This is a genomic window from Streptomyces sp. NPDC052299 (genome assembly GCF_040679335.1).
Classification (GTDB): Bacteria; Actinomycetota; Actinomycetes; order Streptomycetales; family Streptomycetaceae; genus Streptomyces.
Map to the genome: position 1 here is coordinate 339787 of NZ_JBFAUP010000002.1, position 57264 is coordinate 397050.

Sequence of the window (57264 nt, forward strand, 5' to 3'; positions counted from 1 at the left end):
CCTCCCCATGCGCCGAGCCATCGGCACCAGCCTGCTGGTCATCACCATCAACTCGATCGCCGCGCTCGGCGCCCGCGCCGGCACCGGAACGCATCTGGACTGGGCCGTCATCGCGCCCTTCACCGGCGCCGCGATCCTCGGCGCCTGGGACGGCAAACGCTACGCACAACGCCTCAGCGGCAACACGCTGCAGCGCGTCTTCGCGTACGCCCTGCTCGCGGTCGCGGCGTTCATGCTCGTCGACACGCTCGTCTGAACCCCCGCCGGTTTCCCGCCCAGGCCCGTCGCCCGTTTACCCCCGCTGGACGTCCGGCGGCCGGACCGGAACCGGGACCCTGACGGGGCAGGGGCCCGGCGCTCCGGAGTGAGCTCAACGCCACGTAACACGAAGCCGACCCTCGGTGAGGGCCGGAACGCGTCAGTTGCCGGCCAGGGCCAGTCCGGCCTCGCGGGCCTGCTCCTTGGCGGCGGTGTGGTGCTGGTCCGCGAGGTCCCGCAGTTGCTCCATGGCCGGTGTGGTGGCAGCCAGGGTCAGCTCGCGCTTGACCAGGGTGACGTCGGCCTGCCACACGTCCCGGACGATGCGTTCGAGGTACGCAGTGGAGTGGTCCCAGCCTTCGCGCGGCGTGCCGGGGCCGTAGCCGCCGCCGATGGTGGTGACCAGGGCGGTGGGCTTGCCCTTGAGCACGGGGTCGGTGGGGCCCGCTCCGGCGATCACGAGGTCGACCCAGGTCTTGAAGTGCTGGGAGACCCCGAAGTTGTAGAACGGCACCGCGAGGACGACCGCGTCCGCGTCGCGCAGCTCCTTGACGAGTGTGGCCGCGAGTGCCGAAGCGTCGCGCTGGGCCGGGCTGCGGTCCGCCTCGGGGGTGAAGCCGGCGGTGGTCGCCAGGGCCCACGCCTCGGAGGGCAGGGGATCGGTGGCAATGTGCCGTCGCGTCACGGTGGCACCCGGGTGTGCGGCAGTCCACTCGGCCTCCACCAAGGAAGCCAGCTCTGTGCTGGCCGATGTGGCCGGAAAAATGCTCGCGTCCAGACGGAACAGGTTCATGGTGGAACTCCTCAAAGACAGTCGTAGAGGGCGGGCGGCGGAAGGCCCCGGGGGTGGGAACTCCCCGCCCGCCATAAACGGACTATACCCCGGTTAATGTGAAGGGCGGTAGATTGGACAGGTGAACGCATCCCTCATCCCTCTGGGCCGGCCCCGCCCCGAACGCGCCGACGCCGTGCGCAACCGCGAACTGCTCCTGGCGACCGTCCGGGAGATGCTGGCCGAGGGGGGCGCCTGCAGCGTCACGATGGACGCCCTCGCCGAACGCGCGGGGCTGGGCAAGGGCACTGTCTTCCGGCGCTTCGGCACCCGGGCCGGCATCTTCCGCGCCCTGCTCGACGCCGAGGACCGCGCTTTCCAGGAACGAGTGCTCTGCGGCCCGCCTCCGCTGGGTCCGGGTGCGCCGGCACTCGACCGCATGGTCGCCTACGGGCAGGCGCGGATCGCCTTCCTGCTGGACCATCACAGCGTCGCCCGCGCCGCCCTCGACCGGAACCAGCCCGTCCCTGCCGGCCCGGCGTCGATCACGCGTGTGCACCTGCGCGTCCTTCTGGGACAGGCCGAAGTCGATCTCCCCGACCTGGACAGCCTGGCCGTCCAGCTGACCGGCGCCCTCGAAGGGCCGCTCCTGCTGTTCCTGGCCATGCCCGAGACCGACACACCCCTCTCCTCGGCCGAAGGCCGCCCACTGGCCGACAGCTGGAGCGTCCTTGTCCACCGCCTGCTGGGCGCCCCACCCGCCTGCGGGAGCGACTGACGGGGAACGCGGTCGCGGCCCTCACGGGCAGAGTGATGATGGCGTTGGAGCGCCCTGTCATGCCGGGCCCGTTCCGTTAGACTGCGGAGGCAGGCGGTCATCTCGGGATGGATCCGGTTCGCCGCCGGAGCCGCCACTGTGCGGAAGATCCCGGTTCAAGTCCGGGCCAGTCGACGTTCGCGTCGGCTAGTAGCTCAATGGCAGAGCGTCCGCTCTTAACGAACCGCGTCTCGGCCGGCACGCAACTCGGCGGCAGTCATGGCCAGATCGCGGTAGTAAGTCAAGGCATGTCCCTGCAGTCGCCGCACGACCCGGTCGTGCTCGGGGCCGGTCGAGCCGTCACCGGCCGCGACGGCGTTGAACCGCCGCAGGCCGACCACCGTCGAGTCGCGGTAGTCACGGGCGATCACCTGCGCCCACTGACCGCGCGAGAGGGCGCTCCGGACTCGCGCGTTGATCTCATGGGCGGATTCCTTCGTCACCGCCAAGGTCGCCATGACCTCGGGCCAGCCCAGTGTCGGCAGCACATCCACCTTGGTGTACGTGAAGGGGCGCCCGGCCAGGTCTTCCCAGCGGGCCTTTGCCGCTGGAGGCAGGTTCTTCCACACCTTCACCAGTTCGTCGTCGACCTTGCCCGCGCCGTGCATCATCGTGTTGCGCAGCTTCAGAATGAACGCCAGCAGGTGGTCCGCCGTGGTCTTGTGCGCGCCGAATCTCAGCGCCTTGTGCAGCAAGGGCACGGGCCACCAGTTGGGCTCCTTGTCATGGTGCTTGATCACGCCCTGGAAGTGCCGGCACTCCACGACCGTCCCGACGCACAACTCGATGTGCAGCGCCACGACCTGAGGTATGGCGAGAAACGCCATGTCGGTCGCCGCCGACTCGAAGATCTTCCTTGCTTCGGCGGCCGTGACATCGAGCCGCTCCGTGAGCGGCACGGCGCTGAGCAGCGAACGGGCCCTGCTCTCCGGATCCGGTGCCTGGTCCAGTTCCCGCCGCGCATGGTTCGCCCCCACCGACAGGGCCAGGATGCTGTTGTTCGACCGCTTCTGCATCGCCTGCCACGTCCGAAACGCACGGTACTGAATCAAACCGTCCCCCTGGCCACAAGTGTCCGCACAGCATAGGGCCGACGGCCCCGCCCCAGCGGACCCGCCCCGCTTCGAACCACCCTGCCCGCCGAGGGGAGGCGTGCGGCGGAAAGTCTTTTCTGCGGGCTCCGGCCGCGTGAGGACCTGTCTACGCTATGACCCGCGGCCGCCGCATGATCGTTTGTGTCACACCGATGAGCAACGGTGGTTGCACCCCTGTCGCATCGGCCCCTGCGAACGCGAGGAGACCACCTGTGCAGGCCGCAGCATACGAAGCACTGCTCATCGGAGGCCGTTCCGGAGTCGGCAAGTCCACGGTGGGCTGGGAGATCTCCGCGCAACTGCAAGGCCTGCGCGTCGCCCACTGCCTGATCGAGGGCGACAACCTGGACCAGGCTTTTCCCGCCCCGGCCGACGACCCCGCCCGCACGAGGATGACCGAGGCGAACCTCGCCGCCATCTGGAGCAACTACGCCGCTCTGGGGTACCGCAGGCTGATCTACACCAACACCGTCTCCGTTCTGGAACCCGACCTCATCGCCCGCGCCATGGGCGGCACACCCCGCATCACCGCGGTCCTTCTGACCGCCGACGACGCAACCGCCCGGCAGCGCCTGGGCATGCGCGAGATCGGAAGCCAACTCGACGCCCACGTCACCCGCAGCACTGCCATGGCCCAACACCTGGAAGCCACCGCGCCCCCATGGGTCGCACGAGTACCCACCGACGGCCGCTCCGTCACCGACATCGCCCGCGATGCCATCGCGGCGACGAACTGGTCATCCCCATCGGCACAGACCGCCGAGCGCGATCCGCGACTGGAGTACTGAAGGCTGCCGGCCGGCGAAGGCCCCACCGACGCGGCTGCGGCTGTGCCACGCCTGTTCAACGACTCCTTGCCGCGGCCGGGACCGGCACGCCGGACCATGCGCCGCTGCCCGCAAGGGGGTTCGGGAGGGACGTGAGCCCGAGCAGGCCCGTGGTGGCCTCGGTCGCGAGGCGTTGCCACTGGCGGGCCCGGCGCATCATGGTGTGGCCTCCGTACGGCATGCGAAGGCCGTAGGCATCCGCCCCGGCGGCCTGGGCGCGGGTGAGGTAGGACCAGGTGTCCCCGGCCCGGGTGATCCGGTCGCTCTCGTCGTGGAGGGCGATCACCGTGCGGCCCGCCAGATGGGAGGCGGGCTCGCCCGGCGGGCACCAGGGGGCCAGCGCGATCACACCCCTCACCTGCGGATCGGCGGCCGCCCGGAGAGCGGCCCGGGCTCCCATGGAGTGACCGACGAGCACCACGGGGACGAGGCCCGCGGCCTCGTACAGCTCGTTCAGCGCACGGTGGGTGTCCGCGACGGGATGGGCGTGTCGGCCGTTCCAGCCGCGGTGGCGGTAACGGACACGGCCCACGAGTACGCCCTCGTGGGCAACCGCCCGGTGGATGCTCGTGGCGAAGGGCTTCATGCGGAGCGCCGGGAGGTTGAGCGCCGCCGGGGGCTCCAGTGCGTCGGCGCGCCCGCCGTGGAGCAGGAGGACCGCCGCCCGGGCGCGCCGCGCGGAGCGGCGGCCGCCGGCGAGTACGAGAGAGGCGGTGTCGGCGGTGCCGTTCGAGTGATCGGGGAATGACATCTCGTGGTCCCAACGCGTCGGAGGCGGTGGAGCGGCGCCCTCGTGGGCCCGCCGGCCACCGCTCGGTTCTCGTCCGGGACTCTACGGTCACGCATGACGTCTCCGGGGTCCCGTCCGTACACCCGTAGTTCGTTGCGGCATGCGATGCGGATGGGTCTGCCCGCCCGGTGCGGGCGGGCCGCCGTCGTAGTCCGTGATCAGAGCGCGTGGAATTCCCGCCGAAGCTCGGTGAATCCGCGCTCCTCGCGGCTGGGGTGGACGCGGTTGGTGAGCAGGAGCGCGTAGCGGCCGGCCGCGGGGTCGATCCACAGGCTCGTGCCGGTGAATCCCGTATGACCGTACGAAGCCGGCCCGAAGGTGTCGCCCACCGGCGAGCCGGCCGGGTCCTGCCCCTGCCAGGCCAGTGCGCGGCGGAGATTGAGGTGGTCCGTGCGCGGGGCGGTCATCAGCCCGAGGGTGTCCGGCTCCAGGAGCGGGGGACCGCCGCCCAGCAGACTGAGTGCGATGCGTTCCAGGTCCGCGAGGGTGGAGAAGAGCCCCGCGTGTCCGGCGACGCCGCCGAGCACCACGGCGTTCTCGTCGTGCACCTCGCCGACGACGGTCCGGCCGCGCCAGGGGCAGGCTTCGGTGGCCACCGCGCGTTCCCGGTCGGCGGGGGCCGGGCGGAAACGGGTGTCGGTGAGGCCGAGGGGCGCGCACACGAGCTCGTTCATCAGCTCGTCCAGGCCCCGGCCCGTGGCCCGTTCGGCGATGAGGCCGAGCAGGATGAAGCCCTGGGAGGAGTACGTGACCCGGGTTCCCGGTTCGGCGTTGCGGGGCAGTGTGCCGAGGGCCGTGAGCAGGGACTCACGGGTCGGGTGGTCGCGGTAGAGCGGTACCCCGCCCGGCAGCCCCGAGGTGTGGTCGAGGAGTTGGGCGATCGTACGGGGAGCGTGCGGGCCGTTCGCGTAGCGGGCCAGATGCTGTCCGACGGTGTCCCCGAGGCGCAGCTCGCCCCGGTCGACCAGGGCCATGACGACCAGGCCCACCAATGGTTTGGTCACGGACGCGAGGTCCCACAGGTCGTTGCCGTCCAGTGCGGCCCCACCGTGTGCCCGGGTGCCCGTCCAGCCGCGGTCCCGCGGCCCGTCCGCGTCGCCGAGCGACCAGGCGGCACCGGAGTAGAGGCCGCGTTTCCGCCCGGCCTCCAGCAGCCGGCGCCGGGCGGACGCCCGTGCCTCGGCGCTCGTCGCGCCGCCCGGGTCCGGGGCAGTTCCTCGCGCGCCGACGGGCGTCGCCACATTCCGGTCCGCGCTCACCGGGCCACCTCCGCCTCGTCGTCCCCACCGGTTCTGCTCACGCCGGGACCTGTATCGCGTTCGGGGCCCGGGACCACTCCGAGCCGTGCGCCGGCCTGCGCGGCCAGGCCCGCCGAGACCGCGGCGGCGGCCGACCGCACCATCGGCCCGTACAGCCGCGCCGATGCCTCGTCGAGCGTGAAGGGGAGGCCGGAGAGCACGACGGCCCCCACCGCGCGGCCGGTCGCGTCCCGCACCGCTGCGGCGAGCGCGCGGCGGTCCGGCCAGGCATCGGCGCCGTCGAAGGCGTAGCCGTCCCGGGCCGCGGCGGACATGACCGCGCGGGTCGCCTCGTCGGCGGGTGCGCCGTCGGGGCCGGTGGACAGCGCTTCGCTCTCCTCGGCCGGCAGAGCCGCCAGCAGGGCGAGGCCCGCCGCTCCCGCGGTCAGCGGTTCACGGAAGCCGGGGCCCAGGTCGAGGCCGAAGTCCTGCGCCGGAGCCCGGACGTCCAGATGGATGACCGCGCGGTCGTCGCGGACGACGTACGAGGCGAACAGCCCGGTCCGCGAGCGGAGTTCATCCAGGAGCGGCCCGGCCCGGCGCAGCGCGGCGTCGTCGGCGAGCGCGCCCGCGGCCAGGCCGAGGAGCCGGGGTCCCGGTCGGTAGCTGCCGCCCGGACCCGCCTCGGCGTAACCCGACGAGGCCAGGGCGCGCAGCAGTCGGTGCACCGTCGGCTTGGCCAGCCCCGTACTCCGGGCGAGGTCCGCGAGGCGGTGCGGCGCACCCGCCTTCGCGAGGGCCGTCAGGACTTCCATCGCCTTGTCCACCGGGCCGGGCGCGGGCGGTGCGATATCCGCTTCGGCGGCGCCGACGGGCGCCGCGGCGGAGGTCTGCTTCTGCGAACGACTGTTGACCGGTTTCCCCATGTGGCCTACCTTACCCGAACTGCATTCCATTCACCGGAACGAGTGTGTTGTCCAATGGAACGAATACGTGAAGGGGGAGGCGGCCCGGGCCTCGGGTGCTCCCGCCGTTCGGTGTTGCGGCTGGGCGGCCTCGCGGTGCCCGCGCTCGCCGCGCCCGCCCTGCTGACCGGGTGCGGAGCCCCGTCGGCGGCCTCGGCCGGCAACGTGCTGCGGGTGTCCCAGACCGGGGACCCGAAGACGATGGACCCCCACAAGCAGGGCGACATGACGTCGATGAACGCCCTGATCAACATGTTCGACACGCTGACCACGCGGGGCCGCGACAACTCGCTCCAGCCCCGGATCGCCCTGTCCTGGAAGGCCGTTGAGCCCAAGGTGTGGCGGTTCGAGCTGCGCCGGGGTGTCACCTTCCACAACGGGGAACCGTGCGACGCCGAAGCCGTCCGCTTCAGCATCGAGCGGCTGCTCGACCCCGCGACGAAGTCGCCCATCGTGGAGCTGCGTTACGTCGAAGGCGTCAAGGTCGTCGACGCGTACACGGTCGATGTGCGCACCTCGGTCCACGACCCGATCCTCCCCGCGAAGCTGTCCCTGTTCGGCGGCGTCGTGGTACCTCCGCGCTACCTCGCGAAGGTCGGCGACGAGGGCTTCGCCGCACACCCGGTGGGCACCGGCCCGTTCACGTTCCGGCACTGGCAGCGCGACCACGAACTGCGCCTCGCCGCCTTCGAGCACCACTGGCACGGCCGCCCGCACGTCGACGAGCTGGTCTTCGTACCCGCCCCCAACTCCTCTTCCGCGCTGGCCGCGTTGCAGAGCGGGGGCGTCGACATCGTGGCGGGCATGACCCCGGACGCGGCGCAGCAGCTGGCCGGCTACCCGGGCGTGCGGATCGGCCATCACACCGGCATCCGCACCTCGTACCTCTCACTCGACACCCTCACCGAGGGGCCACTGCGCGACCGGCGCGTACGGCAGGCGCTCAACCACGCCATCGACGTGCCCCTGCTCATCAAGGCCGTGCTCGGCGGGAAGGCCACCGAGGTCCCCGCGATGATCCCGCGCGGCGCCTTCGGTTTCGACAAGTCCGTAAAGCCCTTCGAGCGTTCGCTCACCAAGGCCCGCGCGCTGCTGGCCGAGGCGGGGCACCCCGACGGCATCAGCACCTCGATCACCGCGTCCAACCTGGACGCGAACGTGGCCGAGGCCATCGCCGGCCTGCTGGCCCGCGCCGGTGTCCGGGCCAGGGTGAACCTGCTCGACCCGGGCACGTACTCGCAGCGCCTGACCTCGTCCAACCACGGCGCGCTCGGCCCCGTCTATCTGGCCGCGTCCACCGTCTGGACCATGGACGGCGAGAGCATGCTCCAGTCGAACGTGCGCAGCGACCGCCGGCAGAGCCGCTGGCACCACAAGCGCGCCGACCGGCTCGTGGACCGCGAGGAACTGTCCGTGGACCCGTCCGTGCGCCGTCGCGCCTTCTCCGAACTCCAGCAACTGATCAAGGACGAGGCGCCCTTCGTGCCCCTCTACCAGATCGACAACATCTACGTGCACAACACCCGGCCGAGCTGGACGCCCGGCGCCGCAGGGGTGCTGGACATGGCGAGCGCGAAGGTGGCCGTGTGATGAGCCAGATCCTGACCGCACCCGGCGTACGGCTCTCCGGCCCCAGCCGTGCCTGGACCGTGCTGCGGCCCGCCGCCTCCCGGCTCGGCACCGCACTCCTGGTCCTGCTGTGCACCGCCACCGTCGTGTTCTTCCTGGTACGCCTCTCCGGCGACCCGGTGAAGGTGATGTTGCCCCCCGACGCCACCGCCCAGCAGGAGACCGTGCTGCGCCACAGCCTGGGACTGGACCGGCCGCTGCTCACGCAGTACCTGGACTACCTGTGGGGCCTGCCGCGCTTCGACTTCGGCGACTCCCTCTTCTACAACCAGCCGGTCCGCGCGGTCCTGGCCGACCGCATCCCCGCGACGCTGCTGCTCGCGGCGGGCGCCCTCGTGGTGACGCTGGTGATCGCCCTGCCCGCGGGCACGATCGCGGCCATGCGGCGCGGCAAGGCCGCCGACCGCGGAGTCATCACGGCCGTCCTGATCGGTCAGTCGACCCCCGCCTTCTGGGTGGGCATCCTGCTCATCCTGGTGTTCGCCGTCGGCCTGCACGCGCTGCCCGCCTCCGGATACGGCACCTTCGCCCACCTCGTCCTGCCCTCGGTCACCCTGGCCGTGTACTCCGTCGCCGTCGTCGCGCGACTGCTGCGGTCCTCGCTGATCGACGTGCTCGGCTCCGACCACATCCGTACGGCCCGCGCCCGCGGCCTGGGACCGGTGCGCACCGTGCTCCGGCACGGACTGCGCAACGCCTCGCTGCCCGTGGTGACGGTCGTCGGCCTGGAGATCGGCAGCCTGCTCGGCGGCGCGATCCTCACCGAACAGGTCTTCTCCTGGCCCGGCGTCGGCCAGCTCACCGTACAAGCCATCGCCAACCGCGACTTCCCCCTGGTGCAGGGCACCGTGCTGCTGTTCGCCGCCACCTTCGTCGTGGTCAACCTGCTCGTGGACCTGTCCTACGGCCTCCTCGACCCGAGGGTGAGGAACTCCCGATGACCACCACCGCCCCCACCGCCCTCCCCACCGCCCCCGCTCCCGCCACGGCCCAGCCCTCCGTGCTGCGCTCGCTGCTCCGCAACCGGCTCGCCGCCGTCGCGCTCGTCTTCCTCCTCCTGATCGTCGTGTGCGCGCTCTTCGCACCCCTGATCGCGCCCGCCGACCCGGCCGCCCAGAACCTCCTCGGCAGGCTCCAGCCCCCCGCCTGGCAGTCCGGGGGCGACAGCGCCCATCTGCTCGGCACCGACCAGCTCGGCCGCGACCTGCTCTCCCGTGTCGTCTACGGCACCCGGGTCTCCCTGCTCGTCGGTGCGGGCGCGGCCCTGCTCGCCGGTGTCATCGGCACCGTCGCCGGCCTCGCCTCCGGCTACCTCGGCGGCTGGACCGACCGGGTCGTGATGCGGTTCGCCGACGTCCAGCTCGCCTTCCCCGCGATCCTGCTGGCGCTCGCAGTCGTCGGCTTCGTCGGCTCGGGCCTCGGCTACGTCATCCTCGTGATCGGCGTCACCGGCTGGGTGTCGTACGCCCGGGTGGTGCGCTCCGAAGTCCTGTCGCTGCGCACCCGCGACTTCGTCACCGAGGCCCGCGCGATCGGCGTCGGCGACCTGGCCATCATGCGGCGCCACCTGCTGCCCAACGTGATGGCACCGCTGGCCACCATCGGCACGCTGCACATCGCGTCCGCCGTCGTCGCCGAGGCATCGCTCAGCTACCTGGGCCTCGGCGTCCCCAAGGAGACGGTGACCTGGGGCGGCATGCTCGCCGACGGACAGCTCTACCTCGGCACGTCCTGGTGGATCGCCGTCTTCCCCGGCATCGCCCTGATGCTCACCTCGCTCTCCATCAACATCCTGGGCGACGCGCTGCGCGACGTCGCGGACCCGAAGGCGTACCGCCGATGACCCACCCCGAACAGACCCCGCCGGCCGCCCCCGTCCTCGAATTCCGGGACCTCCGCGTCGACTTCGCGCTCGCCTCCTCGACCGTGCACGCCGTGCGCGGAGTGAACTTCTCGGTCGCCGCCGGAGAGACCCTGGCCGTCGTCGGCGAGTCCGGCAGCGGCAAGTCGGCCACCGCCCTGTCCGCGCTGCGGCTGAACCCGGAACCGCCGTGCGTGTACGCGGGGGGCCAGGTGCTGCTCGACGGCCGGGACGTACTCGCCCTGCGCGAGAAGGAACTCCGCAAGATCCGCGGGGCCCGGATATCCATGGTCTTCCAGGACCCGATGACCAGCCTCGACCCCCTGCAGCGGGTGGGGGACCAGGTGGCCGAGGTGCTGCGGCTGCACGGCGACCACACCCGGGCCGAGGCGCGCCGGGCCGCGCTGACCGCGCTCGACGAGGTCGGCATCCCGGACCCCGAGCGGCGCTACGGCCAGTACCCGCACGAGCTCTCCGGCGGTCTGCGCCAACGCGTCATGATCGCCTCCGCACTCGTGGCCCGTCCCCGCGTCCTCATCGCGGACGAGCCCACCACCGCGCTCGACGTGACGGTGCAGCGGCAGATCCTGGAGCTCCTCGTTCGGCTCCAGCGACGCCACGGCATGGCCGTCCTGCTCATCACCCACGACCTGGGCGTCGTCGCCGAGACGGCCGACCGCGTCGTCGTCATGCGGCACGGCGAGGTCGTCGAGACCGGAGACGTCGAACAGGTCTTCACCCGCCCCGCCGCCGCGTACACCCGCGAGCTGCTGGCCGCCACCCCTCGACTGGAGCCCGTCGTATGACCACGACCCCGCTGCTGGAGATCGAAGGACTGCGCAAGGAATTCCCCGGCCGGCCCCCGAGCGTCGCCGTCGACGACGTCTCCCTCACCGTCCGGGAAGGCGAAACCTACGCCCTGGTCGGCGAGTCCGGCTGCGGCAAGACGACGCTCACCAGGCTGCTGCTGCGACTGCTGGAACCCACCGCGGGCAGCGTACGGTTCGACGGCACGGACCTCCTCGCCCTGAACGGGGCGGCGCTGCGGCCCCTGCGCCGGCAGATGCAGGTCGTCCTCCAGGACCCGTACTCCAGCATGAACCCGCGGCTGCGGATCGCCGACATCATCGGGGAACCCCTCGTCACCCACGAGGAGTGGGCGCGCGGACGGCGGGGCCGGGCGAAGGTACGCGGCCGGGCCGGGGAACTCCTCGACGCCGTCGGCCTGGACGCGGGCATCCTCGACCGGTATCCGCACGAGTTCTCCGGCGGGCAGCGCCAGCGCATCTCCATCGCACGGGCCCTGGCACTCGAACCCCGTCTGGTCGTGCTCGACGAACCGACGAGCGCGCTGGACGTCTCCGTGCAGGCCCGCGTCCTCGACCTGCTCGCCGACCTCCAGGAACGCCTCGGTCTGACCTACTTCTTCATCTCGCACAACCTGGCCGTGGTACGGCAGATCGCCGACCGGGTGGCGGTCATGCGGCAGGGCCGCATCGTCGAGTCCGGCACCGCGGACCAGGTGTTCACCGCACCCGCGGACGCGTACACCCGGCGCCTCCTGGACGCCGTGCCCATTCCGGAACCCGGCCGCCGGATCCTCGGGGGAGTCGGCGCGTGACACACGCCCTAGGCCCCCGACAGGACCAGCCCCGCCGCCCCCAGCAGCGTGCCCGTGTCCGCGGCCTCACCCAGGAGCACGGTGGGGAGCTCGCCGCCGCCGAGCGCGTCGGCGCGCAGCCGCGACTCGACCAGGGCCCGGAACGGCTCGCCCCCGTCCAGGGCCTCGCCGTGCAGCACGAACAGGCCGCACGCGAACAGCTGCTGGACGGTGGCGAGGCCCAGCACCAGATTCTCCGCGTACCGCTCGACAAGACGGGCGGCGGCCGGTGCGTCGGACGCGACCAGGGCCGCCAGGGTGGCCGCACTCCCCGAGAAGCCGTGCTCGGCGGCGCGCTCACGCAGCCAGCGGGTCGTCGCCACGGTCTTCCAGCAGCCGCGCCGCCCGCAGGTGCAGAACTCCCCGCTCGCGGTGACCGTCATATGGGCGCCGCTGCGACCGCCGGCCGGAGCCAGCACCTCCCCTTCGTAGAGGATGCCGACGCCCAGCACGTCGCCGGTCGCGACAGAGGCGAACGAGCGCCGGCCGCGCCCCGCACCGAACCAGCGGTCACCGAGGACCTGCACACGCGCCCGGTGCTCGACCCGCACCGGTGCTCCCGCCAGGTCCGCGAGCCGGTCCGCCACCGGGTGGCCGCGCAGCGCCGGGGCGTCGTTCACCTCGATGATCCGGCCGGCCACCGGGTCCACCACACCGGCCGCCGCCACGCCCACGCCGAGCAGGGACTGCCCGTCGAAGACCGCCGCGGCCTCGCGCAGCGCCGCGTCCACGAGGGACGGGTCCGAGCCGGCCGGGTCGAAGCGGGCCTCCGTCCGCGCGCGCACGGCTCCGGCACGGGTGAGCAGCGCGGCACGCACCAGACCGGGCAGCACCTCGACGGCGCCCAGCACACCGCCGTCCCGACCGGCCGGCTCGTCCGGCCGCGGATCGGGAACCAACCGCAAAGGAATACGTTCATGCGCCATGCGCCGACTCTGTCATGCCCCCGGACCGGGGAGACAGCGGCATGACCCACCGCAATCTCACCGAGACCACCTGGCGCGAGACACGGGCGGCGGCGCCCGAGGCGATCGCCGTCCTGCCGATCGGCTCGCAGGAGCAGCACGCCGAGCACCTGCCGATGGGCACCGACACCATGCTCGCCGACGCCGTGGTCTCCCGGGCCCTGACCCTGCTCGACGAGCGGGCCGCCACCGGCGAGGCCGTGCCCACTCTCGTACGCCTGCCGACCCTGCCGTACGGACACAGCCCGCACCATCTGTTCGCGGCGGCGCTCACACTGTCGGCGCCCGTGCTCGGCATGGTGCTCGACGAGCTCCTCGACTCACTGGCCGCCTGCGGCTACCGCCGGGTCCTCGTCGTCAACGGCCACGGGGGCAACGACGAGATCATGCGGCTCGCGGTCAAGCGCTTCGCGCTGCGCGCCGAGGTGACGGCCGCCGCGTGCTCGTACTGGACGCTCACCGACACCGGTGAGCCCGAAGAGGGCGAGGAGGACCCGGACGGGTTGGTGCCCGGACACGCCGGCTGGTTCGAGACGTCGCTGATGCTCGCCGCGCAGCCGGCGCTGGTACGGGCCGAGCGGGCCGGGCACGCGCCGGTCGAGCCCCCGCCCCTCTTCGACAAGCCGCCCTACCCCGGGCTGACCGTGGAGCGGCACGGCGAGTGGGAGCGGGTGGGCGGCGCCACGGACGACGCGGCCGGAGCCGACGCCGAGCACGGCGAACGCCTGCTCGACCGGCGCGCCCGCGGCCTGGCCCGCGCCGTACTCGCCTTCGACGCCGCGTCGCGCCCCCGCGCGTGACCCCCACCACCCCACACGAGGAAGTGCTCATGAAGATCACCGAGGTCGACGTCCACGTCGTCAACCTGCCCCTGGTCAACCCGTTCACCAGCTCCTTCGAGACGAAGACCGGCGAGACGCGCACCGTGGTGCGCATCAGGACCGACTCAGGCGTGGAGGGCTGGGGCGAGACGATGTGGGGCCGTCCGGTCGCCGCGATCGTCCGCGACCTGGCCGAGGACCTGATCGGCACCAGCCCCTTCGCGCTGGAGGCCTTCCACCGCCGCCACCACATGGTGCCTTTCTTCTACGGCTACCTGGGGTACGCGGCTCTCGCCGCGATCGACGTCGCCTGCTGGGACGCCATGGGCAAGATCACCGGTCAGTCGGTCACCGACCTGCTGGGCGGCCCGGTCCGCGCCGAGGTGCCGCTGACCGCCCTGGTCACCCGCGCCGACGCCCCCGGAGCCGGGGCCGGGGACCTGCCGCGCGCCCTGGCCGAGCACGCCGAGCGCGTGGTCGCCGAGGGCGGCTTCACGGCCGTGAAGCTCAAGGGCACCAAGGACGTCCAGGGCGACGTCGCGATCCTGCGCGCCGTGCGCGCCGCGCTTCCCGAGGTCGACCTGCGCGTCGACCCGAACGCCGCCTGGTCGGTCCCGGACTCGATCCGGGCCGGCATCGCGCTGGAGGAACTGGACCTGGAGTACCTGGAGGACCCGTGCGTCGGGATCGAGGGCATGAGCCAGGTCCGCCAGAAGATACGCATCCCGCTGTGCACCAACATGTGTGTGGTCCGGTTCGAGGACTTCGCGCCCGCGATGCGGCTGAACGCCGTCGACGTGATCCACGGTGACGTCTACAAGTGGGGCGGCATCTCCGCCACGAAGGCGCTGGCCGCGCACTGCGAGACGTTCGGCCTCGGCATGAACCTGCACAGCGGCGGCGAACTCGGCATCGCCACCGCGGCACACCTCGCGGTCGTCGCCAGCACCCCGGTGCTGTCCCGCGCCATCGACTCCATGTACTACCTGCACGCCGACGACATCATCGAGCCGCTCACGCTGTCCGACGGCAGCCTGCGGGTCCCGGACGGACCCGGCCTCGGGGTCACCGTCGACGAGGACAAGCTCCGCCACTACGCGGGGGTCAACGCCGCGGAAGGAGACCTCACCAAGTGACGGCCGACCCTTCCCGCACCCCGCGCCACGCCGTCACCACGGCCGGGGCACCGGCCCCGATCGGCGGCTACAGCCAGGGCATCGCCGCGGGCCCGTACCTCTTCACCTCCGGCTTCGGCCCCCAGGACCCGGCCACCGGCGAACTGGGGGACACCATCGAGGAGCAGACCCGCCAGGTCCTGGCCAACGTGAGCGCGCTCCTCGCCGCCGACGGTCTCACACTCGACGACGTGGTCAAGGCGACCGTCCACCTCCAGGACGTGCACCGCGACTTCGCCGGCTTCGACCGCGTGTACCGGGAGCACTTCAGCGAGCCGAGGCCGGTGCGCACCACGGTCGGCTCCCGGCTGATGGGCATCCTCGTGGAGATCGACGTGGTGGCGCTGCGCCGCGCTTCCTGACCGCGGGTACGCGTCCGGGCCGGCCCGTCCGACGGCGAGCCGGCCCGGACCCCGGTGACTCCCCGGGGTGCGTCATGACGTCGGTGGCGGGTCGTCGCTCGGTGGCTCAGGCGTCGTCCTCGCGCACGTTCCAGAGCGCCAGCAGTTCCGGCCACTGCGGTGCGGGGCCGGTCAGCGGAGTCGCGGCCGGGGCGCGCAGGGCCGACAGGGTGAGGTCGAGGTAGCGGGTCCGCAGCTGGTCCACGCGTTCCGGGGACGATCATGGTCTGCATCCGTGCGTACGAACCGACGGAGACGAGGCAGGGCTGCCAGATTCAGCATGTGGAGAGGAGCGGCAGGGGCCGGATGCGCCGTCAGTGCTGTCGTCTAGGTTCTCTTCGTCGGGCCCGAGAGGCGGGCCGGCGTATCGGGAGGACTCGTCGCCGTGAGCATCCACATGCACCTGCGAGCCGTCGCGGAATCCGAGATCCGGGACGACCACACCTGGCTCACGGCGTTCATGTGGGAGGCCTGGGAGAACCACCCCGACGAGTGCGCGGCGGGCATCGCCGAGTCGCTGGACAAGGTCTGGGACTCCGTCAATGACCTCTACGCCGCTGCCGGTGCCCTTGACGCGGATGCCGACGAGTCCCGGGGCCTGCCGATCTACGGCGGGCGGCCGGTGGCACACAGTGCCGGTGCCGATCCCTCCAACCCGCCGCTGGGGATTCTGGATCCACGTGGCGTGTCACGGGCCGCGAGCTTCCTCGCACGTGTCTCATTCGACGAGCTGTGGAACGCCGCCGGTGCCCGGCTCGGCTGGACCGGCTGGGACGAGGCGCAGGTCAGGCAGGAGTTCCTCGACTACCACGACGGCCTCCGAGGGTTCTTCGGGCGGGCGGCTGCGGCAGGTCATGCCGTCGTCCGGGTCGTGTGGGCTTGAGACGTGCCGGCGCATAGGGTCGCCGCATGGTTGAACGGGATTGGGCAGACGTGCGGAAGCGGATTCTGGGGCTGAGTGCGCTCCCGGCGAGCCAGAACGTGTTCGGGGCACTCGGTCATCGGTGGGCGCTCGAGGCTCCGCTCGGCGAGGACGAGATCGTAGATCTGGAGGGCCAGATAGGCGTCCGACTGCCTTCGGAGTACCGGGACTTCCTCGCCATGGTCGCCGCCGGGGGCGCGGGGCCGTCCTATGGCGTCTTTCCCGTGCGACGCGTTCAGGGTCGTTGGCGCTGGGAGGGCGACGGTGCCGACCTGGCCGATCTGTCCAGGCTCGCGGAGCCGTTCCCCGGCACCGGCCTGGACCCAGAGGTCTACGAACAACTGCTGGCCGAGTGTCCGGAGGAGGAGGACTTCGAGGAGATCGAGGACTTCGACACCGCCATGGAGACGTGGGACGAACGATGGGAAGCCGTCATGTTCGCCCCCGAACGCACCACCGGCGCCGTCGTGATCTGCCACCACGGCTGTGCCCAGCGTGACTGGCTGGTCCTCAGCGGCTCCCACCGCGGCACTGTGTGGTCTGATCCCCGCGTGGATGACGCGGACCTCAAGCCTCTTGTCGACGCCGAGGGAAGGCCCTTGACCTTCGGTGGCTGGTTCGCCAACTGGCTGGACAAGGCCGAGCACGATGTTCGGCAAGCCTCGCTGGGCTCCTGAAGCTGAAGTAGGTGCCGGGCACCGCCGCCGTGCGCAGGCCCCCGCTGCGCGCGGCCGGCCTGGGGTCGACCCGAACGTGCGCGCCGAGCGCACGGCCGGGCTGCCCAGGTGGTCGGCGCGTCGATCAGTCAGCGGCAACGGTCGGGGGAGCGGTAGCGGCGGAATCGCGGATGCCCAGGCGCAGGTGTTCCACGTGGAACAGGGCCTGGTCAAGGAGTTCGGCCACGTGGTTGTCGTAGAGGGCGTAGACGATGGAGCGTCCGTGTCGTTCGCCGGTGACCAGGCCCAGGTTGCGCAGCAGGCGCAGCTGGTGGGAGCAGGCGGAGGCCTCCATGCCGACCGCCTCGGCGAGATCGCTCACCGAGCACGGACCCTCCTGGAGCCGGGCCAGGATGTGCAGCCGTGAGGGCGTGGCGAGGGCCTGGAGGGTGGCGGCGACATCGGCGGCCCCGACCGCGTCCAGGCGCTCGCGCGTGGTGGCGTTGCTGTCCCTGCCGGTTCCGTGGCCCATCAGGCCATCATACTGATGAAACATGAAGACCTATTCATGTATTCATGTATGGTGAGGGTGTCGCCCCGCTCCACCCCAGTCCGCCCTGAAGGGTTGTTCGGCATGTCCTCTGTCCTCGACCAACGGCCCGCACCGCCCGCCGCCGGGCCGCGGCCGGCGGCTCCGCGGCGCCGCACGCGGGTGCTGGCGTTGCCCGAGGCCCGGTGGGCGCTGGCGTCGCTGGTTCTGTTCCTCCTCGCGCTGCCCCTCCACCTCGCGGGCGGACCGTCCTGGCTCTGGGGCGCGCTGTTCGCCGCCACCTACATCACAGGCGGGTGGGAGCCGGGGTGGGAGGGGCTGAAGGCCCTGAAGGACAAGGCCTTGGACGTGGACCTGCTCATGGTCGTCGCCGCGCTCGGCGCCGCCGCCCTCGGGCAGGTCCTCGACGGGGCGCTGCTGATCGTCATCTTCGCGACCTCGGGCGCCCTGGAGGCGGTCGCGACCGCCCGCACCGCCGACTCGGTGCGCGGGCTCCTCGACCTCGCGCCCACCACCGCAACCCGCCTCCTGCCCGGCGGGGGAGAAGAGACGGTGCCCGCCGACTCCCTCGCAGTGGGCGACACCGTCCTGGTGCGGCCCGGTGAGCGGATCGGTGCCGACGGACAGGTGATCGACGGGGCCTCGGACGTCGATCAGGCCACCATTACCGGCGAGCCCCTGCCCGCCGCCAAGCGGGCCGGGGACGAGGTGTTCGCCGGCACCGTCAACGGCACCGGCGCCCTGCGAGTCCGAGTCGAGCGGGATCCCTCCGACTCGGTCATCGCGCGGATCGTGAGGATGGTCGAGGAAGCCTCCGAGACCAAAGCCCCCACCCAGTTGTTCATCGAGAAGATCGAGCAGCGGTACTCGATCGGCATGGTCGTCGCCACCCTCGCCGTCTTCGCCGCCCCGCTCGCCTTTGGCGCCGAGCTCTCCTCGGCCCTGCTGCGGGCGATGACGTTCATGATCGTTGCCTCGCCCTGCGCGGTGGTGCTGTCCACGATGCCGCCGCTGCTGTCCGCGATCGCCAACGCCGGCCGCCACGGTGTCCTGGCGAAGTCCGCCGTCGTCATGGAACGCCTCGGGCAGGTCGACGCGGCAGCCCTGGACAAGACCGGCACCCTGACCGAGGGCACGCCCCGCGTCACCGACACCCGCCCCGCACCCGCCTCCGGCCTCGACGGGGACGAGCTGCTGGCGCTGGCCGCAGCCGCCGAGCACCCCAGCGAGCACCCAGTGGCCCGCGCCGTCGTCGCCGCGGCCCGCGAACGCGGCCTCACCCCCGCCGAAGCCACCGGCTTCACCTCCGAGCCCGGTGTCGGTGTCACCGCCACCGTGGGCGGCCGCACCGTCCAGGTCGGCGCGCCAACCCGGCTCGCCACTACGGGGGATGAGGCGAGCGGCAACTTGGTGCGGGCCCTCGAGGACCGGGGCCGTACCGCAGTCCTCGTTCTGCGCGACGGTGCACCGGTCGGGGTGCTGGGCATCTCCGACCGGCTCCGTCCCGACGCGAGGACCACCGTCGCCGCCCTCGCCGCCCTGACCGGCCGCACACCGGTCCTGCTGACCGGTGACAACGAGCGCGCGGGCCGCCACCTGGCCGCCGAGGTCGGCATCACCGACGTCCGCGCCGGGCTCCTCCCGCAGGACAAGGCCGCCACCGTCCAGGGCTGGGAGGCCGAGGGACGCAAGGTCCTGGTCATCGGCGACGGTGTCAACGACGCCCCCGCCCTGGCCGCCGCCCACACCGGCATCGCCATGGGCAAGGCCGGCTCCGACCTCGCCCTGGAAACCGCCGACGCCGTTGTCGTCCGCGACGAACTCGCCACCATTCCCGCCCTCGTCGGCCTCTCCCGGCAGGCCCGCCGCCTCGTCATCCAGAACCTGGTCATCGCCGGGACCTTCATCACCGTCCTCGTCGCCTGGGACCTGATCGGCACGCTCCCGCTGCCGCTCGGCGTCGCCGGCCACGAAGGCTCCACCGTCCTCGTCGCCCTCAACGGCCTGCGCCTCCTGCGTGAGCGCGCCTGGACCAACCCCCTCCCGAAGGGGACCGGGTGAGCCGTCGCACTCGCCGGGACAGCACGGCCGCGCCGAGCGGTGCGGCACGCTGCACCGTCACCGTCTGCAGGGGATGCTGCTGCGGCACCGTGGCCAAAGTGCCCCGCCTCGACCACGAAGCCCAGCTCACCGACCTGCGCAGCACTCTGTCCGGCATCGCGGCCATCCGGCGCACCGACTGCCTCGACGCGTGCGAGCGCGCCAACGTCGTCGTCATCCAACCCTCCGCCGAAGGACGCAAGGCGGGAGGCAGGCCGGTCTGGCTCGGTCAGGTCAACGACCCCGGTGCCGCCGCCGACATCGCCGCCTGGGTCCGCGAGGGCGGCCCCGGCCTGGCCGAGCCGCCCGCCGTCCTCGACCTGTACGCCTTCCAGCCCTCCCGCCGCGTCCGCGCCGAGCTCCACGACGAGTAGAGACCGCCCGCCGACGCCACGATCCCGTCCCCGAGGCCGGGCGAGTCCCGTGCCGTTCAGGTCGATCCCCTATCGTGCCCGCGCACCGTGGAACCTGTCCGCGAGCGCATCCGGCAAGGAGAGCACCGTGAGCAGTACGCCCCCACCCGCAGCCGGGCTGCCGGACGAACTTCAGCGGCGCCTGGGCGTACCGGACGCGGTGACGATCGGTCTCGGATCGATGATCGGCGCCGGGATCTTCGCCGCCCTGGCACCGGCCGCTCGCGCCGCGGGCTCCGGCCTGCTGCTCGGCCTGACCCTGGCCGCGGTTGTCGCCTACTGCAACGCCACGTCCTCCGCCCGGCTCGCCGCCCTCTACCCGGCCTCGGGCGGCACCTACGTCTACGGGCGGGAGCGCCTGGGCGAGTTCTGGGGCTACCTCGCCGGCTGGGCGTTCGTAGTGGGCAAGACCGCCTCCTGCGCGGCCATGGCCCTGACCGTGGGCACCTACCTCTGGCCCGGCCAGGCCCACGTGGTCGCGGTTGCCGCCGTGGTGGCCCTGACCGCCGTCAACTACACCGGCGTCCAGAAGTCCGCCCTGCTCACCCGCGTCATCGTGGCCGTCGTCCTCGCGGTCCTCGTCGCACTCGTGGCCACCTCCCTGACCTCCGGCGCCGTGGACGCGGCGCGCCTGGACATCGGTGCGGACGCGACGGCGGGCGGGGTACTCCAGGCGGCCGGACTGCTGTTCTTCGCGTTCGCCGGCTACGCCCGCATCGCCACCCTCGGCGAAGAGGTCCGCGACCCGGCCCGCACCATCCCGCGCGCCATCCCGATCGCGCTCGGCGTCACCCTCGTCGTCTACGCCGTCGTCGCCGTCTCCGGCCTGCTCGTCCTGGGTCCGGACGGTCTCGCTGCCGCCGGGGCCCCGCTGACGGAGGCCGCGCGCGCCGCCGACGCCGGCTGGCTCGTCCCTGTCGTACGCGTCGGCGCCGCCGTCGCCGCCCTCGGCTCCCTGCTCGCCCTCATCCTCGGCGTCTCCCGCACCACCCTGGCCATGGCCCGCGACCACCACCTTCCCCACGCCCTGGCAGCCGTGCACCCGGAGTTCAAGGTCCCCCACCGCGCCGAACTCCTCGTCGGCGCCATCGTCGCCATCGCGGCCGCCACCACGGACGTCCGCGGAGCGATCGGGTTCTCCTCCTTCGGCGTCCTGGCCTACTACGCCATCGCCAACGCCTCGGCCTGGACCCTGACCCCGGCCGAAGGACGCCCGGCCCGCATCATCCCCGTAGCCGGTCTGGCCGGCTGCCTCGTCCTGGCCTTCGCCCTTCCGCTGTCCTGCGTCGTCATCGGAGCCGCCGTACTCCTCGTCGGAGCCGCCGCGTACGCAACGCGCCGTCTCATGACCCACCGCCGGTAGGAACGCACCGCACCGCTGGCTCCCGGCGCCCGCCCCGGCCGACAACGGAGTGCCGCCTGCCCGACCGGCTGCGGATGCCCGGTCTGCCCGGGCTTACCATCCACGGGGTGACGCGAAGTGTCACCGGACCGTGGAAGGGGTGGGTGGCGTGGAACTGGACGAGCTCGGGCTCGTGCCGGAGGAGTCGGTTGTCTACCAGATGCTGATCGCCCATCCGCCGGCCCCTGCGGAAGCGATCGGTGCCGCGACCGGTCTGTCCGTCGAACGGGCCGCGGCCGCCCTGTGTTCCCTCGTGACCAGGGGCCTTGTTGTCCGTGCCGCCGACGGCCATCGCTATGCCGCGGCGCCTCCGGCCGTCGCCCTGGGGGCCGAGCTGGCGGTGCACCGCGAGCGGCTGCAGCGCGCCGAGCTGACGGTCGCGCGGCTCACGGAGGCGTACCGCATGGCGACCGCGGACCGTGCGCAGCGCGAACTCGTGGAGATCGTCGAGGGTGGTGAGGCCATCGCTACGCGCTACCGCCAGTTGCAGTTGTCCGCGCGCCACACCATCGACATCTTCTCGGCGGGCAGGCCCCAGGCGGTCACCCCGGCGGACAGTGAGGAAGTCACCGCCATCGCCCGCGACGTGCGGGTGCGCGCCGTGATCGACCAGGGCTTCATGCGCGAACCGGGTGCCGCGGAGAACGTCGCGCAGTCCCTCGCCGACGGGGTCCAGGTGCGGACCGTCACCGAAGTGCCGTACAAGCTGATCCTCTGCGACGACTCCGTGGCGATGCTGCCCCTGCACGGCCGGAACGCCGACGTCGACCCGGCGGTCGTTCTGCACGGCGGGCTCACCCATATGGCCCGGGAGCTGTTCGAGCAGGTGTGGGAGCGCGGCAGCCCGTACCAGGGGGAGCCGGGTGCCGGTGTCGACCCCGTCGACGTGCACATTCTGCGTCTGCTGCTCGCCGGGCTCACGGACACGGCCGTGGCCACGCAGGTGGGGCTTTCGGCGAGGACGGTGCAGCGCCGCATCCAGCTGATGATGTCCCACGCCGGTGCGACCTCGCGGCTCCAACTGGGCTGGTACGCGGGGCAGCACGGGTGGGTGTGACCGCCGTCTGCCACACCCACCCTGATCATGGCCCTGCTTAATTCAGGGTGACCGCCCGGATCACGTCCTGCTCGACCGTCAGCCCGCCCGGGCCTTGGGCCGTCGTCCGCAACGACACCGACTTCGCGGCACGCGGCGTGTCCAGGACCGTCACCCAGCGGCCGTCGCCGGTCCGCTTGAGCACGGCGTCCTGCCAGGTCGCCCCTTCGTCGTACGAGACCTGGCACGTGGCCGACGTGGCCGCGGTCCTTCCGTCGTACGTCGCCGAACGCAGTCCGAGATCGAGGCGCTTGCCTGCCCTCGCCGTGCCCTGTACGTCCGTGCCGACGTCGTACGTGAGATTCAGCATCGGCACATCGGCACGAGCCGTCCCCGTCGGCAGCGGCTTGTAGTCGAAGCCCCACGTGGTGCTCGTCCTCGTGGTGCCCGGCCACGCGGCGGTGGTGCGCTGTCCCGTCGCCACGAGCCGGTACGACCCCGCCGTCAGGTTGTACGCACGGCCCGACTGGGCATTGAACGTGGCCAGTCGCGTGTCGCCGCGATAGAGCGAGGTCTGCTTGCTTCCACCACCGGCCCCGACGTGGTTCTCGTCGCCCGCGCCGGACCACATCGCGACGTTCCAGTTCAGGGAGTTGCTGCTCGTCTGGTACGGGACGTAGGTGTCACCCAGGCGCGCGGCCTGGACCGGCTTGAACCAGGCGGCGTCATAGCGGCGGCCACCGGCATACGAGTCCTTCGAGCCGCGCTCGAAGTAGCCGTCCGCCGCACCGAGTCCGGTGTGCTGCTCGTACCAGGACCCGACGGCGGTGGTGGCGCCGGTGACGTACTCCGTCGTCGCCCGCGACCACTTCTCGTAGCCGTCACCGCCCAGGCCCGCACCCCACGCCGGGATGAAGTAGCGCCCGCCGTAGCCGACAGTGCCCGGTGCGGCGTACACGCTGTTGTTCACGCGGGCGAGGTCGCCGTCGTCCGGCTCGTACGCCAGGGACCGGTCAGGGATGACGTCCTTGAACTGTTGCACCAGGTCGTAGCTGTAGTCCGGGTACTGCTGCTGCTTCACATGCAACCGGCCGCTGCCCGACTTGGCCGCGGAGACGAGACGCGCGCCGTCGTCGCGCCGGACGGAGGCGACGGTGAGCCCGTCGGCTCCGGTGTAGCTCTGGTACAGGCGCCCCGGCGCGTTGTTGACGACGATCAGCATGGCCGCGCCCGCGTCGGCGGCGGCCTGCGCGCGCTGCGTCGCGGTGACGTCGTCGGCGAGGTCGACGATCACGGCTTTGCCCCGTGCGTCGAGGCCCGTGTAGTCGGACGCCGTGCCCCGGCCCGCGTAGACGGTGCGCAGGGTCGACGGGCCGTCGTGGAACGTGGTGTCCGGCTGTGCCGTCAGCTCGATGTTCCGCCCGGTGCCGGTCTCGGCGTCGAGGGCCTTCTGCCGCAGCCGCCAGTGCAGGAACGCGCGCAGCGAACCGTGCGCCACCTTCTGTGTCGGTGCCAGGTACAGGGAGTCGTACTTGCCGGCCAGCAGCCAGGAGGTGGACCAGTTGACACCGGAGCCGTCGTCGTAGGTGCGCTGGAGGTTGAAGACGGCCTGCGTCTCCTCGCTCTCCCCCTCGGTGACCGCGTATGCCCTGCGTACCTTCGTCGCGTCCAGGTCGGCCGTGCCGGAGGTGTGGCCGGCGCCGAGCGTTGCTTCGTCGGAGATGAGCAGGGCCTGGCCGAGCGAGTCGGCGGTGTCGCCGGGCACTTCGACGTAGGCGGTCGAGGTGTAGCGGCCGGGTGGCAGCCGCAGCGTCTTCTCGCCGTCGACGGCGATGAGTATGGAGTCGGAGGAGTCCGCCGTGTGCAACGCGACGTTGCCCGACAGCGGCTTCCCGTCCCGGCCCCTCAGCCTGATCGTGTAGTCGTATTTCTCCGCCTCCTTGAAGAGAGCGAAGCCGGTGTGTGCGACCGCCTTGCCGGTGGCGGTGTCCGTCGCGACGACATGGCCGGAGAACGTGGTGCCCGCGGGAACCCGGGACGGGTCGAGCGTCAGGGTCACGTCGGTGGTGGCGTGGGCCGGGACCGTCACCGAGGACCGCGACAGCGTGTACGCGTCGGCGTCCGTGTCGAGGGCGAGGGCGAGCGTGACGTCCGCGTCACCGTCGTTGCGGTAGGTGACCGTGCGGGTCGTCGTCCTCGCGTCGGCGTTCGGCCAGTCGTACGCGGCCGCCTCGACGGAGCCCGTGGCCTCGATGGTGGAGCCGATGGCGGAGGCCACGTTCACCCGGCCGGTGCCCACCTCGTAGGGGGTCTCAGCGGTCTTGTCGGACGTCGACATCAGCGCGCTCTTGATGCGTTCGCCCGTCCAGTCCGGGTGCCGTTGCTTGAGGATCGCGGCCGATGCGGCGACGAGCGGGGTCGCCATCGACGTCCCGCTCATCGTCCGGTACGGACCGCCCGTCCATCCCGGCACGGACTGCGAGGCGGCGGCGGTCACGTCCACACCGGGCGCGGAGACGTCCGGCTTGAGCCCGTGCGTACCGGTGAGCGGGCCCTGGCTCGAGAAGGGTGCGCGCTCGTCGTTCCCGTCGACCGCGGCCACCGTCAGCGCGGAGGCCGCGGCGCCCGGGGCACCGATGGTGCCCGGGTCGTACGCGTTGCCCGCCGCGATGACGAACAGCGGACCACCGTCCGCGGAGAGCTCGTTGACGGCCTGGGACATCGGATCCGTGCCGTCGGACCCCTCGGGGGAGCCGAGGCTCATCGACACGATGTCCGCGCCCTGGGCCTTGGCCCACTCCATGCCCGCGATCGAGTACGACTCGTCGCCGGTGCCCTCGTTGCCGAGCACCTTGCCCACGAGCAGTTGCGCCCCCGGGGCCGCGCCCTTCTCCTTGCCCTCGGATGCGGCGCCGGTACCGGCGATGGTGGAGGCGGTGTGCGTGCCGTGGCCGTTGCCGTCGTCGACGCTCTGGCCGGGTACGAAGCTCGCGCTGGCCTCGACCTGTCCGGCCAGGTCCGGGTGGTCGAGGTCGGCGCCCGTGTCGAGTACGGCGACCTTGACGCCCTTGCCGTCCAGCCCCTGTTGCCAGGCGTCCGTGGCCCTGATCTGCGTGGTCTCCGTGGCGAGCGAGGCATCGACCTTGCCGTCGAGCCACAGCTTGCCGATGCCGCCCGACAGGGACTTGGGATCGGAGCCGGCGGCGATGCCCTTCCAGAACGAGGCGGCCCGGCTCTTGTCGGCGCGCATCGCGTTCGCGTGGATCGAGGGAAGCCGCCGGACCGACTCGGCCCCGGCGGGCGCGGCGGGGGCCGCGGCCTTCGCCGTACGGGAGTCGGCCGAGGCGGTCGCGATCACCGGGAGAGTGTCGGAGTGCGCGTCGTCGTACCCCATCGCCACCAGACCGGTGACGTTGAACAGCCGCTCGTCGAGCTTTCCGGCGGCGAGCAGCGACATGGCCCGGAGCGGGATGACGTACGTGTCGGCGCCGCGCGTCTGCACCTCGACGCCGGCGGATTCGGCTCCGCTCGGGTCCACGGTCACGACGTCGTGGCTGCCGGGCAGATCGGTGTAATGCACGAGATCACCCGTGACGAGCGTGATGTCGTAGGACTTGCCGACCGGTACACCGGCCCCGCTCCCGGAGCCCGGGTCGGCGTCGGCCGCCGGGGCGGTGACCGATCCCCACCCGATGAGCGCCATGGTGAGCGCGGTGGCGGCGGGGAGGTATCGGCGTCTGGATATGGATCGCATGGGAACGGTCTATCCGGTCCGGAGGATCTCGCGCACCGACGGAAACTGTCGAGTTCCCGCCATGGCGAAAACCGGACGCAATGGTATCCCCACGGCCTCGGGCGCGATCCGAGTAGCCCTGACGGCACGGACCACGACTGGAGCCCCGACGCGCCGGCGGCCGACACGCTTGCCGCACTGACGATCACGCCCGCGGAGGCCGCTACCCTCGCCGGCGGATGGCGCGACCTGCCCATCGAGCAGTTCCGCCGGCTTCGGTGGCACAAGAACCCGACGGCTCATCTGGAGGCCCTGCTCGGCTACCTGGCACCCCCCGTCTCGACCCGCCGATTGCTGACCTGAACGGCAGACCAGAACCGGGGCAAACAACAGCCGTAAATCAACTCCAAGTTCGGACAAACCTGCGCTCGGAATCCGATGCTCCCGGTGATGTTCAGTCAACCCAGACAACCACTGCCATGCCCTGCCGACCGGCAATGCCGTAGAAGCTCCGCAGCAGTGCGAAGTGCTCAGCAAGATACGTACCTGGGTCTCCAGCGAACGCCGAGAACCCCCCGACTTCCCGGTAGGCCGGAAGTGTCGCCAGCAAGGAGTCGATCTCCATGGCTGCGAGCGCGCGAGCCACCTCGGTCACGGTCGCAGGGGCCAGCAGAGCGGGAGGGCCATCGAAACCGTCGTACACCTCAGGATGGTCGAGGAAGGCGACCGGAGTGTTGAGATCTCCGCAGATGCTCCGTTCAAGGATGCCGATATTCCGCGAATCCGGCTGCGCCCATCGGTAGAAATTGAGCAGTTCCCAGACCGCCCAGCCCAGATCCAGGGTGTCTTCGCCAGGCGGGCCCCAGTGAGGATCACCGTCCGGCGCGGACGCGGCAGCTTCACGACACCGGTCGAGGTACTGGAGAGACACGCGTGCGAGTTGCTGGGTCAAGGCCATGCATCGGAGTATCACCAGCAATGATCGAGCGGGGCAGCGATTTTCTCCCCACAGGGCAGCACGCGGGTCAGCACGTCAGCAGAACACCGAAACGAATCCCGCATCGGTTCCGTCGCAGGTCCGGCGGATGTCGTTACGGTGGAACGGCGGGGCGGCAAGGCCGGCCGCGGCACCCTCCCACCCCCAGGAGCCCCATGAGCACGCACCACCCCATCGCGATCATCGGCGGAGGTCTCGGTGGCCTCACCGCCGCCCGGGTCCTCCACGTCCACGGCATCGAGGCGGCCGTCTTCGAACTGGAGCCGTCCCGGCAGGCCCGTACCCAGGGCGGCATGCTCGACATCCATGAGGAGAACGGCCAGAAGGCCCTGCACGCCGCCGACCTCTACGACGGCTTCCTCCAGATCATCCACGAAGGCGGGCAGGCCATGCGCCTGCTCGGCCCCGACGGCACCGTCCACGTCTCGGAAGAGGACGACGGCACCGGTGGCCGGCCCGAGGTCGACCGCGGGGACCTGCGCGACCTGCTCCTCGACTCCCTCCCGGCCGGCACGGTCCACTGGGGCAGGAAGGCCACCGGCGTCCGCGCTATGGGCGGCGGACGCCACGAAGTGACCTTCGCCGATGGCTCCGCCCTCACCACCGACCTGCTCATCGGCGCCGACGGCGCCTGGTCACGTGTACGTCCCCTGCTCTCCGACGCCGTGCCCGCCTACACCGGCATCTCCTTCGTGGAGAGCGACCTGCTGGAGGCCGAGACCCGCCACCCGCGCAGCGCGGCCGTCGTCGGTGGCGGGTTCTTCCTCTGCCTCGGCGACGAGCGCGGCTTCCTCGCCCACAAGGAGACCGACGGCAGCGTCCACGTCTACGCCGCCCTCAAAGCGGACGAGGGCTGGCTGGACACGGTCGACTTCACCGACCTGTCGGCCGCCAAGCAGGCCGTGCTCGCCCGCTTCGAGGGCTGGGAGGAGACCCTGCGCGGTCTGATCGCCGATGCCGACACCATGACCCCGCGCCGTATCCATGCCCTGCCGGTGGGCCACCGTTGGGACCGGGTGCCGGGCGTGACCCTGCTCGGCGACGCCGCTCACGTGATGTCGCCCTTCGCCGGCGAGGGCGCGAACCTCGCCATGTTCGACGGTGCCGATCTCGCCTCGGCCATTGCCGCCCACCCCGGCGACACCGAGGCGGCTCTGTACGCCTACGAGGAAGCCCTCTTCCCGCGCAGCGAAGCCTCAGCCGCCGACTCCGCCCAGAGCCTGGAGACGACGTTCGGCCCGCGGGGCCTGGAGGCGATGACCGCGTTCTTCACCACCGGGCCGGCGGCCCCGTAACCCCCCGGCCACGAGCCCATTGGCCTCCCCACGGGGCAGGTGCCCACATCGCACACAGCCCTGTGCGGCAGAGGCTGTCTGCATTTCCGGGACGACGACGGGCAGGCCTGGGTCGAGGCCGAAGCCGAACGGGCGGCGCCGCGCCGCCACGTATCACGGGTGCTGCGGCAAGTCGTCGTCCGCGAGCAGGCGACGCATCGCTCCCGCCGCGAAGTCGGACACGGTCGTCAGATCGTCGCCCTCGTCGATTCTGCGGATGCACGCATCGACGACTGCCTGCACCACCGCCACGATCAGCTCCGGCTGCGGCCGCCCCAGTTCGCGTACGACGCGGGCTAGCGCCTCATGCAGTGAGACGTGCAGATTCCGCACCCGCTCCCGCGCCGACGGGGAGAGCGCGTCGCGCGAGAGTGCGGACAGCCAGCCGTGGGTGCCGCGGGCGGCCTGTTCGAGGTTGGCCCTGACATAGGCGGCGACCTGGGCGGCGGGCGTGGTCTCGGCCGCGATGGCCTGCTCCACCGCGTCGATCCAAGCGGGGAACTCACGGGTGACGACGAGTTCGAGCAGGTCGTCGATGGAGTTGAAGTAGCGGTAGATGCTGTTGCGGGCGATCCCGGCTCGCGCGGCAACGGCTCCGGCCGTGAGGGCTTCGGCGCCGCCCTCCTTCAGGAGCTCCTCGGCCGCGTCGATCAGCTGGGCGAGCCGCTGGGCCCGGTGCTCCCGGACGCTGCCGGCTTCGATCTTGGGCATTTTTCTTCGCTTCACCTCGGACGCTGTGCCGTCTCCCGCCAACCTACCCCCACGTCCGGGAGACCGGGCGAGCATGTTAGCTTGCCAAAACTTAGAGACACCCTGTCGCTAAGTTCTGTCCGTGTTTTCTGCCGAAGGCTGTCCGATGCCACCGATGACCTCCCTCCCTCTGCTCCGATGTCTCCTGGGATCGAAGAAGCGCGCCGCCGTGGTGGTGGCCTTCTGGGTCCTGATCGCGGGCCTCCTCGCCGGGCTCGCCCCGGCCCTGGAATCCGTCGAGGACAACGCGTCCGCCAACCTGCCGCCCGCCGCCTCCGACTCCATGAAGGCCCGTGATCTCGTCCGCGCCCAGCTTCCGGGCCAGGACGCGACGCCGGCGATCATCGTGATCCGGGGCAGGGGCACCGACGCCGCGGCGAGCGCCACGCGGGCGGTCGCCGCCATCACCTCGGCCCTTTCCGGAACGAGCCGGCCTCAGCACGTCGTGAGCGTGGTCTCCGCGGTGACCGCTCCCGACGCCGCGGCCGAGTTGGTCTCGCGGGACCGGGGCGCCCAGTTGGTCATCGTGCCCATGAAGGGAAGCCCTTCGGACGAGTCCTTCCAGACCGCGGTCGACGCGGTGCGTGACCTCGCGTCCGACCGGGCCGGGCCCGCCGACGTCGCGGTGACCGGCCCCGCCGGGATCGCCACCGACACCGTGAAGGTCTTCAGCGGCGGTGACAAGGTCCTGCTGCTGGCCACCATCGTGCTCGTCCTGATCATCCTGCTGGCGATCTACCGCTCGCCCCTGATGGCACTCGTGCCGCTTCTCGCGGTGGGCGTGGCCATGCGCGTGGCGGAGACGCTCGGCGCGATTCTCGCGGACGCCGGAGTCATCACGGTCAGCTCCCAGACCGCCTCGATCATGACCGTGCTGCTGTTCGGGGTGGGCACGGACTACGCGCTGATCATCACCGCCCGCTACCGCGAGACCCTGCTCGACGAGCCGGACCGCGCCCGCGCGATGCAGACGGCCGTGCGCCGCACCGCCGAGTCCGTCCTCGCCAGCGCCTCAACCATCGTGCTGGCCATGTTCGCCCTGCTCGTGGCCGCCTCCCCGGCACTCCACGGCTTCGGACCGTATCTCGCTCTGGGCGTGGCCGTCATGGCGCTGGTGGCGTTCACCTTCATCCCCGCCCTCGTCCTCCTGTTGGGCCGGGGCGTCTTCTGGCCCGGGGGCGTGGACAAGGCCGCCGAACGCAGTCGCGGCGCAGGCATCTGGCACCGCGTCGCCGCCCTGATCGCACGGGCTCCCGTCAAGGTGGCCTCGGCAGTGATCGCACTCCTCGTGGTGCTGAGTGCGGGACTGCTCGGCTACCAGGAGAGCTTCAACACCCTCAGCGGCTTCCGCGCTGCCACCGAGTCCGAGCAGGGGCAGCACCTCATCCAGGAGGAATTCGGGCCCGGCGAGATCGCACCCAGTACCGTCGTCGTCCGCTCCCGGGACAACCTGCGCTCCAGCCCCGCGCCCGCCGCCATCGCCACCGCGCTCACCGACGCCGCTCACGTCAGCCGTGTCGCAGAGCCCCGCATGGGCGAGGACGGCAGGACCGTCTTCTACGACGTCGTCCTCGACCTCGACCCGTACAGCTCGAAGGCACTCGACGCGATCGGTCCCCTCAAGCAGGCCACCCAATCCGCGGCCCGGACCGCCGGAGTGCGGGACGCCACGGTGCTCATCGGCGGCGAGACCGCGCAGAACGCCGACATCCGCTCCGCCCTCGACCGCGACACGACCTTCATCGTGCTCCTGGTCCTGGCCATCGTCACGGCGGTCCTCGTCCTGCTGCTCCGCTCGCTCCTTGCCCCGCTCTACCTGGTCGCGACCCTGATCCTGTCGTTCCTGGCCACCCTGGGCGCGACCACCTTCTTCACCGTGACCGTCCTCGGTGACGACGGCATCGGCAACCGCGTGACCGCGTACATCTTTGTCTTCCTCGTCGCGCTCGGCGTCGACTACAACATCTTCATCATGAGCCGGTTCAAGCAGGAACTGCGCACCCGGCCCCCGGCGAAGGCGATCACCGCCGCCCTGACGCGCACCGGCGGCGTCGTCTCCTCCGCGGGCCTCATCCTCGCGGCGACCTTCGCCGTCCTGATGACCCAGCCGATCCGCGAACTGTTCCAGTTCGGATTCGCCATGGCCTTCGGCATCCTGCTGGACACCTTCCTCATCCGTCCGCTTCTGGTCCCCGCCCTCGTCCGCCTGCTCGGCAACCGCGCCCTGTGGCCCGCACGCCCGGGGACCCCGCAGACTCCGTTCACGCCCACCTCCGAACCGCCTTCCGCCGTGGCGCCGGCTGCACGGGCCGCCGGGACCGGCTCCAGCCGGCTGCTCCGCGCGTTCACCTGGATCGCTATCGTCGAGGCGTGCACGTGGGCAGGTCTGCTGGTCGGGATGTACCTCAAGTACGTTCCCGAAACCACGGAGCTCGGCGTACGGATCTTCGGCGCCCTCCACGGCGCCGCCTTCATCGTCTACGTGTCCCTGACCGTCCTGATCGCGATCCGCCTGAAGTGGCGGCTGGGCCGGACCACGATCTTCGCCCTGCTGGCCGCCGTACCGCCGTTCATGACCGTCGCGTTCGAAATCTGGGCCCGCCGCACGGGCCGCCTCCCTCAGGCGGCCGCGGACGCGAGCCCGACTCCAGCCCCGAAACCGCACCCCGCGGAGTGACTCGATGCGCGTTGCTCACACGCGAGTGACGTGCTGGTCCAGGACGGCCCGCAGCCGTTCGAGGCTCTCGGCCTCATGCAGGCCCCGCTTGGGCAGGACGCTGAGGTACATGATGTTGGGGTCCCGGCTCAGCAGGACGAAGTGGCCGACAGTCTCCCGGTAGCCCTGGAAGACGGACCACTTGAGGGTCAGCGTGCTGTGGTCGGTCCGGCAGGTGATCCCCGCCGGGGAAACAGTGGCGCGGTACTCGCCCTGCCAACCGACAAGCCGCTGCACACTGGCGGCCTGCAGGCGCGGGTACCCCCACACGATCAGAACGACGAGCAAGAACAGAACAGTTGAGACCAGGTCGAAATTCCCACGACCCACAACGGAGAACAACCACTGCCCGATCCACAGGGTGAGGAACACACCCCGCAGCAGCAACCCGGTCCGTTTGATCCGCCCTCGGACCCGCAGGCCGACCAGTGTGTCCTCCGGCCGGGGGCGGTACACCATCTCGACCGCGCTCTGCTCGTCCACGGAATCGTCAGACGTTCGCGCGTTGTGCACGCCCTCGGCGCTGCGGCCCTCGGCCATGGCGAAACCCCCTGCAAAGATCGCGGACCCTGCCGAACCTCAGTGCCGGGGCGGACGGCCGCCGCGGCGGGGCAGGTGGCGGTCGAGTATGCCACGCAGCCGGTTGGTGTCGTCCCTGCCCAACGCACGCGTGGGCAGCTAGTGCACGATGAGCCGGTACGGAGCGTGCGTCAGCAGGACGACAACTCAGCGCACACCTCGTGCGCTTCGTCCAGCGCCTGGCCCGGAGGGCCACCATCAGGAGCCACCCTGGCCAGGGCACGGTCCTCCTTGTCGTGCGGACCGGCTGACCTGCGCAATCGTCACCCAACTGGCGTTGACCCGCGCCCCGGCCACCCGCGATAGTGACGCGTCCGGCCGTCGCCGGTCGCTTCACAGGGTGGGGATCTTCATGCACGACACCGGGCACACGAACACGCCCGACATGGCACAGCCGGCAGAGCCGGAGGCGGCGCAGCGGTCACCGGAGGCCGCCGCCGCGCTGGAAGCCGTACGGGACGCGCTCGCGGCGAAGCGCAACGGCGAGGCACGCGAGCGGGCCACCTCCGCACTGGAGAGGTACGGCCCCGACCCGGAGCTGTACGCATTGCTGGGCCGGGCGCATGTCGCCGAGGACGACGACGACCACGACGACGAGGCCGAGCGCGTCTACCGTCGGGGCCTCGACGCCTTCCCCGACAACCTGGTCCTGCTCGCCGCGTACGCCGAACTCTGCAGGGCCGCCGACGGACTGGAGCGCCCCGGCCGCGCCGCTCGCGCCGCACGGCTCGTGGCGCGGATCGAGGAGCTGGCCCCCGGCTCGCCGGAGGCGCAGCAGCTCCGCGCCCCGGCTCCGCTCTGGACGACGCAGAGCGCGACGCCCCGGCACTCCCTCGCCCACACCCAGCGCCACGACGTCCGCCAGGCCCTGGCCGCCGCCCCCGGCCTGGCCGAGGCGGCCCGACTCGCCGAGGAAGAGGCGGGGCAGCACCCGCACAGCCTGCGCCTGGCCATCCGCGCCGAGACGCTCACCGCGTTCACCCGGCCCGGTCGCCCGCTGCTCCTGTGGCTGATCAGGGCGCCGTATCTGAGCGTCCTCGCCGTCCTGGCGGTGGGCGCCCTTACGCTTGTCCTCGACGCGTCGGCGCGCTGGTCGGTCTGGGCGGGTGCCGGCGCCGTACTGGCCCTCGTCCCGTACCGGCTGCTCACCGTGCTGGAGAGCGGCGCCCGCATCCGTGCCGCGGACCGCGTTCTGCCGCTCCCGGCGGGCGCATTGGAACCGGCGAGCCCGCTGTCCTCGCCGCCCCCGCCGGGGCTGCGTGACTTCGCGGTGCTGGGTGCGGCGCTCACCCTCGCGGTGTTCGCGCTCGTCTCGCCGGTGGCGCTCAGGTCCGTGCCGGCCGAGCCCACGGACTACCCGCGCTACACGGTCTCGCCGCCGTACGAGTTCCGGGGCGAGCCGCTGGCCTCCGCCGTGCCGGTGGTGGACGGGGTCGGCTCCGATCTCGCGTCGCTGTGGACGGAGACCCTGGACGTCGAGGGCGCGTTCGCCTACCTCTACGGCGACCTGTCGGTCCTGGAAAACAGCAGTGGCCCGGACGCGCTCATCTTCGGTGCGACGGGTGACTTCCGGGGCACCCCCGACGTGGCCCTGAAGAGCTACGAGTTGGGGCTGTCGGAGTCGGACTCGACCATCAACGAGATCTGGCAGCCGGATGCCGGTCCGGGCGGGGGCAGGCTCCGCTGCGTCTCGTACGCGGACGACGCGGAGGCTCCCGGCGCACATGTGGCGTGCAGTTGGGCGGACGACGGCAGTCTCGGCACGGTCGTCATGAACGAACACCTCGACCACGACGCCGCGTCGGAGGCCGCCCGCACGGCGCGGGACGCGGTGCTGCACGGGGGCGTACACGCCTAGGGCGTGTTGGCCAGGTTGCACGCGCTGCCCGCCGGGGCCGCTGTGGCACTGGCCGTCGTTGCCCCGCGCGCGTAAGTCTCAATCGGCCCGTGCCTTGAGCCGGCGCCGGCTCATGGTGCCGGTCAGCGGCCGCATCCGACGCGTTCCGTTGACAGGGCCAGGTCGTCCAGGCGCAGGTCGTAGGAGTCAGGGGTGGGATCGCCCTGGTAGAGCTGCCAGCCGATGCGGACGGTGTCGATGGAGGGGAGGACGAAGTCCACCGGATTGCCTCCGTGCCGGGTGGTGGTGACGGTCATGTCGGGCTGGGGCTCGCCGTCGATCCATACCGCCACGCGGTTGTCCGAGGCGTCCACCTCCCATTCCAGGCACGTCCACTTCCCCGGTTCGGCCGGGGCGGACTCGCGCCAGTCGGTCCAGTCGCCCGTGGGGCCTCCGTCGGAGCCGATGCCCCACAACTGCTCCCCGTCGCCGACGGTGGGTACGTACTGGCCGCCGATCGGGCGGACCACGCTGCCGTCGCCCCGGCCGGTGGCTTCCACCAGGGTGAAGTGGGCCCAGTCCGGAGCGGTGGGGAAGTCGTCGACCTTCACCCGCATCCGGCCGAAGAAGCTGTTGTCCGGGGCGGAGAACTCGTCGACCTCCAGGAACGCGTATCCGTTGCCCTCGGTGCGCACCCGGAGCACCTGGTTCGCGCCGCGCTTCCCGCCGTGTCCGCGGCCCTGCTCGCGTTCGACGGACAGCGTGCCGTTCCGGGTGTCCACACCCCAGTGCAGGCTGGTGCCCGCGCCGCGCGGCAGCCCCTCGAAGTCCTCGCAGAACAGTAACGCCGTGTCGGGGGCACAGCCATCGGTCGGCCGGCCGCTGTGGCGGTCGTGGGCCGGGGCGCCGCCGGTGGCGGCCATCACCGTGAAGCCGGTCAAGGCGACGGCGACGAGCAGCCGGGGCAGCCGCCGGCCGGCGAGGAGGGGATGGCGCATGCGAAGTTCTCCAATCGGGGCGAGGCGGTCGCAGGGGCATATGGGAGCGCTCCCATGAATCGTCGGCACCCTACGGCAACCGCTGCCCCCGCACCAGACGATTGCCGATAGTGCGCCGGCACCACCCGAGACCGCTGGGGCAATGCTCCCTCCCGCTCGTGGCGTTGCCGACCGGCGGCACGTCGTCGCCCGCCGCACCGACGCAGTACCGGGCCCAGCCGGAACGACGGGTTTCACCCGGCTGAAAGCGCGCCCGAAGGTCCGCTTCAGGCCCCCGCGCCCGGAGCTCGCTCTCAGACCTTCGTGTACGGCCCCAGGAAGCGGGCTCGTCCGCCCTCGACCCGGTAGAGAAAGATCCCGCCCTCGTACCGCACCCGTCGCACGGCGTCGAAGGACAGCGTCCGGGTGATGCCCGGGTGGGTGGTCAGAAAGAGGCGCTGCGCCATGCCTTCGCGCTCCGCCCCGGTGGCGCTGGTGGTGCGTGCCGCGCGGGCGATCAGCCCGACCGCGTCGTACGCCTCGGCGGCCCAACGGGCGGGAGCGGTGCCGAAGCGCTTCCGGTACGCGGCGGTGAACGCCTTCGCGGCCGGGACCGCCGCCGGGTCACTGTACGCCTGGGCGAAGACCCAGCCCTCGGAAGCCTTCCCGGCACCGCTGAGGAAGGCGGGCGCCAGTACCGCCCCCGTCGACACGCGGGTTCCGGTGAACCCGGCGGCCGCCAGGGCGGCGGCGCAGCGGGCGCCCCGGGCCGGGGACGTCGAGGCGAGGACGACGGCGTCCGCGCTCCCGGCGACCACCGCACGGGCCACCGGGCCGAAGTCATCGGTGTCCGCCGCGACCGGGTGCACGGTCACCTCGACACCTTCGGGCGGTGGGTCCCGGAAGGTCTTCGTGCCGGCCCAGGCACCCTCGATGTCGGCGCGGTCCTCCACGATCGCCACCCGGTCGGCCGGACGGACCTGGAACACGTAGCGCGAGATGCCGATGGGCAGCGCGCTGTCGAAGGGGCGGGCCACGCAGAGCGTGTGCGTGGCCGACATCTCGGCGGTGGTGGCCCCGGCCGAGACGACGACCTGGGCGAGGTCGGCCTTCTCGTAGCGCTCGACTACGGACGCCGCGAGGACGTCCTCGGTGGGGCCGACGACGGCCAGCACCTTCGGGTCGGCGGCCAGCCGGTCGGCGGCCCGGAGCGCGCGGGCGGGGTTCCCGCCGTCGTCCTCGGTGCGCAGGGCCAGCCGGAAGGGGGCGTCGGCGCGGGCGTTGTGATCGTCGACGGCGATCCGCATGCCCCGCTGGTGCGCGAGGCCGGTTGCCCGGCCCGGTCCGGTGAGGTCCGCGTGCAGGCCGATGGTGTGGGTGGGCGGGGTGCGGGGACCCGGGGACGCCCCGGCGCCGGGGCGCCGCGTAGCCGTACGGGCCGCCACCCCGCCCCCTGCCAGCAGGATCCCTGCCGCCCCGGCGATCAGCACGGTCCGCCGGGCGGGACGGGTCGCGACGGATTCCCCGACGACGGTGGGAGGTTCCGGGGCGGTGATGTCGAGGGCGGCGGCGGAGCGGGCGGCGATCACCGCGGCCAGTCCGGGCGGTGCCCAGGCGCCCGGGTCCTCGCCGGGCGGTGCGGCGAGGACCCGGGCCACGTCCCGGGCCGTGGGCCGGTCCGTCGGCGCCTTCGCCAGGCAGGCCTCGACGAGCGGCAGCAGGGCGGGCGGCAGGCCGTGCAGGGCGGGTGGCTCGTGCACCGTACGGAACAGTACGGACGCGGCCCCGCCGTCTCCGAATGGACGGCGGCCGGTCGCCGCGTACGCGAGGACGCATCCCAGCGCGAAGACGTCGCAGGCGGGTCCGGCTCGCCCTCCCGATGCCTGCTCGGGAGCGAGAAAGCCGGGGGTGCCGATGACGGCGTCGGTCGCGGTGAGAGCGGTGGCCCCCTGGTGGCGGGCGATGCCGAAGTCGATGAGCCGGGGCCCGTCGAGCGCCAGGAGCACGTTCGCCGGTTTCACGTCGCGGTGGACCAGACCGGCTCCGTGCACCGCGTCCAGCGCGTCGGCGAGGCGGGCCCCGAGCGCGCGGACGGTCGCGGGCGGCAGGGGACCTCCGGCCAGGACGACGTCGGCCAGCGAAGGGCCCGGTTCGAACACGGTGGTGAGCCACGGTTCACGGGCCTCGGTGTCGGCGTCCGTCACCGGGACCACCCAGGGACCGGTGACCCGGCGGACGGCCTCGGCCTCGCGCCGGAATCTGGCCCGGAAGCCGGGGTCGGCGGCGTGTTCGGCCCGGATGACCTTCACGGCCACGAGCTGCCCGCCGGGCGTGCGGGCCAGGTATACGACGCCCATGCCGCCCGCGCCGAGCCGCGCCAGGATGCGGTGCGCGCCGACGGTCCGGGGGTCGTCCGGAGTGAGTGGCCGCATGCCCGGTCAGTTCTCGCTCGTGGCCAGCGGGCCGAGGTAGTGGAACGCACCGCCGCGGACACCGTGGAGGTGGGCTGCCTGGCCCTTGAGCCGGTTGCCCTTGCCGAAGGCGTAGTCGCGCGAGATGCCGTGGTACGAGGAGGCGGCGATCTTCGCGACCAGGTCGGCCCGTGCGGGGGGCCGGTTCTTCCGGGCGAGGGCGGTGAGGGCGGCGAGAACCAGCCCGGCCGCGTCGTACGCCTCGGCGGCCCAGGCAGCGGGGGCGCCGCCGTACTTCTTCCGGTGCGCCGCGGCGAACTGCTTCACGGCGGGGGCCGTCGCGCCGACGCAGGGCGAGACGAACTCCCAGCCCTCAGCGGCGTCCCCGGCGTCCTCCAGGAAGCGGGCGCCCATGGCCGAATGCATGGCCATGCGGGGGCCCTTGTAGGAGGTGGCGGCGAGTGTCCGGGCAGCGCGAGCGGCCCCGGCCCGGTCCCCGGCGTGGAAGAAGGCGTCGCTGTGGTGTGCGAGCAGGTCGGCGACGACCGGGGCGAGGTCGCGGGTGCCTGCGGGCACCACGCGGGGGTAGGTGGTCCCGTCCGTGGAATCGACGACGATCCGGTTCAGGAAGTAGCCCGTCAGGTACGCGGACTGGCCGCCGGCCCGGTCGACGAGCACTCCGAGCCGTTGCACGTCGGGCCGGAGCACCAGCCGGTTGCGGATCGGATACGCCAGCGCGACGTCGGACGGCACCGCCTGGAAGAAGGACCTCATGGACCGTACGGCGAAACTGATCTGCTGGGACGAAACGGTGACCAGCGGCAGCATCGCCTCGTCGTAGATTCCGAGCACCGCTGTGGTGGCGGGGTCGTCGGTCGGGCCGACGACGGCGAGCACGTCGCGGTCCCGGGCGAACCGCTCGGCGGCGCGCTCGGCCGCGGCGGGTTCGCCCCGGTCGTCGAGCACCTTCACGCGCAGGGTGAACGGCTTGTCCGCAAGGGAGTTGAACCGGTCGAGCGCGAGCCGCACCCCGCGTTCCTGGGCCCGTCCGTCCGCCGCCCGGGGCCCGGACAGATCGGCCTGCACGCCGATGGTCCAGGTCCGTGCGTCCGCGCGGGAGCCTGTGGTGTCGTCGTCGCGCAGCCACTCGCGCACGGCGAAGGCCCCGCCCGCGACGGCCACCGCTCCGGCGCCCGCGAGGAGGAGCAGCCCGCGCCGGGCCGGGGCGGGGGTCCCGGATTCGTCGGCGAGTGTGGCGTCGATGCCGGGCAAAGCAAGGACCGTGGCGGCCCGGTCGGCGATCAGTTGTACGACGTCCCCGGGAAGCCAGTCGATCGAACCGTTCGGGGCGTCCTCGGCGATCAGTCCGTCGACTGCGGCGGCGGTGGGGCGGGCGGCCGGGTCCTTGTCGAGCACGGCGTTGAGCAGAGTCCGCAGTCCGGGGTCGTCGATGCCCTCGAGGTCCGGCTCCTCGTGGACGGTGCGGTAGAGCAGGGCGTCCACGGCGCCGCTCCCGAAGGGCAGCCGTCCGGTCGCGGCGTACGCGAGGAGGCAGCCCAGCGAGAAGACGTCACCGGCCGGTCCGACAGTGGCGCCCTCGGTGGCCTGCTCCGGCGCGAGGAAGCCGGGGGTCCCCACCACCAGGCCCGTCGCGGTGAGCGAGGTGGCGCCGGTGACCCGTGCGACGCCGAAGTCGATCAGTCGCGGCTCGTCGGCGCCCAGCAGGACGTTGCCGGGTTTGACGTCGCGGTGGACGAGCCCCGCCGCATGCACCGACGCCAGCGCGCGGGCCAGCAGCCGACCGAGCACCCGGACGCTCCGCGCGGGCAGGGGGCCACACCGGGTGACCGCCTCGGAGAGCGCTGGGCCGGGTACGAACTCGGTGGCCAGCCAAGGCCGTTCGTCCTCCGTGCCGGAGCCGGTGACCCGCACCGCCCAGGGGCTGTCCACTCGGCGCGCGGCCTCTGCCTCGCGACGGAAGCGGACCCGGAAGCCGGCGTCGCCGGCGTGTTCGGGCAGGATCACCTTGACGGCGGCCAGCGCCCCGTCGGCGGTCCTGCCGAGGTAGACGGCGCCCATGCCACCTGCGCCGAGGCGCCCCAGCAGCCGGTGTCCGCCGATCCATGACGGGTCCGAGGCCCGCAACTTTTCCACGTGCTCTCAGCCCTTCTTCCCGACGGCTGCGTGCAGCCGCATCAGCATGGCGCTCTGGGCCTGGACGCCGAGGTCGCCGATCTCGGTGTCCGTCCACCCCTTGGCGCCCTTGGCTGTCACGGCGAAGGTGAACCGGAGGATCTGGTCCTGCTCCCAGAAATACGGGTAGGGGCCGCCGAGTTCGGTGCTGCGGAATTCACCGGATTCCACCAGCGTGTCCTCGGAGTTGGTCTGATTGGCCTCGCCCCGGGCCAGGGCGCCCGCGCCGAGCCCGCCGATGAACTCACCCCGGCGCAACTGCTGCGTGGGGCAGCGCATCGATTCCTCCAGCGATTCGGCCATCTCCCAGCGCGCTCCGTCGTCCGTGCGGTGCACCGTGACGATCGCGGCGAGCCGCAGCGGCCCCTTGCCCTGGCCCGCGGGGACCTCGAAGGAGCGTGTGAGGGTGGCCAGGATCCCGGGGTCCGGCTTGCGCTGCTGCCACACGCAATCGGCGTCGAGCACCGGCCAGGTGCCCTGGCCGCTTTCGTACGGGGTGCGCGCGACGACCCCGGGTCCGAAGCTCTCGGGGTCCGCGATGACCTGCCCGATGAGGTGGAGGGCCGCTTGGCGGGTGGTGGGCAGCCGTGCCGGGTCGGCGTCGATGACGGGCGCTCCAGTGGCCTCGGGGCTCCTGCTTCCGGTGGCGGGTGGGGAGGCGCCCGGCCGCTTCCTCGCCGCGTCCCCGTCCCCTCCACCGCCCCCGCCGCACGCGGTCATCAGCAGCAGCGGGACCGCCGCCAGGACTCCGTAGCCGCGCCACCCGCGTATCGGTCCCCCGCGAACCACGCACAACCACCCCGTATCCCCGAAGTCACGTCGATCCTATGAGTACGGGAGGAGGGCTGCCGGTTCCCGGGGAAACCATGGCCGGCGCGTGCTGGTGCTCGCCGGGGTGCTTGCGTCACGGTTGCCCGGTTGCGCGCGGCAAGGGCGCCGCGCGTCGGCGCCGGTCAAGCTCGTGGACGACGGCCCAGTGGTTGAGTCCGTGACCAAGCGGGCCGTGGAATTGCCGAACGCCCCACCGTACGCCGCGCCCGCTCCGCGCGGCATGGCGCGCCTGCCCACGGCGCGAGGCCCCGCCCGCATCCCTGTGAGGAGACGCGGGCGGGGCCTCGTGAGGATGCCGGGTCAGTCCTTGGTGGCTTTCTTCGTGAGGCTGCCCGTGAAGGTGAACTGCGAGCCCGGCTCGACGAGCAGGTCGCCGTCGCGCGAGTTCGAGATCGTCACGTTGGAGAGCGTCGCGTTGCCGCGGGCGCCGCCCATCGCGAGGATGCCCGAGCCGTTGTTCGACTTGTCGATGCGTACGTCGGAGATCTTCGTCCCGGTGTACTCACCGCCCCCCGTCTTGAACTGGATGCCGTCGTACGTCGAGTCGAGGATGTCGGTGTCCCGGATGGTGACGCCCGGGATGCTGGTCGCCTGCGCGAAGAGCGTGATGGCGCCGAACTCCTGGTCCTCGTTCCAGAACGCCCCGCCGGTGCGGTTCAGGGTGTTGCCCGCGATGAGTGTCTGGCCGCTGAAGGGGATGGGGTCGTGGTCGGTGGCGAGCATGATGCCCGGGTAGTTCATCGTGTCGGAGACGACGTTGTTCTCGATGGTGTTCCCGAAGCCGCCGTAGATCGCGATGCCGTTGGCCCTCCAGGGCAGTTGAATCGTGTTGTTGCGGAAGTGGTTGTCGGAGCCGACGTCGACCGAGGTGTCCTTGACGTACTTGCTCGACCAGACGGCGAGCGAGTCATCGCCGGTGTTGCGGAAGGACGAGTTGTAGACGGTCGAGTTGCGGGTGCCGTTGGTGAAGTTGATGCCGTCCGCGTACGTGTCGCGGATCCGCATCCCGCTGAACTCCAGGCCGTCGCCCGGTCCCCACAGCTCGGGGATGTTGGAGTAGTCGCGGCCGACCCAGACACCGACGTTGGCGTGCTCGATCCACACGTTGGAGATCTTGGTGTTCTTCCCCAGGCGCCCGTTGATGCCGACGCCGCCCTCCGCGTTGCCGTCGCCGCCGCGGATCCGTCCGGAGCCGAAGATGGCGATGTCGGAGATTTGCGTGTTGTCGTCGATGTCGAAGCCGAAGTTGCCCTCGTGCGGATGGTTGATGCCGCCGGCGTCCTGCGGCTGGGTGAGGGTGTAGAGCTGCGAGTACCACATGCCGGCGCCCACGATCCTGACGTTCTTGATGCCGACCTGGTTGTACTGGCCGCGGTGCTGCGGGTCGGGGGTGAGGATCTTCTGCTCCTGGCGCCACTGCCCGGCAGGGATCCAGACGCAGGAGATCTGCCCGGCCTGGTCCGCCATCACGGCTCGCTGAAGGGCGTCGGTGTCGTCGATGCCGTCATTGGGGACGGCACCGTACTCGGTGATCGAGGTGCAGTCGGAAGGCTTCGTCTTCGCCGGGGCGACCTGTTCCAGGTCCACGAGGTCCACGATGTAGAAGGCCGCGGAGTCGCCGGCGTCGCGCTGCAACCGGAACGTGGTGCCCACCGGGTAGGTCTGGGCGAGCAGTGCGTTCGACTCGTCGAAGAGGCGCCGCGCGTCCCCGCCGGGGGTGTTGGTCAGGCCCTCCGGGTCGTCGGTCGAGCCGTAGAGCCACGAGTGCTTCGACGAGAGGTCGAGCTTGCGGACGAACTTCCCGTCCGCGTAGAGGCTGAGCGTCGCGGCCTGTCCGCCGCCCCCGGCGGCGTCCGGGACGGAGTTGCGCACGACGATCGAGTTGGCCGGGTTCGTGGAGGTGAACTCGACGTACTCACCGGTGTTGTCGAGCCGCACCGACTTGCGCCCGCTGGACTCGGTGGCGAAGTTGGTGTGCCCGAAGGTGCGCTTGGCGTCGCTGGTGAGCAGCCTGCCGGTGTACGTGCCGTTCTCGGCCTCGTACTCGGTGTACGGCACGGCGGCGCCCCGGCCGACGACGATCGAGCGGGCGAAGGTGTTGTTGTTCTCGTCGGTCTCGGCGACGGTGTTCGTCGCGTCGGCGCTCGCGCTGAGCGTCGCGCCGCCGTCGGTCGCGGTCCAGGTGCCGGAGATCGGCACTTGCACGGAGGCGCCCGCCGCGACGGCGGGGGTGGTGCCGCTCAGTGTGGTCGTCCCGGCCGTCAGCCGGGTGACGGTGCCGGCCGCGACGGCGCTCGTGCCGCGGTTCTTGACGGTGACGGTGAAGCTGACGCTCGCCCCGCTCGCCGGGCTCTCCGGGTTGGTGGCGATGCCGGTGACCTGGAGGTCGGGTCCGGGGCTCTGCGTGACGACGAGCGGCGTGGCGCCCGCCCGGCTGTTGTTGCTGTCGTCCTGCTCGACGACGGTGTTGTTCGGGTCCACGGCGGCAGAGACCGCGTAGGAGCCCTGCGGGTGCGTGCCGGTGTCCACCGTGACGGTCGCCGAGGCGCCGGTGGCGAGCGCGCCGACAGCGGCGGTGCCCGCGACGGTGCCGTCCAGACTGACGGCGACGGTGGTGGCGGGGGAGGCGGCCGTACCGGCGTTGCGGACGGTGGCCTTGACGCTCACCGCGTCCTTCTCGGACGGGGAGGCGGGCGTCCAGCTCAGGTCGGTGAGCGTGAGGTCGGGGTTGGGCGCTGCGGTGCCGACGACCTCGACCTCGGCGATCTGGCCGCCGGGCGCACCGGAGTTGGCGCTGAGCGCGAGCCGGAGGTCGGCGGCGCGGCCGGAGACCGGGATGGTCACGGTGTTCTTGTTCCCGGCGGGGCTGAAGTCGTAGTTCGCGCGGGCCTTGAGCGTGGTGAAGGCGGAGGCGCTCTGACCGCGGCCACTCACCTCGATCGCCTGAGTCCGTGGGCCCCACGCGGTGTCGGGGTTGAGCTTCACGACGACGGCGGAGAGCTCCGCGTCGGCGCCGAGCTTCACGGTGAGCTGCCCCGGCAGTCCGGCGGACTCCCAGTACGTGTTCACGTCGCCGTCGTTGGCGTTGGCCGGGACGAAGGTGTGGACGTAGTTGTTGGCCTCTACGGGCTTGCCCTTGGCGAGGTTGGTGCCGGTGGGCGGAGTGCCGGGGTCACCGGGGTCACTTCCGCCGCCCGCACCGCGGACCTCCAGCTCCGACAGCTGCGCGGCCTGCCAGCCGGTGTTGGCGGTGATCTGCACCCGGACGTACCGGACGTCGGTGGCGCCGAAGCCTATCGTCACGGCACCGGCAGCGGCGGGGGTGAAGGTGCGCTCGGCGGAGCCGGAAAGGGTGCTCCAGGTGTCGCCGTCGGTGCTGCCCTGCACGGTGAGAGTCTCGTCGCGCGCCTCCCACGTCGTGGGGAGCTTGAGGGTCACCTCGTCGACGGACGTCCTGACGCCGAGGTCGACACGGATCCACTGCGGGAAGGAGCCGGCGGGCCCCTCCCAATAGCTCGCCTGGTTCCCGTCGGTGACGTTGCCTGCGCCGTACTCGCCGTTGGCGCCGCCGGCGGTGGCCGGACGGCCCAGAGCGAGATTGGGCCCGGCGGCGACCGCCCGGGGCGCGGCGGCGTGCGCAGTCGAGGTGAGCAGTCCGAGGGGGATCAGACAGGCCGCGAGCAGCCCGGCGACCAGCCGTCGGACGGGTGACTTCCGTCTCATGCTGTCCTCTGTTCGGTGAGGGGTGGGGAGTAGAGGCGGGACGGTCCGCCCGGCCGGACGGACCCGGACGGGCGGCGGCCTCCGGGGCCGGAGACCGTGGTGACGCGTGGAGCCGGTGGGGCCACGGGTGGGGCGAAGTCCCGCACCCACGAGGGGTGATGGTGGATTTTTAAGTGAACGCGTCGAGTTTTTGCGGATACTTGGAGACAGGTTTCTGACGAGTTAAAGGTTTGTCAACGGTTCTGGCCACCTTGTTACGTTCAGTGGTCGCGTATAACGCATCGTGCAACAAGTGGAAGTGCATGCCGTCTGCCGACCGGGTGCCGCGCCGAGCGTGCCTTCGCCCGGATGAGGTACTGCGGACCCTTCGACGTGCGGGCAGTGGTGGCCGCCATCCGGCCCGAGGCCAAGGATGATCAGGGGCACCAGCCCGAGACGCCGCCGGTGAAGGCGTGACGACCTGTGGCGCTCAGGACTCGGGCCGCGAGATGACCGAGGTGACCGCGGCGACACGGTCGGCCAGGTCGCCCGCAGGGATGTCGATGAGCTCGAAACCGAACGCGCGGTAGCTCTGTTCGTGGATCTTCTCGAATGCCAGCGACTCCTGGAAGCTGATTCGACGGGCACTGGTGGGCTCACAGAATCCTAGATTGCGGACGAAGAGCACCTGCCGCTCGTAGATCTCCTCAACAGCGATTCGCTGGATCTCCGCCGTCAGCACACGGGACACCGGCCGCCCCAGATAGTTCGCGAGCGCGTGTGTGCAGATCGGTGAGCGGTCGAACACCTGGACAGCGTCTGTGGCGGGGGCTTCCAACTGCCGTTGTTTCTGCAGGTCGACGACCTCATCGATGAAGGCTGCCCGTCTCCACGGCTCACTCTCGCCCCGAGCCTGTGCTCGTGCGATGACCGTGGTCGCGGCTTCCTCGACAACCTCGTAGCCACGTTTCGCCAGGCACCGCAAGATCGATGTCTTGCCCGCGCCCGGCGTGCCAGTGAGAACGTATCGTCGCATGCTGAGATGCCCTTTCGTGCGTTGTGAGCCAAACTCGCTGGTACCTCGACGCGCGCCTTGGCACTTCATCGCCCGCTTGTCAGCCTGCGTATGTTTCTACTGGTCCCTCGGCAGCTTGCGCGCGATGTGGCCGAGGGCAGCCTCGGCCGTCGGCCGGATCGGGTGCGCGGTGGATGAGGCCGCGGGCCTCCATGCGGGAGGCGTGCCGGGACAGGCGGCTGCGCGACCAGCCCGTCTTGGTGGTCTGCTCGTGCAGTGTGCTGGTGACCATGTCGTCGGGCACACCCTCACCGTCGTCGGACTCCAGCTCAGGGTCGCGGCCGAAGCCCTGGACGACCCCCCGAGCGGCGGAATCGCGCGTCTTCGCCTCCTGCGGCCAGGAAGCCTTTTTCGAAGGGCGGTTGCGTGTTCCTGACCGAACAGCTCTCGCCGCCGTCCTGTTCGTGCTGCGGACCGCTGTCGCCTGGCGCGGCGTCCCGGCTGCCCCCGCCCTCCTCCAGACACCGGCGTTCGCACCCCCGCGACGTCGCCGAGGCGGTCGCCGCCCGCTCCCGCCTCCTCTACGAGGGCGGCCACCGCTACGTCGTCCTCATCGAGGAGTCCGTCCTGCGCTACCGCACCGCCGCTCCCGGGCGATGCGTGGGCAGTTGCGCCACCTTCTGGCCGTGATGCCGCTCGCTTCTCTCCCGCGATGGAAGCCCTGGATGAACTTCCGCAACTGTCCACAATTCAACAGCATGGTGGCGTTCCGCTACGCTGCCTGTCGGGTCCATGATCCTTCCGGGGGGAACGGCTGTCCCATGACAGCCGTTGGCACGCACCCGTGCGGCCCCCGTGATCGATGGACGTGCTCGGGAGCACAGCACATGCGTTATGGCATTCTCGGATCGCTCGAAGTGTCCGATGGGGACCGCCCGGTCGGGGTTGACCGTCCACGTCGGCGCGCGGTCCTCGCGTTCCTTCTGCTCCACGCCAACCGCTCGGTGACCACCGAACAATTGGTGGACGCGCTCTGGGAGCAGGACCCGCCCGCCAGTGCGCGCGGCCAAGTCCACACCGCAGTCTCGGAGCTGCGCAGGATACTTGGTGCGAGCGGGGACGCGCCGCTCACCTCGCACCATGGCACCTACCGCCTGACGGTCGCCGCGCGCGCCCTGGACGCGGACGAGTTCGCCAGCCGGCTGGACGAGGCGGGCCGACTCGCCGGCGCCGGTGAGTCGGGCGAGGCGGCCCGTACCGTACGCGACGGTCTCGGACTGTGGCGGGGTGCGGCGCTCGCCGACATCACGGCCCCGTTCGCCGGACCGGCGCGGATGCGGCTGGAGGAACAGCGGTTCGCCGCCCACGAACTGCTCGCCGACATCGAGCTCGGCCGGGGCAGGCACCGCGAGTTGGTGCCCGAGCTGACCGCCGTGCTCGCGATCCACCCGGCCCGGGAGGGCATCGCCGAGCGCCTGATGCTGGCGCTGTACCGCAGCGGCCGGCAGACCGACGCGCTCGCGGTGGCCCGCTCCGTGCGCGCACTGCTGGTCGACGAGTTCGGGCTCGACCCCGGGCGGTCGCTGGTCGAGCTGGAGCAGGCCGTATTGCGCGGCGACCCGGCGCTGGTGGCCCCGGGCGGAGGCTCGGACGTCGCCGGGGCCGGCCGTGCGGGCGGGCCCGCCGTCTTGACCGGACCGGGCGCGGGCGGTGGGCCGGAGCCCGCCCCGTCCGCCGCACCCAGCCCGGCCGCCCCGTCCGCCGCGCCGGGCGGGCCGGCGACTCCGGCCGTGGGCCTGAGCTGGTCGGACCTGTGGGGGAAGGCTCCGCGACCCGCCCAGCTCCCTCCGTACACCGCGGGGTTCATCGGCCGCGACGAGCAGCTCGCTGCCCTGGACGCGGTGAGGGAGCAGGAATTCGGTGTTCCCCGTGTCGCGCTGGTCACCGGTCCGGCGGGCGTGGGCAAGACCGCACTGGTGGTCCGCTGGGCCCACCAGCGGGCCGAGGAGTTCCCGGACGGGCAGCTCTTCGTGGACCTGAGGGGCTATGCCGAGGGCGACTGCGAGGAGCCCGGAACCGTATTGGAGCGGTTCCTCATCGCGCTTGGCGTGCCCGCCCCGCAGATCCCCGCGTCGACCGCCGCGCGCGAGGACCTGTACCGGTCCTGTCTCGCCGGACGCCGGGTCCTGGTGGTCCTCGACAACGCCCGTGACTACCGCCGTATCCGGCCGTTGCTGCCCGGCTCGGCGGGCTGCCTGACCCTGGTCACCAGCCGCAACATGCTGGGGACCCTGCTGGTCGAGTCGGGGGCCGCGGCAGTCCGGGTGGATTCTCTGCGGCCCGAGCGGGCCGTCGAGGTGCTCGGCCGGGTCGTCGGCCCCGGGCGGATCGCGGCCGAGCCGGACGCGGCCCGGGAACTCGCCCGCTTGTGCGGCGAGTTGCCCCTGGCCCTGCGGATCGCCGCGGCCCGACTGCTGGAGGGCGGGATGCTGCTGGCCGAGCTGGTGGCCGAACTCGCCACGGACAGCGACCGGCTCGGCGCCCTCGAACTGCCAGGTGACGACAGCAGCGCCGTCGGCCGGGCCCTCGACCACACGTACCGGCATCTGCGGGCGGACCTGGCCCGCGCGTTCCGGCTGCAGGGCGTACACCCCGGCCAGTGGCTGGGGCCGGCCGCGGCCGCCGCGCTCACGCACACCGGCCCCGTGCTGCCGGCCCGTGCCGCCGGCGCGAACCGGAGACTGCTGCGCGAGTTGGAGACGGTCCACCTGGTGGAGCGCCAGGGGCCGTCTCGGTACGCCCTGCACGACCTGGTACGGCTGTACGCCCGCAGCCGCGCCGACGGCGATCCGGCCGAGCGGGATGCCGCTTTGGGCCGGTTGTACGACTGGTACATCGGTGTCAGCAAGGCGGGGGAGCGGCTGCTGGACCCTGGCCGGGCGGACCTCGGCGTGCAGGTCGTGTACCCGCTCGACGATCCCGCGCCGCTCGCCGACTACGCGGCCGCGCTCTCCTGGTTCGAGGAGGAGTCGGAGAATCTGCTGGCCCTGCTGCGGCTGGCCGTCGAGCGCGGTGATCACCGGGTGGTCTGGCAGCTGGCCGACCACCACTTCGGCTATCTGCTGCGCAGCCACCGGCTCGACGCCCTGACCGAGTGCGCGCAGCGGGGCGAGGACGCGGCCCGGGCGATCGGCAACGAACACGCCGCTGCGCGGATGGCCAACGGCCTGGGAGTCGTCCACTCGTTGCGCCGCGAACTCGAGCCCGCCACTGCCGCGTACGAGCGAGCCCTGGGATTCTACGAGCGGACCGGGATGCAGCGGCCGGCCCTGGCCACCCGGGCCAACCTCGGCAGCCTTCACTACGACCTCGGCCGGCTGGCGGAGGCCCGTGCGTACCAGGAGAGCGCGCTCGCCGCGGCGCGGGTTCTCGACGACCCGCGGTTGCTGACGGTCTCCCTCGCCAACCTGGGCATCACCCTGGCGGACCTGCACGAGCACAGCGCCGCGGAGGCCTTGGTGGGGGAGGCGCTGGAGGTGATGGCCGCCCGCCGGCCGGGCGAGCCGTCGTACGTCTTCCGTTCCAACCTCGCCCGGGTGCGCCACCGGGGCGGGCGGTACGAGCAGGCGGCGCGGGACGCGCGGGACGCCCTCGCCGAGGCGCGTCGCCTCGGCGACGCGCTGCACACCGGGCAGATCCTGCACCAACTGGGCGAGACGCTCGCGGCGAGCGGACAACCGGACCAGGCGCGCGCGCACTGGCAGGACGCCCTGGAAGTCTTCTTGGAATGTGGCAGTCCGGACGCGGAGAAGGTCCGGGCGCTGCTGGCGTGAGAGCCGGTGGGGCGGGGCCGGGCGCTCCGGTGCCGGCCCCGCCCCACTGCCGCTCATCCTGTAGCCGGGCGCCGGAGCAGATAAGCGAGGTCGTCCCAGCGGGTGACCGCTAGTCCGGCGGCCGCCCCGGACAGCACCGCCACCGCTCCGGGCCCCGACGCCACCGGGCTGCCGGGGAGCAGGACCACGGCGACGGCGGCCAGTGCCAGAGTGGCGTTGCGGGCCACGAAGGCGCCCGGTCCGGACCCGGCCGCGCCGGCGCCGAAGCACTGGCAGTCGCCGGCTCGGCCCGCCCGCAGCGTCACCCCCGTGAACGCCGCGAGCAGGCCGAGAGCGAGGAGGGCGCCAGGCCGTCCGGCCGGCACCATCAGGACCACCACTGCGGTCTCGGCGGCCAGCGTCGAGACCGCGGTCGCTCCGCGCAGCCCGGCAGGGAGCCACCGGTGGTCGGCGAGCGAGCCGACGAAGAGCGCGAACGCCGTACGGCTGCGGGCCTTGCCCACGACCGCGACCGCGAACACCACGGCCAGCAGGGCCCGGCAGGCCGGCTGCGCGAGGCTCATCACCGGCCGTCCGCCGCGTGGGCCGGCACCCGGTCGCCCCGGCCGCCCTCGGCGGCCTCGCCGGGCCGGTCCGGCAGCGTACCCGCCAGATCGTGGCCGGACGCGGTGACCACCGCGTCGCGCAGCACCAGCAGCGTCGGGAAGACGTCGATGCCGCCGAACGCCGCCCCCACCTCCGGCCCGGTGCCCACCAGGGCGATCTCGCCGAGCTCCGACAGCCGCCCGGCCATCTCCCGTGTCTTCGTGTCCGAGGGATCCCCCGACACGAAGAAGTACGTCGGGAGCCCGCCGGCTGCGGGGTTTCCCGCGATGTCCGCGATCAGATCCCCGCAGGGTCCGCAGCCGACCTGGAGGAAGACGGCCAGCCGTTCGCCACCGAGCAGGTCGGCCCGCTCGATCGCCCGCCCCGACACGGAGCGCGCGGCGAAATCGCTCACCCGGGTGCCGACGGGCGGCCGACGGGCAGGGCGCACCCCGGTGAGTTCGACGGCGCGCAGCCGCCGCGCGAGGGCGGACGTCAGCAGGAAGTTCGCCGCGGTGGCGATCGTCAGCAGGACGACGAGTGCGGTGAGTGCGGGAAGCACGGCTGCCTCTCATGACGGTGCACGCGAGGAGCGTGCGGACGGGAAGGGCTCGGAACGAGCGCGGGAAGAGCGCGAGAAGCGGACGAGAAGAACACGAGAAGGACGCCGCGACAGAGTGGGGACACGGCCGGCATCCGCCCCGGCCGGCTCCAGCGAGAGCGGCCGAGAGGAGTCAACAACGGAAATTCTCCGAAGTCAATCAGAAAGATAGAATGACCGATATTCACCCAGTGATTCCCGGTATATGTCAGGCGTTATGCAAGTGCGCGGCAATGGCTATTTCGAAAATGAAATGTCGCCGGATCGTCAATTGGTGTGCGAAAAATCAGGACAGCCAAAACGAACGCTTGACAACCTCGGCATCGAGAGGCTTGTATCTGCCTCGTTCGAAGTCGTCCGAGGTAATTCGACCTTCGGATTTGAGTAGTCATTCCCATATCGAGAACGGGTATACCCATGTCTTTTTCCCGCACCCTTTCCGCGGTCGCCGACCGCATGCTCGGCCGTCTGCTCCCCAGCGCCGAGGCCTCCGCACAGCTCGCGCCCTACTGCTGGTACGAGGGTGGAGGCCTGGCCGGCCAGATCGACGTGCACGAGTGCTGCCGCTACAGCGACGGCAGTGTCAGCTGCCTCTGAAATCGCGATGACGTGACACCCCGGCGGCCCGGTCCCTTCGATCGGGTCCGGCCGCCGGGGCCGCGACCCCGACAATCTCGAAGGTGAATTCAAAAGTGAGTTCCGAGAAGCGTCCGAATGGACCGGCGAGCGCGCGCCGGCGTGCATCGCGCAGAGACCTGGCCGTCCCGTTCCTCATTCTGCGCGTCGCATTCTCGGCGGCCCCGCTCCCCGCGTTCGGATATCTCTCCTTCACTGTGCTCGGTGGATTGGTGCCGACGGCGGTCGCCTGGTCCACCAAAGGCCTTCTGGATGCAATCGTGGGTGGTGTGACCACCGCCGGCATCGTCTGGCAGGCATCGATTCTCGCGCTGCTCGGTGTCGCCTCCGCCCTGACGCCGCAGCTGGCCCGCCACTGCCAGTCCATCACCCAGCGCGCCGCACGGCTCTGGATGCGCGACCGGCTGTTCCGCGCCCTCGACGGCATCCGGGACATCTCCTGGTTCGAGAACCCGCGGTCGATGGACCACGTCCAGCTCGCTCTCAAGGCCAGCACCACCTCGCCCGAAGTGCTGCTGGGGGCCTGCCTCTCCACGCTCCAGGGCGTACTCGTCGCCGTCGGACTGCTCGGCTCCCTGTGGGCCATCAGCCCCGTGATCTTCCTCCTGCTCGCGGCGGCCTCACTCCCGGTCCTCCTGAGCCGGCTGATCTCCTCCCGCGAGCAGATCCGGCTGGAGGGGGACACCGTTCAGGCGTCCCGGCGCGAGGTGTTCTACCGAATGCTCATCACCAGCATCGACGCGGTGAAGGAGGTCCGCGTCTTCGGGCTCGGGGACTTCTTCCGAGAGCGGATGAACAGTGAGACCCGGTCGATCCACCGCGAGGAACAGCGCTTCGACACACGTCAGTTGAAGCGCCAGGCTGCCCTGTCGGTGCTGTCCGCCGTGATCGTCGGAGCGTCCGTGGTCTGGTCGGCCGCCCGCGCGGCGGCCGGGGCGCTGAGCATCGGCGACCTGTCGGTCTTCATCGCCGCGGCCGCCGGCGTGCAGGGCGCGGTTCTGCAGATCGCGACCGGGATCGGCGACGGCTACAAGTCCCTACTCGCCTTCGGCAGTTACCGCGCCATCACGGACGCGGACCCCGGCCCCGGCCGGACGGCCGCCCTGTCCCTGGTGCGGGACGCCGAAGGCCGGGAGGCCTCCGACGTCCCGACCCTTCCTGAACGAGTGCCCCTCCAGGGGGACATCGAGGTGAAAGACCTGTGGTTCCGCTACGGGGACGACGGCGACTGGGTGCTCCGGGGCGTCGACCTGACCATCCCAGCGGGCGGCTCGCTGGCCCTGGTCGGAGTCAACGGCGCGGGCAAGAGCACCTTGGTCAAGCTGCTGAGCGGCCTCTACCGGCCCACCCGCGGCACGATCCTGGTCGGCGGCCGCGACATCCGGACCGTGCCCGCCGAGGACTACCAACGCGGCGTCGGCGCCATCTTCCAGGACTACATGTGCTACGACCTGACGGCGGCCGAGAACATCGGCCTCGGCGACCTCAACCGCCTCGACGACCGGCCGGCGGTGCGCGCCGCGGCCCGCAAGGCGGGCGCCGACGACTTTCTCGGCGCCCTGCCCGACGGCTACGAGACCCTGCTGAGCCGGATCTTCTTCGCGGGGGACGCGGCGGCGCAGCGCCGCCAGGGCGCACACCTCTCCGGCGGCCAGTGGCAGCGCCTCGCCGTCGCACGCGGGCTCATGAAACGCCGGACCCATCTGGTGATCCTCGACGAGCCGAGCTCCGGGCTCGACGCCGAGGCCGAGGCAGCCCTCCACGACCAGCTGCTGCGTGAGTCCGAGGGCGCCACCCGCCTCCTCATCTCGCACCGGCTCGGCACCGTCAAGGACGCCGACGCCATCGCGGTCCTGGAGGACGGGGTGATCACCGCCCGGGGCGATCACTCCGCTCTCATGGCCGCCGAGGGCACGTACCACCGGCTGTTCACGCTCCAGGCAGCGGGCTACGCGGACACCGTCCGCTGACCGCCCGGCCCAAGGCCGTACGGCCCGGAGCCGACCCGACCGCGCCCCGCCACGGGGCCGTACCCACCACGAAAGGCGGCCCCTCCATGACCGGCCTCACCGCCCCCGGCCTCGCGGCCGTCGCCGGCACCGCGGCCGTGGCACTCGCCGGCGCCTCGGCGCTGACGGTACGTCTGCTGAGCCGGCGCCTGTACCTCATCACCGTCGATGGCCGGAGCATGGCGCCGACCCTGATGCCCGGAGACCGGCTGCTGGTCGTACGGCCGCTGCCGCGCCCCCGACCGCGATCGCACACGCGGCGGCGGGCCCGCCCTCCGGCGCGCACCGGGGACATCGTCATCGCCCCCGCGCCCAGGGCCGTCGGCTGGGCCGGCCAGCCCGCGCTCCGGCCGGCCGCCGACCGCGCCGACTGGGTCGTCAAGCGCGTCGCCGCCACCGCCGGGGACCGCGTCCCCGACCGGCTCCGCTCCTCCTCGGGGCTGCGCGACCGGGACACCGTGCCCGAAGGCACCGTGCTGCTGCTCGGCGACGGCAAGCACAGCGAGGACTCCCGCCACTGGGGGTTCTGCCCGGACCACCTCGTCCTCGGCCGGGTCCTGCTGCGCATCTCCCGAGGGCCGGGAGCGGGCTCGAACGATCGCACCCCGTTCCGGCGACCGCCGGACCCGCGACTCCCGGAGCCTGTCCCGGCTCCGGGCACCACCGACGCCGAAAGGAGGTGAGCTGGATGACCAACGAGAAGGAGCTCCACGAAGAGACCGCCGTGCCCCCGGTCCCGCGCGAGGCGGAGACCGGCGTGATCGAGATCCGCGTCCTCGACCGGATCGAGACGATCGGCACCAAGTCGGTGAACAACTGACGCTCCAGCCGGGGCCGGTGGGATCCCCTCCCAGCGGCCCCGGCCCGCCTCCAGGGAGAGCCCTCATGCGACGTCCGAACGTCAAGGACGAGCACCTGCCCTACCGGACCGACGACGGCGCGGTGCGGATCGGCGGCGGGGTCTACGGACTCGCGGCCGAGATCCGTGATCCGCACGGCCGGGTGTGGACCGCCCTCGGTCTCATGGACGGCACCCGCACCAGCGCCGAACTCGTCCGCGACCTGGCCGACCGGTGCCCCGGCCTGACCCCGGACGAGGCCGCATGCCTGGTCGACGCCTTGGTCGCGACCGGCTACGTCGAGGACGCCGCCGCCGAGGACGACCGCCTGCTCAGCCCGTCCGAGCGCGACCGGTACCGCCGCAACCAGGAGTTCTTCCGGATGGCCGACCTCCGTCCGCGCCCCGGCCGGTGGGACGCCCAACTCCGCCTCAAGCAGGCCGGTGTCGTCGTCCTCGGCCTCGGTGGCACCGGCAGCCACGCCGCCTGGGCGCTCGCCGCCGCCGGGGTCGGCCGGGTGCACTGCGTGGACCCGGACACCGTCGACCGGGCCAACCTCGCCCGCCAGGTGCTCTACACCGAGGACGACCTCGGGCGGCCCAAGGCCCTCACCGCGGCCCGGCGCCTGCGCGCCGTCAACTCCGAGATCACGGTCACCCACGAGGCACGCGCGGTGGACGGACCGCGTGCCCTGGCCGAGGTGACGGCCGGCTACGACGTCCTGGCCCTGTGTGCCGACGAACCCGACGCCCGGTCCCTGCGGGAGTGGGCCACTCAGGTCTGCGCGCACACCGGGGTGCCTTGGGTCGGCGGCGGCTACGACGGTCCGTTCGTCTCGGTCGGCGTCTTCGCCCCCGGGGGCCCCTGCTTCCCGTGCCTGGCCTCAGCCGAGGAAGCCCGGCTCCCGAGCGGCCCCGCCCCCCGGCTCGGCGGGAACGGGGTCATCGGCCCGTCCGCCGGAATCTCCGGCAACCTCGTGGCGTACGAGATCATCGCCCTGCTCACCGGTGTGTCCCGGACTCCACCCGGCTATCTGCGCGGCATCAACCTCATCGCCCCGGACGACGTCGTCCTCGTACGTCACCCTCCCCGGCCCGGGTGCCCGCACTGCTCCGCGCCCCGGCCCGCCAGAGAGGGAGCGGGCCGGTGAACGGGCCGGTGCAGCCTGTGGAGTTCCACCCACTGGGCATGCGCGAGGACGGCGGCGAGTGGATTGTCGGCCGAGTCGACACCGGGACCCATGTGGCCGTCCCCGCCCACGGCGCCCGCGCCATCTGCCTGCTCCAGCAGGGCCTGTCGACCGCCGAGGCGGCGCGCCGCGTGGAGGAGGAGACGGGCCGGCGGACAGCGGTTGACGCCTTCGTGGCCTCCCTCGCCGCGCTCGGACTGGTCCGACGGATCGGCGGCAGGGAGGTCGACTCGCCGCCCCCGGTCCGGCCGTCGTTCCCCCGGCTGCGTGCCGTCCACGTCCGCTGGGCGCTCAGCCCCGTTCTGCACGCCGCGCTCCTGCTCCTGGCCGCCGCCGGCGCCGCGGCGGCCGTATCCGATCCGCGTCTGCGGCCGCACTGGCAGGACGTCCTGTGGAGCGGGCAGGGAACGGTGGTGCTCGCCGGACAGGCCGCGCTGACCTGGGCCCTGCTCTTCCTGCACGAACTCGCCCACCTGATCACCGCGCGGGCCGCAGGCGTCCCCGGAACGATCCGGCTCGGCACCCGGCTCCAGTTCCTCGTCATGCAGACCGACGTCTCGGGCGTGTGGCTGTGCGACCGGCGCACCCGGTTCACCGTTTACCTGTCGGGCATGGCGCTGGACCTCGCGCTGGCCGGCGGCTGCGTGCTGGTGCAGGCGGCGACCGGCCCCCAGCGCCTCCTGGCGGTCGTGGTACTCACCAAACTCTTCGCCGTGGCGACCGAGTTGCTCATCTTCATGCGCACCGACGTGTACTTCCTGCTCCAGGACCTGCTCCGGCGCCGCAACCTGTACCGGGAGGCGAGCGTCTACGTACGGCACCTCGCCCTGCGCTGCATACGGCCCGCGGCCGGGGCGGACCGGCAGCCGCTGGCCGGACTGCGGGCGTCCGAACGCCGTGTCGTCCGCGGCTACGCGTGCGTGATGGTGGCCGGCTCCGCCGCGTCGCTCGTCCTGGCCTACTTCGTGGTGACCCGGGTGACTCTCGCGCTGCTGGCCCGCGCCCTGCACACCCTTGCCGGCCCGTCCGGCTGGGCGGCGGTGGCCGACGCGGTGACCACGATCACGATCCTCGTCGGACTCCAGGCGCTTTGGATCGCCGCCTGGTGGCGTCGCCACGCCCCGCGGGTACGCGCGGCTCTCCGTACGGCCCTGTCCCGCCGGGCGTGACGCCGGGAGCCGTGACGGACGGCGGGAAGGGAGGCGTCGTCCAGGCGGTGCAGGATTTGCTTGTCCGTCAGCTCCGTTCACCTGGCCCAACACGCGAGTTGAGACGAAAGCCGCACGCCAGTCCGGTGCATCCAATTAGTGTGCGAGCCATGGAGGAAACCGAGACCCCGGCCACCCCCGCACCGTCCGTCCTGCGCGGCCCGCGCGCCCCGTACACCGGGGGAGACCGCATCGAGATCCTGCTGGACCGGGTCGCGGCCGAGCGCCCCGACGCACCGGCCCTGCGCCACCGGGACGTCACGCTCACCCACGGCGAACTGGTGGCCGAGGCCAACCGGATGGCCTCCGTCCTCACCGCCCAGGGCGTCGCAGCCGGGGACGTGGTGGTCGTCCGCGCCGAGCGCACCCCGGACACGGTCATCACCCTCCTCGGCCTGCTGAAGGCGGGTGCCGTCTACGCCTGCGCGCCGGCCGACTGGCCGGAGGCCCGGTGTGCCCAGCTGGTGAGCCAGACCGGCGCCGCGCACTCCCTCACCCCGGGGAGGATCCGGGAACTGCGCGCGGCGAGCGCGGCCCATGCTCCGGACGCCCCCGTGCCGGCCGGCAGCGGCACCGACCCGTTCTGCGTCTTCCTGACCTCGGGCAGCTCGGGCACCCCGAAGGCGGCACTCGCCCCGCACCGGGGTGTCGCACGCACCGCGATCGACGTACGGCGCCTGTACGACGGGCCTCTGACGTCCCTTCAGCTCTCCTCGATGGCCTGGGACGTCTTCGCGCTGGAACTGTGGGTGACGCTCATCAACGGCGGCACCTGCGTGCTCTTCGACGGCACGTACCTCACCGGCGCGCGCCTGCGCGAACTCGTCCGCGACGGCGTCACCGTCCTCTCCGCGGCCACGCCCGTCTTCGCCATGCTCGTCGACGACGACCCCGGAGCCCTCGCGGGGCTCGCCCTGCTCTTCGTCGGCGGCGAGCG

General features: G+C 72.0%; 48 protein-coding genes and 2 pseudogenes (2 of these 50 cut by a window edge). 29 read left to right on the forward strand and 21 right to left on the reverse strand.

Features of this window, described 5'->3' with window-relative positions:
* Positions 1-256, forward strand: the final stretch of a protein-coding gene (locus tag AB0L33_RS04730; protein ID WP_365677684.1) for a sulfite exporter TauE/SafE family protein. Its footprint begins 488 nt before the window's first position; 256 of the gene's 744 nt are visible here — the last part of the coding sequence; its start codon lies beyond the left edge, outside the window; it ends in the stop codon at positions 254-256.
* Positions 257-418: 162 nt separating this feature from the next.
* On the opposite strand, the gene AB0L33_RS04735 is transcribed toward AB0L33_RS04730, so the two are convergent.
* Positions 419-1051 (reverse strand): NAD(P)H-dependent oxidoreductase, encoded by a 633-nt coding sequence (locus AB0L33_RS04735; RefSeq protein ID WP_365677685.1) that lies wholly within the window; start codon positions 1049-1051, stop codon positions 419-421.
* Positions 1052-1172: 121 nt separating this feature from the next.
* Between AB0L33_RS04735 and AB0L33_RS04740 the strand changes: the two genes are divergently transcribed.
* The gene (locus AB0L33_RS04740) at positions 1173-1808 is read left to right on the forward strand and encodes a helix-turn-helix domain-containing protein (RefSeq protein ID WP_365677686.1); all 636 of its coding nucleotides are present in this window, start codon (positions 1173-1175) and stop codon (positions 1806-1808) included.
* A 215-nt stretch (positions 1809-2023) separates the two neighbouring features.
* Here AB0L33_RS04740 and AB0L33_RS04745 read toward each other — a convergent pair whose 3' ends face one another.
* The gene (locus AB0L33_RS04745) at positions 2024-2899 is read right to left on the reverse strand and encodes a hypothetical protein (RefSeq protein ID WP_365677687.1); all 876 of its coding nucleotides are present in this window, start codon (positions 2897-2899) and stop codon (positions 2024-2026) included.
* 254 nt (positions 2900-3153) lie between these two features.
* Here AB0L33_RS04745 and AB0L33_RS04750 point away from each other — a divergent pair, with 254 nt between their 5' ends.
* The gene (locus AB0L33_RS04750) at positions 3154-3729 is read left to right on the forward strand and encodes a hypothetical protein (RefSeq protein ID WP_365677688.1); all 576 of its coding nucleotides are present in this window, start codon (positions 3154-3156) and stop codon (positions 3727-3729) included.
* 55 nt (positions 3730-3784) lie between these two features.
* Here AB0L33_RS04750 and AB0L33_RS04755 read toward each other — a convergent pair whose 3' ends face one another.
* From AB0L33_RS04755 to AB0L33_RS04765, 3 genes are all read right to left on the reverse strand, one after another.
* Complete coding sequence (locus tag AB0L33_RS04755; RefSeq protein ID WP_365677689.1) at positions 3785-4519, reverse strand: alpha/beta fold hydrolase; 735 nt, start codon at positions 4517-4519, stop codon at positions 3785-3787.
* Between the two features lie 197 nt (positions 4520-4716).
* The gene (locus AB0L33_RS04760) at positions 4717-5712 is read right to left on the reverse strand and encodes a serine hydrolase domain-containing protein (RefSeq protein WP_365677912.1); all 996 of its coding nucleotides are present in this window, start codon (positions 5710-5712) and stop codon (positions 4717-4719) included.
* A 101-nt stretch (positions 5713-5813) separates the two neighbouring features.
* Positions 5814-6722 (reverse strand): helix-turn-helix domain-containing protein, encoded by a 909-nt coding sequence (locus tag AB0L33_RS04765; protein WP_365677691.1) that lies wholly within the window; start codon positions 6720-6722, stop codon positions 5814-5816.
* A gap of 54 nt (positions 6723-6776) precedes the next feature.
* On the opposite strand from AB0L33_RS04765, the gene AB0L33_RS04770 reads away from it, so the two are divergent.
* Genes AB0L33_RS04770 through AB0L33_RS04790 form a run of 5 tightly spaced genes read left to right on the forward strand, consistent with a single transcriptional unit; the run spans position 6777 to position 11872 of the window.
* Positions 6777-8351: an ABC transporter substrate-binding protein gene (locus AB0L33_RS04770; protein ID WP_365677692.1), complete on the forward strand. Its 1575-nt coding sequence runs from the start codon at positions 6777-6779 to the stop codon at positions 8349-8351.
* Positions 8351-9331: an ABC transporter permease gene (locus tag AB0L33_RS04775; RefSeq protein WP_365677693.1), complete on the forward strand. Its 981-nt coding sequence runs from the start codon at positions 8351-8353 to the stop codon at positions 9329-9331. Before AB0L33_RS04770 ends, AB0L33_RS04775 begins: the two co-directional genes overlap by 1 nt.
* Complete coding sequence (locus AB0L33_RS04780) at positions 9328-10233, forward strand: ABC transporter permease (protein ID WP_365677694.1); 906 nt, start codon at positions 9328-9330, stop codon at positions 10231-10233. Before AB0L33_RS04775 ends, AB0L33_RS04780 begins: the two co-directional genes overlap by 4 nt.
* Positions 10230-11057, forward strand: coding sequence for an ABC transporter ATP-binding protein (locus AB0L33_RS04785; protein ID WP_365677695.1), 828 nt, complete (start codon positions 10230-10232; stop codon positions 11055-11057). Before AB0L33_RS04780 ends, AB0L33_RS04785 begins: the two co-directional genes overlap by 4 nt.
* Positions 11054-11872, forward strand: coding sequence for an ATP-binding cassette domain-containing protein (locus AB0L33_RS04790; protein ID WP_365677696.1), 819 nt, complete (start codon positions 11054-11056; stop codon positions 11870-11872). Before AB0L33_RS04785 ends, AB0L33_RS04790 begins: the two co-directional genes overlap by 4 nt.
* A gap of 8 nt (positions 11873-11880) precedes the next feature.
* On the opposite strand, the gene AB0L33_RS04795 is transcribed toward AB0L33_RS04790, so the two are convergent.
* Positions 11881-12837 carry an ROK family protein gene (locus AB0L33_RS04795; protein ID WP_365677697.1) on the reverse strand — a complete coding sequence of 319 codons (957 nt, stop codon included), beginning with the start codon at positions 12835-12837 and terminating at the stop codon, positions 11881-11883.
* 41 nt (positions 12838-12878) lie between these two features.
* On the opposite strand from AB0L33_RS04795, the gene AB0L33_RS04800 reads away from it, so the two are divergent.
* The 3 genes from AB0L33_RS04800 to AB0L33_RS04810 are packed head-to-tail and all read left to right on the forward strand — an operon-like array spanning position 12879 to position 15234.
* The gene (locus AB0L33_RS04800; RefSeq protein WP_365677698.1) at positions 12879-13676 is read left to right on the forward strand and encodes a creatininase family protein; all 798 of its coding nucleotides are present in this window, start codon (positions 12879-12881) and stop codon (positions 13674-13676) included.
* Between the two features lie 29 nt (positions 13677-13705).
* A complete protein-coding gene (locus tag AB0L33_RS04805; protein WP_365677699.1) occupies positions 13706-14833 on the forward strand; it encodes an enolase C-terminal domain-like protein in 1128 nt (375 codons plus the stop codon).
* Positions 14830-15234, forward strand: a complete 405-nt coding sequence (locus tag AB0L33_RS04810; RefSeq protein WP_365677700.1) for a Rid family hydrolase — start codon at positions 14830-14832, stop codon at positions 15232-15234. Before AB0L33_RS04805 ends, AB0L33_RS04810 begins: the two co-directional genes overlap by 4 nt.
* 106 nt (positions 15235-15340) lie before the next feature.
* On the opposite strand, the gene AB0L33_RS04815 is transcribed toward AB0L33_RS04810, so the two are convergent.
* Complete coding sequence (locus AB0L33_RS04815) at positions 15341-15478, reverse strand: hypothetical protein (protein ID WP_365677701.1); 138 nt, start codon at positions 15476-15478, stop codon at positions 15341-15343.
* A 180-nt stretch (positions 15479-15658) separates the two neighbouring features.
* Here AB0L33_RS04815 and AB0L33_RS04820 point away from each other — a divergent pair, with 180 nt between their 5' ends.
* Both AB0L33_RS04820 and AB0L33_RS04825 read left to right on the forward strand, forming a co-directional pair.
* The gene (locus tag AB0L33_RS04820) at positions 15659-16156 is read left to right on the forward strand and encodes a DUF1877 family protein (RefSeq protein WP_365677702.1); all 498 of its coding nucleotides are present in this window, start codon (positions 15659-15661) and stop codon (positions 16154-16156) included.
* Between the two features lie 26 nt (positions 16157-16182).
* A complete protein-coding gene (locus AB0L33_RS04825; protein ID WP_365677703.1) occupies positions 16183-16872 on the forward strand; it encodes an SMI1/KNR4 family protein in 690 nt (229 codons plus the stop codon).
* A 124-nt stretch (positions 16873-16996) separates the two neighbouring features.
* Here the strand turns inward: AB0L33_RS04825 and AB0L33_RS04830 are convergent, their stop codons facing one another.
* Positions 16997-17383, reverse strand: coding sequence for a metalloregulator ArsR/SmtB family transcription factor (locus AB0L33_RS04830; RefSeq protein WP_365677704.1), 387 nt, complete (start codon positions 17381-17383; stop codon positions 16997-16999).
* A gap of 102 nt (positions 17384-17485) precedes the next feature.
* On the opposite strand from AB0L33_RS04830, the gene AB0L33_RS04835 reads away from it, so the two are divergent.
* The 4 genes from AB0L33_RS04835 to AB0L33_RS04850 all read left to right on the forward strand — a co-directional run bounded on the left by AB0L33_RS04835 (position 17486) and on the right by AB0L33_RS04850 (position 22373).
* Positions 17486-19462 carry a heavy metal translocating P-type ATPase gene (locus tag AB0L33_RS04835; protein ID WP_365677705.1) on the forward strand — a complete coding sequence of 659 codons (1977 nt, stop codon included), beginning with the start codon at positions 17486-17488 and terminating at the stop codon, positions 19460-19462.
* Positions 19459-19875, forward strand: coding sequence for a (2Fe-2S) ferredoxin domain-containing protein (locus AB0L33_RS04840; RefSeq protein ID WP_365677706.1), 417 nt, complete (start codon positions 19459-19461; stop codon positions 19873-19875). The genes AB0L33_RS04835 and AB0L33_RS04840 overlap by 4 nt, the downstream gene beginning before the upstream one ends.
* Before the next feature lie 127 nt (positions 19876-20002).
* A complete protein-coding gene (locus tag AB0L33_RS04845) occupies positions 20003-21277 on the forward strand; it encodes an APC family permease (protein WP_365677707.1) in 1275 nt (424 codons plus the stop codon).
* Between the two features lie 148 nt (positions 21278-21425).
* On the forward strand, positions 21426-22373 hold the full coding sequence (locus AB0L33_RS04850) for a helix-turn-helix domain-containing protein (RefSeq protein WP_365677708.1): 948 nt from the start codon (positions 21426-21428) through the stop codon (positions 22371-22373).
* A 37-nt stretch (positions 22374-22410) separates the two neighbouring features.
* Here the strand turns inward: AB0L33_RS04850 and AB0L33_RS04855 are convergent, their stop codons facing one another.
* Complete coding sequence (locus tag AB0L33_RS04855; RefSeq protein ID WP_365677709.1) at positions 22411-26106, reverse strand: S8 family serine peptidase; 3696 nt, start codon at positions 26104-26106, stop codon at positions 22411-22413.
* A gap of 433 nt (positions 26107-26539) precedes the next feature.
* Positions 26540-27043 carry a DUF1877 family protein gene (locus AB0L33_RS04860; RefSeq protein WP_365677710.1) on the reverse strand — a complete coding sequence of 168 codons (504 nt, stop codon included), beginning with the start codon at positions 27041-27043 and terminating at the stop codon, positions 26540-26542.
* A gap of 194 nt (positions 27044-27237) precedes the next feature.
* On the opposite strand from AB0L33_RS04860, the gene AB0L33_RS04865 reads away from it, so the two are divergent.
* Positions 27238-28377, forward strand: coding sequence for an FAD-dependent monooxygenase (locus tag AB0L33_RS04865; RefSeq protein ID WP_365677711.1), 1140 nt, complete (start codon positions 27238-27240; stop codon positions 28375-28377).
* A gap of 153 nt (positions 28378-28530) precedes the next feature.
* Here the strand turns inward: AB0L33_RS04865 and AB0L33_RS04870 are convergent, their stop codons facing one another.
* Positions 28531-29127 carry a TetR/AcrR family transcriptional regulator gene (locus AB0L33_RS04870; RefSeq protein WP_365677712.1) on the reverse strand — a complete coding sequence of 199 codons (597 nt, stop codon included), beginning with the start codon at positions 29125-29127 and terminating at the stop codon, positions 28531-28533.
* A gap of 154 nt (positions 29128-29281) precedes the next feature.
* Here AB0L33_RS04870 and AB0L33_RS04875 point away from each other — a divergent pair, with 154 nt between their 5' ends.
* Positions 29282-31843, forward strand: coding sequence for an MMPL family transporter (locus tag AB0L33_RS04875; RefSeq protein ID WP_365677713.1), 2562 nt, complete (start codon positions 29282-29284; stop codon positions 31841-31843).
* 15 nt (positions 31844-31858) lie between these two features.
* On the opposite strand, the gene AB0L33_RS04880 is transcribed toward AB0L33_RS04875, so the two are convergent.
* Entirely contained in the window at positions 31859-32422 is a 564-nt protein-coding gene (locus AB0L33_RS04880) for a YcxB family protein (protein WP_365677714.1), read from the reverse strand.
* Positions 32423-32846: 424 nt separating this feature from the next.
* On the opposite strand from AB0L33_RS04880, the gene AB0L33_RS04885 reads away from it, so the two are divergent.
* The gene (locus AB0L33_RS04885; protein ID WP_365677715.1) at positions 32847-34319 is read left to right on the forward strand and encodes a hypothetical protein; all 1473 of its coding nucleotides are present in this window, start codon (positions 32847-32849) and stop codon (positions 34317-34319) included.
* Positions 34320-34441: 122 nt separating this feature from the next.
* On the opposite strand, the gene AB0L33_RS04890 is transcribed toward AB0L33_RS04885, so the two are convergent.
* The 7 genes and pseudogenes from AB0L33_RS04890 to AB0L33_RS04920 form a co-directional block, all read right to left on the reverse strand.
* Complete coding sequence (locus tag AB0L33_RS04890) at positions 34442-35296, reverse strand: hypothetical protein (protein ID WP_365677716.1); 855 nt, start codon at positions 35294-35296, stop codon at positions 34442-34444.
* Between the two features lie 293 nt (positions 35297-35589).
* The gene (locus AB0L33_RS04895; protein ID WP_365677717.1) at positions 35590-37707 is read right to left on the reverse strand and encodes a bifunctional serine/threonine-protein kinase/ABC transporter substrate-binding protein; all 2118 of its coding nucleotides are present in this window, start codon (positions 37705-37707) and stop codon (positions 35590-35592) included.
* Between the two features lie 6 nt (positions 37708-37713).
* Positions 37714-39840, reverse strand: a complete 2127-nt coding sequence (locus AB0L33_RS04900; protein WP_365677718.1) for a bifunctional serine/threonine-protein kinase/ABC transporter substrate-binding protein — start codon at positions 39838-39840, stop codon at positions 37714-37716.
* 6 nt (positions 39841-39846) lie between these two features.
* Entirely contained in the window at positions 39847-40668 is an 822-nt protein-coding gene (locus AB0L33_RS04905; RefSeq protein ID WP_365677719.1) for a hypothetical protein, read from the reverse strand.
* A gap of 342 nt (positions 40669-41010) precedes the next feature.
* Positions 41011-44433: a CARDB domain-containing protein gene (locus AB0L33_RS04910; RefSeq protein WP_365677720.1), complete on the reverse strand. Its 3423-nt coding sequence runs from the start codon at positions 44431-44433 to the stop codon at positions 41011-41013.
* A gap of 469 nt (positions 44434-44902) precedes the next feature.
* Positions 44903-45448: an AAA family ATPase gene (locus tag AB0L33_RS04915; protein WP_365677721.1), complete on the reverse strand. Its 546-nt coding sequence runs from the start codon at positions 45446-45448 to the stop codon at positions 44903-44905.
* 136 nt (positions 45449-45584) lie between these two features.
* Positions 45585-45713 (reverse strand): annotated as a pseudogene (locus AB0L33_RS04920) (helix-turn-helix domain-containing protein); the annotation flags it as partial.
* A 239-nt stretch (positions 45714-45952) separates the two neighbouring features.
* On the opposite strand from AB0L33_RS04920, the pseudogene AB0L33_RS04925 reads away from it, so the two are divergent.
* Positions 45953-46131 (forward strand): annotated as a pseudogene (locus tag AB0L33_RS04925) (Scr1 family TA system antitoxin-like transcriptional regulator); the annotation flags it as partial.
* A 183-nt stretch (positions 46132-46314) separates the two neighbouring features.
* Positions 46315-49260, forward strand: a complete 2946-nt coding sequence (locus AB0L33_RS04930) for a BTAD domain-containing putative transcriptional regulator (RefSeq protein ID WP_365677915.1) — start codon at positions 46315-46317, stop codon at positions 49258-49260.
* A 53-nt stretch (positions 49261-49313) separates the two neighbouring features.
* Here the strand turns inward: AB0L33_RS04930 and AB0L33_RS04935 are convergent, their stop codons facing one another.
* Together AB0L33_RS04935 and AB0L33_RS04940 are read right to left on the reverse strand one after the other, a co-directional pair.
* Positions 49314-49823, reverse strand: a complete 510-nt coding sequence (locus AB0L33_RS04935; protein WP_365677723.1) for a MauE/DoxX family redox-associated membrane protein — start codon at positions 49821-49823, stop codon at positions 49314-49316.
* Complete coding sequence (locus AB0L33_RS04940) at positions 49823-50407, reverse strand: hypothetical protein (protein ID WP_365677724.1); 585 nt, start codon at positions 50405-50407, stop codon at positions 49823-49825. Before AB0L33_RS04940 ends, AB0L33_RS04935 begins: the two co-directional genes overlap by 1 nt.
* A 456-nt stretch (positions 50408-50863) precedes the next feature.
* Between AB0L33_RS04940 and AB0L33_RS04945 the strand changes: the two genes are divergently transcribed.
* The 7 genes from AB0L33_RS04945 to AB0L33_RS04975 all read left to right on the forward strand — a co-directional run.
* On the forward strand, positions 50864-51043 hold the full coding sequence (locus AB0L33_RS04945) for a hypothetical protein (protein ID WP_365677725.1): 180 nt from the start codon (positions 50864-50866) through the stop codon (positions 51041-51043).
* A 236-nt stretch (positions 51044-51279) separates the two neighbouring features.
* Positions 51280-53052 (forward strand): ABC transporter ATP-binding protein, encoded by a 1773-nt coding sequence (locus AB0L33_RS04950; RefSeq protein WP_365677726.1) that lies wholly within the window; start codon positions 51280-51282, stop codon positions 53050-53052.
* A gap of 86 nt (positions 53053-53138) precedes the next feature.
* A complete protein-coding gene (locus AB0L33_RS04955) occupies positions 53139-53774 on the forward strand; it encodes a S26 family signal peptidase (RefSeq protein WP_365677727.1) in 636 nt (211 codons plus the stop codon).
* A 5-nt stretch (positions 53775-53779) separates the two neighbouring features.
* Positions 53780-53911, forward strand: coding sequence for a hypothetical protein (locus AB0L33_RS04960; protein WP_365677728.1), 132 nt, complete (start codon positions 53780-53782; stop codon positions 53909-53911).
* Between the two features lie 65 nt (positions 53912-53976).
* Positions 53977-55080, forward strand: coding sequence for a ThiF family adenylyltransferase (locus AB0L33_RS04965; protein WP_365677729.1), 1104 nt, complete (start codon positions 53977-53979; stop codon positions 55078-55080).
* Positions 55077-56288, forward strand: coding sequence for a hypothetical protein (locus tag AB0L33_RS04970; protein ID WP_365677730.1), 1212 nt, complete (start codon positions 55077-55079; stop codon positions 56286-56288). The genes AB0L33_RS04965 and AB0L33_RS04970 overlap by 4 nt, the downstream gene beginning before the upstream one ends.
* A 149-nt stretch (positions 56289-56437) precedes the next feature.
* Positions 56438-57264: the start of an AMP-binding protein gene (locus AB0L33_RS04975; protein ID WP_365677731.1), read on the forward strand. The gene runs 2419 nt beyond the window's last position; 827 of the gene's 3246 nt are visible here — the first part of the coding sequence; its start codon is at positions 56438-56440; its stop codon lies off the right edge, out of view.

Coding starts and splice junctions, on each gene's coding strand:
- AB0L33_RS04910 (WP_365677720.1), bottom strand. CDS start 44,433: ATGAGACGGAAGTCACCCGTCCGACGGCTGGTCGCCGGGCTGCTCGCG.
- AB0L33_RS04755 (WP_365677689.1), bottom strand. CDS start 4,519: ATGTCATTCCCCGATCACTCGAACGGCACCGCCGACACCGCCTCTCTC.
- AB0L33_RS04800 (WP_365677698.1), top strand. CDS start 12,879: ATGACCCACCGCAATCTCACCGAGACCACCTGGCGCGAGACACGGGCG.
- AB0L33_RS04915 (WP_365677721.1), bottom strand. CDS start 45,448: ATGCGACGATACGTTCTCACTGGCACGCCGGGCGCGGGCAAGACATCG.
- AB0L33_RS04945 (WP_365677725.1), top strand. CDS start 50,864: ATGTCTTTTTCCCGCACCCTTTCCGCGGTCGCCGACCGCATGCTCGGC.
- AB0L33_RS04775 (WP_365677693.1), top strand. CDS start 8,351: ATGAGCCAGATCCTGACCGCACCCGGCGTACGGCTCTCCGGCCCCAGC.
- AB0L33_RS04780 (WP_365677694.1), top strand. CDS start 9,328: ATGACCACCACCGCCCCCACCGCCCTCCCCACCGCCCCCGCTCCCGCC.
- AB0L33_RS04785 (WP_365677695.1), top strand. CDS start 10,230: ATGACCCACCCCGAACAGACCCCGCCGGCCGCCCCCGTCCTCGAATTC.
- AB0L33_RS04735 (WP_365677685.1), bottom strand. CDS start 1,051: ATGAACCTGTTCCGTCTGGACGCGAGCATTTTTCCGGCCACATCGGCC.
- AB0L33_RS04765 (WP_365677691.1), bottom strand. CDS start 6,722: ATGGGGAAACCGGTCAACAGTCGTTCGCAGAAGCAGACCTCCGCCGCG.
- AB0L33_RS04885 (WP_365677715.1), top strand. CDS start 32,847: ATGGCACAGCCGGCAGAGCCGGAGGCGGCGCAGCGGTCACCGGAGGCC.
- AB0L33_RS04835 (WP_365677705.1), top strand. CDS start 17,486: ATGTCCTCTGTCCTCGACCAACGGCCCGCACCGCCCGCCGCCGGGCCG.
- AB0L33_RS04860 (WP_365677710.1), bottom strand. CDS start 27,043: ATGGCCTTGACCCAGCAACTCGCACGCGTGTCTCTCCAGTACCTCGAC.
- AB0L33_RS04890 (WP_365677716.1), bottom strand. CDS start 35,296: ATGCGCCATCCCCTCCTCGCCGGCCGGCGGCTGCCCCGGCTGCTCGTC.
- AB0L33_RS04870 (WP_365677712.1), bottom strand. CDS start 29,127: ATGCCCAAGATCGAAGCCGGCAGCGTCCGGGAGCACCGGGCCCAGCGG.
- AB0L33_RS04855 (WP_365677709.1), bottom strand. CDS start 26,106: ATGCGATCCATATCCAGACGCCGATACCTCCCCGCCGCCACCGCGCTC.
- AB0L33_RS04930 (WP_365677915.1), top strand. CDS start 46,315: ATGCGTTATGGCATTCTCGGATCGCTCGAAGTGTCCGATGGGGACCGC.
- AB0L33_RS04965 (WP_365677729.1), top strand. CDS start 53,977: ATGCGACGTCCGAACGTCAAGGACGAGCACCTGCCCTACCGGACCGAC.
- AB0L33_RS04875 (WP_365677713.1), top strand. CDS start 29,282: ATGACCTCCCTCCCTCTGCTCCGATGTCTCCTGGGATCGAAGAAGCGC.
- AB0L33_RS04935 (WP_365677723.1), bottom strand. CDS start 49,823: ATGAGCCTCGCGCAGCCGGCCTGCCGGGCCCTGCTGGCCGTGGTGTTC.
- AB0L33_RS04865 (WP_365677711.1), top strand. CDS start 27,238: ATGAGCACGCACCACCCCATCGCGATCATCGGCGGAGGTCTCGGTGGC.
- AB0L33_RS04790 (WP_365677696.1), top strand. CDS start 11,054: ATGACCACGACCCCGCTGCTGGAGATCGAAGGACTGCGCAAGGAATTC.
- AB0L33_RS04825 (WP_365677703.1), top strand. CDS start 16,183: ATGGTTGAACGGGATTGGGCAGACGTGCGGAAGCGGATTCTGGGGCTG.
- AB0L33_RS04895 (WP_365677717.1), bottom strand. CDS start 37,707: ATGCGGCCACTCACTCCGGACGACCCCCGGACCGTCGGCGCGCACCGC.
- AB0L33_RS04955 (WP_365677727.1), top strand. CDS start 53,139: ATGACCGGCCTCACCGCCCCCGGCCTCGCGGCCGTCGCCGGCACCGCG.
- AB0L33_RS04805 (WP_365677699.1), top strand. CDS start 13,706: ATGAAGATCACCGAGGTCGACGTCCACGTCGTCAACCTGCCCCTGGTC.
- AB0L33_RS04880 (WP_365677714.1), bottom strand. CDS start 32,422: ATGGCCGAGGGCCGCAGCGCCGAGGGCGTGCACAACGCGCGAACGTCT.
- AB0L33_RS04960 (WP_365677728.1), top strand. CDS start 53,780: ATGACCAACGAGAAGGAGCTCCACGAAGAGACCGCCGTGCCCCCGGTC.
- AB0L33_RS04795 (WP_365677697.1), bottom strand. CDS start 12,837: ATGGCGCATGAACGTATTCCTTTGCGGTTGGTTCCCGATCCGCGGCCG.
- AB0L33_RS04830 (WP_365677704.1), bottom strand. CDS start 17,383: ATGGGCCACGGAACCGGCAGGGACAGCAACGCCACCACGCGCGAGCGC.
- AB0L33_RS04770 (WP_365677692.1), top strand. CDS start 6,777: ATGGAACGAATACGTGAAGGGGGAGGCGGCCCGGGCCTCGGGTGCTCC.